Genomic DNA, 50,784 nt, shown 5'->3' with positions numbered 1-50,784 from the left:
GTGCATCTTCGTAAGAAGTGGCAGTAACGATTTCGATAGTACGGCTTTCTAATTCAGCGATTAATGATTTAGTTGCACGATCGGCAAAGCTGTTTGGAGTAATGTTTTGGTGCTCAATAACGAGAGCACGCATTTTATTAGTACTATTATTGTTGTTCATAATAACGCCTGAATAGAATGATTGATGGCAGGTGTGTTTTACCACGACATAATTAATATGAAGTAATTAAACGCCTTGCCTAATACTTTTAGAAGGGAATAAATAATACTGCTTATTAATGTTTATATTAATTTTCAGTGTATTTATTATTTATTCCCATTTCATTTCTAGCTGGTTATTAATAAATTTCTTTAGTATCGAATTTATTAAATCTTAATTAGTTTGCTTTAACTTCTGGTTTAGTATCACGTGCTGCGATGAAACCGTAGAAGATGTAACCGAATAGCGTCAAGATGGTACCGCCGAATACTGCTGTCGCACCACAAGCGTATACACCGTAGATGCTGTAGATAACAGCTAATGTACCCACAACAGCGCCTAGGCGGTATTGTTTTGGTGTAACCATGTTTTTGCGAAGTAGCACTTCCAAACCTGTCATAGATAGGATGTAAGGTACCATGTTAATAAATACGGCTAGGTTCAATAGCGCGTTGAACTGACTGATCAAGTTTGGAGAGATAGTCATCACCGCTAGAATTAACTCAGCAACTAGCATGATAAGCATACCGGCAATTGGTGCACCTGCTTTGTTAGTCTTAGCAAAGATTTTAGGGAATAGACCTTCATCTGCCGCTGCTTTAGATACTTGAGCGTTAGTGAACTGCCAACCTAATAGTGAACCGATACATGCGATAACCGCTGCTAGTGTAACAATGTTACCTACTGTTGGGTTAAACATGTGGCTGAATACTAAGCCAAATGGTGCAGTAGATGCTGCTAGTTCTGCGTTAGGAATAATACCCTGGATAACACCAGTAGACGCAATGTAGATAACAGCAGCGAAACCTGTACCAAATAGTACTGCTAGTGGTACGTTACGCTCTGGATTTTCAACTGCATCAGAGTTAGCACCAGCAGATTCAATACCTAGGAACGCCCATAGAGTCAGTGCGATACCTGAAGATACAGAGTGCATTGTTGTGTCATGGTGTGGGTTCCATGCGCTCATGAATGTTTGTGGATCGAACCACCACCAACCGATAACAGATAGACCAAGTACAGGTAGAATAATACCCCAAACAGTGAATGCTGAGATTTGACCTGTGATCTTAGGACCACCAAAGTTAGCAACCATAGTAATGATAAGAATCGCACATACACCGAAGAAAGTGTGTACTGGCGTATCTAACCAAGGCATGAATGGCTTAATGTAACCAACAGCTGATACGGCAATTGCTACACAACTAATTACTAGACATACATAGTATGTGTAAGAAGAGATAAAGAAAGATGATTTGCCGTGTGCTTCTTCTGCGTAAGCTGACATACCGCCTGAACGTTTACAAAAAGCACCACATTTAGCAAACGTGTAAGCAATACACATTGCACCTAATGCTGTAACCACCCAAGATAACATTGAAATAGCACCAACTTGAGCCAAGCTCGCTGGTAGCATAATAATACCGGAACCCATCATGTTAACTGCAACAAGTACAGTTAAACCGACAAGGCCCATTTTTTTAGTGCCAGTATCTGATGACATATATTCACCTATGATTAGAAGGTAATAACTACTAAATAAGAAAGTAGTTATCGTTATATTTAATAAGACCCAATCCATGGCGAATTCATTAATAACATTAAGGTTATTATTTTATTTTTTAGTAGGGGGAACTAACTAAAAAATAACTCAGATATAAACCTTGGATATTAAGACTTATATATGAGAGTGAATTCGTTGTCCTTTCGATGAAGCGTATAATGCGACTGTTTTGCTTAAAAAAAAACGTTAATTTCGGAATGAAACGTTCCATTTTTAGTGTCAATAATGACAAACAGTATCGTTATTCGTTCAGTAACTATCGTGAATAACGTCAACTCATGAGTTGATGTTGTCAGGAGGGAGGTAAAAATAGCAATGAATAACAATGAGTTGTAAGTCTCGCGGGGTGAGATTTATCATATGAAATAGACTTTAAAAGTGAATAGTTGAAATATATTTATTCACTTTTCGTGCGATTTAATGCCATTTGTATGGTGTTTATTTTTTTCTTATTCAGGGTTAATTTTTATTTAATGACAGTAAAAAGTACTTTTTTAGTGAGAAATCGACGTCACTTTGAGAGGTTTAGTAAAAACTTAAATGATACGTTCAGGATTCATTAATAATAAATGGAATATTAATAATATTTTTAATCGTTTTTTGTAATAAAAGACCGTCATTATTTTCAATAATACGCATTGATTTATTATGCCTTTAAATAATTTAGGTGTTGGCGGTGGATTAATGAAGCGTAAATTCGGTTTTACTCTTTTAGAGTTAGTCATCGTTATTGTTAGCTTAGAGAGTTTAGTTGTTGTTGCGATACCCCAACCTCGTAACCATCAATATCAAAGCGATGATTAGCGGGAAAGAAACAGCTTTATTGAGTACCGTTGATGCAATATCGATAGCAAATATTACCCCACTGCAACGAAGAGGGGTATTGTTCAAGCGCTAGCCTCACCGAATACTTGATATCATTATCGAATGGATATGAAAACACTCACGTTAAGTGATCATTGTTGGAGTGGTTGGGCTGGCAGTATGCTGACAATAATAGATTTTAGATACGCATTATTATGTCATGTACGTTAATTTCGCAGAGGGAGCGGAAGGGGCTGGTCATACTCCTCCCTTTCATTTAGAACGCTATTTTAAGATCTGCCATCAAGCAACGACAATACAGCTCATAACAATGAGCCTAATTTGTTAAATGCCCGATGATTACAGTCATTGATGATAAATGCTGAAGCAATATCTATCACGATCAAAGAAAAAGGCGCTAAATTAGCGCCTTTTGGGGTGTTTTTTAAGAAGAAATACTTAAGCTGGCGTGACGCGAGAAGTGCCATCGTCAGAGATGTTAATTTGAACGCGCTCACCAGCGTGGAACATGACGTTAGGGTTAACCTGCTGCACGATAGAAACGGTACGACCACTATCTAGCTTTATTGTTAGGTTTACACCATTACGCTTAGTGACTTCGTTACCTGCTTCGTTACCAAGGTAACCGCCTAATAGCGCACCACCAATTGCCGCAATTTGCGAGCCGGTACCACCGCCTACGCCTGAGCCTAAAATCCCACCAATAGCACCGCCAGCAAGTGTACCAATACCATTACCGTTACCATTTAGTGTTACCGCTTGGGTACGAGTTACGGTGCCGTAATATACTTCTTGCATCTGGCGTGCATCATTAACATTGTAAGCATTACCATAAGGATTGGTTGCACAGCCTGCGAGACCTAACGTCGATAAAATCACGGTTAAGACAAGTATCTTTGTTTTCATGTTGTTTCTTCAATAAAAATACAGTGTTTAAATATTGGGTGTAATTTGAGCTTATTCGATAAGAAAAGAAAGCACGAAAACTCATTTTACTAAAACAGTAAATATAAGGTATTGAATCTGTTAATACGTTCTCTTATGTCCACTTTTATCAGCATGAAAAGTGTTAATAAATGCCGAGAAGTATTGGTGTAATTGTGCTGCTTCTGTTGTGAATTGAAGTTGAGTCAGTAGCGCTATCCCTACTTCACAGGTACATAAATTACCGTCTTGCTGATTACGTCGTAAGGCGTAGTTTGATGTCTGTTGTGGCGTTAAAGCTAAACGCGGTAAGTCACTAAGCCAAGGGCTTTTACGTACCATTTTTTTTGCTTCTTGCCAGGTCGCATCAAGAATAATAAACAGGGGGATGGGTTGGTCAGTATCGGCTTGAGGTAGCTCAATAGGGGGATGTTGCTCATCGCTTGGGAAAACCAGATAGGCTTGGTAGTGAGGATCACGCAGTTGCGCGAGCAAGTGTGCTGGCGGCTCGGTACGTTGCCATACCTCAACGCGGCAATGAGGCAAACTGTTTACCAGCAACTTACCTGTGTTGGTATCTTTATTAAGCTCTCGAGGGTGAGTTAATAACACAAAGTGTGCGGGGCACTGAAGGTGTGGCTCAAGGTTGCAAATACAATTGTGCTGAAAGCCACAGCGAGGGCATGACATGGTTATTTCTCCTAACCTCAAATACCCTTGCAGTGTGGCATAAATCGATGTCTTAAGTCACGACAGTGATAATGGCGTTTAGTCTTGTTTTGTCAGTACTAACCCATTATTGCCGATATGATATTTCTGACCGTTGACGGTTTCTTCTGTTGCGCTGAGCTGCTTCTTACTCGGATCAAAGGTATAAATACGTTCGCTATTGAGCCCATGATGTGAGGTCATCTTTACTTGCAGCTGAGTGTCGCTGATCGCTTGCCAATTCCCGTTTTCTTTTAGACTTGGATCGCCATTGGTGTATTGATATGTGGTTGTTGCAGAGTGATCGCTTTTAAGGCTCAGTAGAGTCGTTAATCCCATTTCTGGCTGACTTTTATACTCACCCACCCAATTACTATTACTGTCATCGCCACCAAAGCTACTTGGTAACCAACTTGCACAGCCAGTTAGCGTAGATGCGGTAAAGATAAGGGCGAGGGGTAACCGTGAAACTGTCATTTTATTCTCTCTATGGTAGGCTCAAATTCATGAGGAAGTTGGCAGTAATGGTAGAACAATATGGCCTATTGGTTATTTAAAACCGAACCAGATACATTTTCTATAGACACCCTAAAATCACAAAAAGTTTCACCTTGGGAAGGCGTCCGTAATTATCAGGCGCGTAATATGTTACGTGACGAGGTGAAATTAGGCGATCAAGTCTTCATTTATCATTCATCGTGTAAAGATGTCGGTGTAGTTGGGATCGCTACGGTGGTGAAAGCCTCGTATCCCGATCACTTCCAGTTTGATCCCGAGTGCCCGTATTTTGATCCGAAATCAGATCCAGAAAATCCACGCTGGTTTATGGTTGATATTGAATACCAACGTCACTTACGGTTAGTTAGCTTAAAGCGTATGAAAGCTAATCCAGCCTTGGCTGAGATGCCATTAGTAAAAAAAGGCAGTCGCTTAAGTGTGATGCCAGTTACTGACGCGCAATGGCAGGAAATTTTAACCATGACAGGGCAGTTCTAAACTGTTTTTCAAGGGGAAAAGAAAAAGGCTGTGTTTAACAGCCTTTCTATAGGGGGATTATGCGTGATTAAGGAGATACTTTTCTAAGTAGTGCGCTACCGCTTCATCAGCACTTGAACCGATAACCTCATTATCTGGCAGTGCTTGTTTCACTTTGTCATGAGAGGTGCCCATGATTAAGCCTTTACCTGCCATTGATAGCATTTCAACATCATTCATCCCATCACCAAAAGCAATACAATCGTCTAATGTCAGCTCGAGCGCTTTGGCGACAGCGGCTAAGGCATCGCCTTTAGAGACACCCGCATCCATTACTTCTAAGCACCAAGGTGTGGAAAATGCGATATTCGCTTTATCTTTAAACTCTTGATTAAAGGCTTGCTCCCACTTCACCATTTTCTCATGGTCAAGATCATCACGGGTGAAGAAAACTTTTAATACGTTATCTGTCGGCGGGTTCTCAACATCAAATAACTGATAGTTAAAGCTATCGTGGAAATCACGCAGTGCTTCATTTTCATGATTGAGTAGCCAATGGTCGCCTTGGTACAAGTGAATGTGTAAATCAGGATCGTGCTTTGCGAGTGCAATAACGCCACGGATCACTTCAGGGCTTAAACTTTGTTGGAACACAAGATTACCGTCGGCATCATGCACACTGGCGCCATTTGATGTGATCATGTAAGCCGGAATACCCAGTTTTTCACGCATTTCAGCGACATCTATATGGTGGCGACCTGTTGCAAATACAAAATGCTTATTGTGTTGATAAAGACGTTGTAAGACATCTTGAGTAAACGGGGCGATCTTATGCTCAGGAGTAAGCAAGGTGCCATCTAGATCTGAAGCAACAATTTTAAACATGTGAACTCTCGATAGTAAAACGGGCGGTAATGGTATGTAGCATGCCAATGAGAGATTAATTCTAGAACAAGTCAAAGAGGAAAAAAGAGGCTAAAGTTGGATAATTAGACTTCCGCTTTTCGTTCGCTTGATAAAAACGAAAGTCTGTTAGTGAAGATTAAGCAAAATGCGCCAAGAGTGCGGTAATCGCTTGGTTACGGAGCGGATCACTTTCAAATAAGATCTCATGGCGAGAACCTTCAATGATCTGAAAATCACAGTGTCCAGAGCCTTGGTTTAGCTGTTGATGAAATTGCTGCTGACAGGCGTTATCAACAATTTTATCTTCACTGCCTTGAAGTAAAAGAACAGGGATAGTGATGGTATTGGCTTGTTGAATCGCTCGACGTGCTGCTTTAATACTTTCCCATACCCAGTGATTACTTGCGCCACCAATGCGTAATTCAGGGCGGACATCATAAAGCTCGCGAAACCATTGGTAACGTGTTTGGCTGTGGGTAAGCAAGTTGCCATTGAACGGTTTTGCATAATAGGGCTTTTGACCAATAGCATAGTGAGGTTGACGACGAAATAATTCGGTGATGCCAATCAAGGCTTCGGCAAAGGGCTTTAAGTGCGGTTTAACATAGATGCCATGCATTGGCGCACTTAGTACGGCGCGATCAAAAAGAGTGGGATAACGAGCAAGTGCTAAACTGGTGATTGCCCCCCCCATCGAATGACCAAGGATGAAGTGCTGTTTATAACCTTGTGGTTTGACGATGTTTTGCATAAAAAGATGCAGGTCTTCAACGTAGTCATCAAAGTTTTCGACATACCCCAATTCATGATCGTCCACTAAGCGTTCTGACACGCCCTGACCACGATGGTCGAAGGAATAAACATGGTAGCCTTGTTTGACTAAATCATAGAACAGCTCTTGGTATTTCCAATAGGTTTCTACTCGTCCATTAACCACGATAATGACTTTATCACTGCACTTTGGGGTTAAACTGACCCATCCTAATTCACATTGTTTAACGCCTGTGAATTTTCCTTCGTGACGTTGTTGCCACATTTCACTTACCGCACTCGTCATTGTGTCTGTGAAATGTTCTTCTTGAGAAAAAGGGAGAAAAGTCGAAGGTTGACAAGTCATTAAAGCGCGTCCGAAATTTATCTGTTTAAAAATCATCACAGCAAATTATGGCGTGGCGATTACTGTGGATTAGTCAAAAATGGCATACTTAGTACAGTATACCTTATTTATCTAAGACAGAATAAGTGTATCCATATTGCTTTATTTGTTCTATTCAGGTTATAAACGCATTTTATAAATGTCATAAAAATTTCATTGAGATCACATGAGTATTGATGTTTGGTTAGCATATTTGCTCGCTGCAGTTATCTTTAGTTTTGCACCTGGCTCTGGGACCGTAAATTCAATCAGTAATGGGATGGTTTATGGCTGGCGTAAGTCATTAGCCTCTATTATCGGCTTGCAGTGTGGTATGGCTGCACACATCATTCTTGTTGGCGTAGGGCTAGGAACGATAGTCGCTGGCTCTGAGTTGGCTTTTACCATTATTAAATGGCTAGGCGCGGTGTATTTAGTGTGGCTCGGGATCCAAAAATGGCGCGAGAAGTCAGCATTAGCCTTAGATGAGCGTGATAGCTCCATATCGGCTACCACATTGTTTAAACGAGCAGTGTTTGTCAATTTAACCAATCCTAAAACGATTGTGTTCTTAGTTGCGTTATTTCCTCAGTTTATCAATCCAGTAGAACCTCAATTACCGCAGTTATTGGTACTTGGTATCACGACATTAGTCGTCGATGGTTGTGTAATGTTATTTTATGTACTGTTAGCGTCACGCTTTACCCGCTATATCCGTTCAACAACGGTGATGTCTCGTTTAAACCGTTTATTCGGATCTATGTTTATCGGATGTGGTGCTTTACTTGCTTTGGCTCGCGCGTAAATTTTGATGATAGATAAAGGAAAGGTTTGATGTATTCCTATGTTGCTCGTCAGCCAATTTTTAATCGTAAGCAACAAACGATTGGCTATGAATTATTATTTCGTGACGGAGAAAGTAATGCTTTTCCGAATATCGATGCGAGTGAAGCGACATGTCGCTTAGTTATGGAAAATTACATGGCGATTGGTGACAACCGCTCATACAAAGGTCAGCGAAATTTTATTAATTTTCCTGAGCATTGTTTGATTGAATTGATGCCATTATTACTGCCTAAAGATAAAGTTATTATTGAAATTCTTGAAAGTTGTCGTCCAAGTGATGAGCTTTTACAGGCAGTTAAACATCTCCACCAAAAAGGCTATCTCTTTGCGCTTGATGATTTTGATTGTCATCCTGAATGGCAGCGTTTCCTGCCGTATATATCCGTCATTAAGTTAGATTTACTGGCGCTAGGTCTCGATCAAGCCTGCCAATATGTCAAAGATAACCAGCACCTAAAAGCCAAGTTTTTAGCGGAAAAAGTCGAAACCTATGATGACTATTCGCAAGCATTAGCTGCGGGATTTCATTTATTTCAAGGTTATTTTTTCAGTAAACCTGAAATGCTAAAAAGCCGTAAAGTGGCACCATCAGAGCTTACAACGGTACAGCTACTGCATGAAATCTCCCATGATCCGGTCGATTTTTCGCGTATCGAAACCATTATTAGCAGTGATGTCTCTCTGTCCTATTTATTACTCCGTTACGTCAATACCGTGACCAAGCGCTTACGCTCACCGATCAGCTCATTTCGCCAAGCTTTAGTGTATTTAGGTGAAGATAACTTACGCTTATTTATTGGTGTGGTGGCGACCGCGCATGCTGCGCTTGATAAGCCGAAAGAGCTTTATGCTTTATCGTTATTACGCGCCAAAATGTGTGAGTTACTGGTGACAAAAGGCGGCATTGTGCTGCGCTCAGAACAAGCTTTTTTAGCCGGGATGTTCTCGTTATTGGATGCCTTGCTTGATAATTCATTAGAGAGCTTACTGGATATGATCCAGCTTCAACCTGAAATTAAATCCGCACTTTTACAACGTAATGGGCGATTGGGCTTAGTGTTGGATGTGGTTGATGCGTTTAGTACTGCAGATTGGACACGGGTACAGATTTGTTGTCAGGTGTTGGGGATAAAAGAAAAAGTGGTGCATGAAAGTTATTTAGCTGCGGTTGAGTGGGCAGATAAATGTACCGCAGTGAATTTAAAACGATGAAAAAATGGGGGCTATGTAGTCTCGCCCCCGAATGGGAATCATAATATTGCAGTTGGAGAGCCGAAGCGGGCCGCGCCGTTGATACAGCACATATAATATGGCCCAACTAAATTCATATCTGCTTGTTTATCTATTCTCTATTGGCGGTATGCATTTAACATCCATAGCAGTTTTTCTTGTTCACGGATGTAATCACCCATCAATGCTGCCGTACCTTCATCACCCGCATCACCTGCTTGCGCTAAAATTTGACGTTCTAAACGTAGCAAGACACTAAAACCATTTACTAAGCCTTCAACACAGTCTTTACCTTGTGTTGCATTGCGATGTTCTTTGATATCACTCACGGTGAGGTAACTGCTGAAGCTATGATCTGGCGTATGACCAAGGGTTAAAATCCGCTCTGCAAGTTCATCGATTTTTAGCTGAAGATCGGTGTAGATCTCTTCAAACTTCACATGAAGTTCAAAAAACTCTTGTCCTTTAATGTTCCAGTGATAGCCACGGGTATTCATGTATAATACTTGGTAATCAGCTAATAATTTATTGAGGTCTGTAGCCAGAGCTTGCGCTTTTTGGGTATTGAGACCGATTAAATTCATTTCGCTAGTCATGCTACTTTCCTCACTTATTCGATAAATTAGCTAAAAGGTGCTGACCTCTCAGAAGATGTATTCATTATAGGGTGAACCTCATGATAGATATAACTGTTAGGTTCTATTGTACCAATAGGTTTTAGCTATCTTTATTGGCTAGATAAGCGAAAGCCACCAGATGTGATTCGGTAAACATCGAGTGGCTTTCTAAAGAGAGTGATGACTATTTACGCTGCGATTAGATCACCGTGGCAGTTTTCACCATAGCAAGGGGTGATAGGAAAAACTTAACCTTTTTCTGCCTGTGTTGCGGTCACGCTTTGGCTCAGTACCTTAATGCACTCAGAAAGGGCCGGGTTTAAGGTTTTACTGGCGGGATAGCACAGCCCTAAACGGCGGAACATCCGTGGTCCTTCTAACGGTACTGCCACCAATTGATTGGCACTTTCCAGTACCCCTGTAGGGAGAAACGAAATGCCAAGCCCAGCTTGAACCAAGTGCATGACTTGAGTTTTATGCTCAGCTTTTGCAACGAGATTAACGGATAGGCCATCACAGGCGAGTAAGCTAATAGTCTGCTGATGGGCTTCGCAAGGCGGGCACTCAATAAAATCATGTTGGTGCAATTGCTCAGGCGAGACCGACGGCAAGTTTGCCAACGGGTGATCAGGCAACATGCAGAGGACGTAATCTTCATCCCATAGCGGCAAAAAGATCTCATCTTCTGCTTTGAACATATCAAGAGTTAAGCGCGCATCGGCAGGTTTTTCGTGATCAACCAGTTCGAGCGATAAATTGGCAATGTTGTGGTGTAAAGTTGCAAAGACTTTCGCCAGTTGGCTTTGGCTTAAATCAGGAAAATTTGCCAAGGTCAGTGGTAATCGCTCGGTGCGTTGCTGGAACAGTTGCGGTAGGGTATTTACATCATTAAGCAAACGGATCGCTAACGGATATAAGTAGTGAGCTTCATCGGTGACATCAACCCCTTTTTTATGACGTAAAAACAGTACAGTATTCAGCTCTTGCTCTAGTTGCTTAATACCGTTAGAGATCGACGGTTGAGAAACAAAGCAGCGCTCTGCGGCAAGGGTGATGTTTTTTTCTTCATAAACTGCAATGAAAAAGCGTAGTAGTCGTAAATCCATCGTAAGTTACCTGCATATGATGCTAAGTGAGCAGATTATCATAGGAATCGAATAAGCGGGAAAACAGGCACAAAAAAGCCGGACATGGTGCCCGGCTAAAGGAGGATTACAGGTTAACCTGCGATGTTGTAGTAAGTATTCGCACCTGGGCCGACTGGGATACCCAGTACGAACACCCAAACATAGAACATGATGCTCCAGCCAATCACGAATACAATCGAATAAGGCAGCATGGTTGCTATTAGCGTACCTAAACCAAGGTTCTTCTGGTAACGAGTGGCTACTGCTAGGATCATACCGAAGTAGCTCATCATAGGGGTGATGATGTTGGTAACAGAATCACCGATACGGTATGCCGCTTGAATGGTTTCAGGCGCATAACCTACCAGCATTAACATTGGAATAAAGATAGGTGCGGTTACCGCCCACTGCGCTGATGCCGAACCAATCATGAGGTTGATAAAACCACACATTAGGATGAAGGCGAAGAACAGCGCTGGGCCTGTTAGACCAATAGACTGTAGGAAATCTGCACCACCAACCGCGAACACTTGACCGAAGTTAGTCCACTTAAAGAACGCCACGAATTGAGCTGCGAAGAACACCAGTACAATGTACATACCCATTGATGACATTGACACAGACATCGCGTTGATCACATCACGGTCGTTCTTCATTGTGCCTACTACTTTACCGTAGACAAAACCCGGGATGGCGAAGAACACGAAGATAAATGCCACGATACCTTTAAGGAACGGAGAGCCTGCCACTAAACCTGTTTGTGGGTTACGTAAAATACCGTCAGCAGGCACAATTGTCAGTGCGAGTAGTGCTGCAACAGCTAGCGCTGCAAGACCCGCCGCTTTCAAACCTCTCTTCTCAAGCGCAGTCAGTTTGCCCATTTTATCTTGGCTTAAATCATCACTGGCTTCAGAGGCATCGTATTTGCCTAGTTTCGGCTCAACGATTTTCTCTGTAACGAACGCACCCATGATGGTGATAGCAAAGGTTGAAGCAAACATGAAGTACCAGTTCACTTCTGGGCCAACAGTGTAATTAGGATCGATCATTTGTGCTGCAGTCTGGGTAATACCCGATAGCAGGGGATCAACCGTACCTAGTAGTAAGTTCGCACTGTAGCCACCAGATACACCAGCAAAAGCGGCTGCAAGACCTGCTAATGGGTGACGACCTAGCGAGTGGAATAGCATTGCCGCAAGTGGAATAAGTACCACGTAGCCAAGCTCTGAGGCGGTGTTAGAGATAATACCGGCAAATACCACAACCAGAGTTACCATGCGACGAGATGCGCCCATCACTAAACCACGCATCGCCGAAGAAAGTAGGCCTGAGTGTTCAGCAATCGCGACACCTAACATGGCAACCAGTACGGTACCTAGTGGTGCAAAGCCAGTGAAGTTTTTCACCAGGTTTGCCACGATAAGTTGCAAGCCTTCAGCATTTAATAGGCTGACCACGTGGATCATGCCGTCTGCAGCACGACCTGGTGCGCCTTCTGGTCGAGGATCGGCAACAGAAACACCGAAATAGCCTGCGATGCCAGAGGCAACTAAAATCGCGACACAGAAGATAGCGAAGAGTGTGATTGGGTGAGGTAATAAGTTACCTAACCATTCGACGGTATCAAGAAAACGGGTAAAAAGTGTTTTCTTAGGATGTGGTTGTTGTTGTGAAGCTGATGAATGCATCACTACCTCCAATATAGTTTTAATCCCATCAATGGGTACTGCTTTTGTGAATAATATGTTATCTCGCAAAATGTTGTAAAATCAATGTTAAATTGTTTCTAATTGTAAATAGGTAATGAATAAGACTTTAAAACTTGTCTTTGGATAGAATTTTAAACTGCTTTTGCTGTTGTGTTTCTTGTTGCATAAAAAGTTTCAGTTAGATAAGAAAAGCGAATAAAAAAATCTCTTATCCATAATTTTTTTTGATGATAAACCTAAGAAATTGATATTTTTCACTTCTCTCAATCCGACCTATAGTGAATGCATCAACAACATGTCGGCCTGTTGAATATTTTTCGAATTACCAGAGTAGGAAAGTCTTATGTCTAAATCTTTAGTTGTTATTACGGGTGCAAGTTCGGGTATTGGTGAAGCAACAGCGCGTCAATTGTCTGCAGAAGGTTATCCATTATTATTACTTGCGCGTCGTGTAGATCGTATGGAAGCAATGAACCTACCTAATACACTATGTCGAGCAGTCGATGTGACTGATGCGCAAGCCATCCAAGCGGCCGTTACTGAAGCGGAAGAAAAGTTTGGTCCTGTTGATTGTTTAATTAACAATGCTGGCATGATGTTACTTGGTTTAGCTGATGAACAAGATCCAGCAGAATGGCAGACGATGTTTAATGTTAATGTGATGGGTATGCTAAACGGTATTCACGTTGTATTGGCAGGCATGAAAGCACGTAAACACGGTACAGTGATCAACATTAGCTCTATTGCAGGACGTAAAACCTTCCCTAATCATGCGGCGTATTGCGGAACTAAATTTGCGGTTCACGCGATCACTGAAAATATCCGTGAAGAAGTCGCTGACGATAATGTTCGCTTTATTACCATTGCACCAGGTGCTGTTGAAACAGAATTATTGAGCCATACCAGTAGTGACGCGATTAAAGCAGGCTATGAAGAGTGGAAAGAAGGTATGGGTGGGGTGATTGCACCACAAGATATTGCGAATGCGATTAGCTACGCTTACAACCAACCGCAGAATTTATGTATTCGTGAAATTGTGCTTGCTGCAACGCGCCAACAACCATAATGCGTTGGTGTTGAAGGAAGGAATGTCAGCGTGTCGTGAGTAATGTGAATAAAGACGCGCTTATTCAATACATGTTATTGATCCCCTGTTATATTTAAAGAGATGTTATTGGTATCAGTGATATTAATAACATCTCTTTTTTGTAGCAGAGGGATAGGTGATGAGAGAAAAGGTTGGGTATTTTGATCTTCTGCGGGTGGTTGCGGCCATTGCGGTAGTCGTGATCCATGTTTTAGGGCCGTATCGAGAACAATTAGGGCAAATACCTAACTGGGAATGGATCACCGCGATTACTTTTAACAGTTTTAGTCGTTGGGCTGTACCTGTATTCATTATGATCACAGGGGCATTAATGCTCAGTGATGAACGCCCATTTGAAGGGCGCTATTATTTCAAGCGTCGTGTCGGTAAAGTGTTGATCCCATTTGTTGTTTGGTCTGCTTTCTACGCTTTCTTCTCGGCGTTTTCTGCCTCAGGTACAGACTTTTCGACCAGTTGGAAGCTACTGACAGACATGCCTTTTCATGAAACTTACTACCACCTAGGTTTCTTTTACTACTTTATTCCTTTGTATGTCATAGTCCCTTTTTATCAATGGGCGGTACAACGTATGGAGCCTGGACAAGTAAAAGGGGTGGTGATGGTATGGCTGGTGATCACAGGATCGTATTTGTATCACATTGATGGCCTATGGAGTGAAACTTACCTGCTATACAGTGGCTATTTAGTCTTAGGCTACTGTCTGTACAAATATCATTGGCCTGCGATGAAGTGGCTTATTCCTTTAGCAATTGTGGCCTTGTTGGTGACAGATTATATGGTGGTGAGCCATAGTTTAGTGGCTGGCGAATATAAAATTGGTCGCTGGTTATCATACAAAACCCTGAATACAGCAATAGCGGCCGCAGGTGTCTTTGTTTTGTGTCGTTACATGTTTGATAAATTTAGTGAGAGTGCGCGTTCTCGATTAGCAATGCTGAGCCGCTATAGTTTAGGCGTGTATTTGCTCCATCCTATTTTCTTATGGCCATTGCGAAATTATGATTGGTATTTTGCGAACCCTCTGATTGCTATCCCTGTTTGGACAGTGATAGCGGGGGGGCTAGCGTTAGGAGCTAGTTGGTTATTAAGCCGTAGTCCGAAAACTGCTTGGTTAGTACCATAAAATAAAAAAGCCTGACAACGTCAGGCTTTTTTATTGCGTCCTATTGGCGGTTTAAATAGCGTTAATCACGCTGTAAGGCAAAGTGAATAAACTGTTGTCCACGATAGGTCATAGTGCCTTTATCTCCTGGGTTTAAAGCATGGTAATAGTGGATGCCCACCATAAATTCACGCTTTGGTCCTCCTGATATCGGCTCAACATAAATCCAATATTCTTCATCTTCTTCGCCCGCTTGAGCACCGATGATTTTATTGCTCTGTTTATCGAGGATCATTACGTCGAGTTTTTTCTCTGGCGCGCCAAGCCCCAGCGTATGTCGACGATAGCTAAAAATAAAATAGCCAAATGAGAAGATAAATAGAATGCAAATTGCCACGATGATCCCTGTTGGCATAACACTAACTCCTTGAACGATGAAAGACAGTTTCATGGCTATTATTCACAATCAGTGAAATATCACTAATCAATGGATAGAAAAGCGTGATCTATACGTGACAAAATGAAGCAAATTTTATGTTAGTTATATTGCATATTGGCACTTTAGTTGTAAGGTAAAGATATAGCATCAACAAGGAGTGGGCTCATGATTGATATTGAGCAAGTGATTGATCGTTCTCGCCGTATTGAAGATTTATTACGTCAGCATTATCACGCGAAAGGTTCTGAGCTTCAGCAATTAATTATCAGTTGTGAAGATCGCCTACCACATGATGTGCTAATTAAGCTGGATAAGATTGCTGAATTAAATAAACACTTCACTTCATCAGATACATTAGTTGATTCGAGTGATGAATTTATCAAGTTATGTAATTGGTGTGAAAAAGAGCTAGCCCCGCGAAGTAGTCGCTTGGTATGGGGAGTGGCTATTACATTATTGTGTGGCTTTACACTTGCGGCAATATGGTTTTATAGCGTGAATTGGCATCATATTAAGTTGTAAGCGTTAAATATTAGATTTTCTTATTTAGCCCGGTGCAGTAATGCGTCGGGTTTTCTTTTATTTAAAGATCAAAAATTGTAGGAATTTAATACGAATATTAACATTTTGTGACGTAGATAAAAAAATGGCGCCAATAGGCGCTATTTTTTGAAATTGATAATTCTTTTAGTAAAGAACGGGCAATGTCATTAGGCCTACAACAACTGCAATCATCATAAGTCCTTGTTTTTGTGAAGGTGTCATTATTCTTTCATCCTTTTTTAGTGGTTATTTTTTTCTTGACAAAAAGAATAACATTTTTTTAGCTGGTTTGGCAATTGAGGTTGGTGAAAAACTTAGATAAAAACATTTTAAAATCAAGATAAAGCTTTTAAATGGCAGAAAAAGAGAAGTTTATTGTTTTTTTACTATGGTGTTTTTTATGTTTTCTGTTTTGTTTTTATTTTATCTTTTTGATTTTATTGTTTTTATTGGTTTTTCGATGTGAGTGCGAATTGCTTAGTTATCAAAATAAGTGTTTATGTTATCTAGTCTTTTGTACTTTTATTTATTCTAACTTTTCTGTGGTGATGTTTGTTTTTTTATAACTAAATCAGTCGTTTTTTGTGTTTTTATTACCAAAACGCCTATTTGAATTGTGTTTTTATTTTTTTGGTGGTTTATTCACCAAGGTGATATGCGTAAAAAGTTACAGTGATAGCATGATTTTTTTTCTTATCTTAATGTTCTTATTGGTTTTTTTTAATTTGGTTTATAGTGTTCTTGAGGCTGCGATGTTTTTGGTGGATATAAAGTGGTAAAAAATTAATAAAATAGCTTTTTACGAGAGATAAACGGTTGCTTTTACAATCTATCAAAGGTGCATTGAGGGCTGTTATGAGGTGGTTGTACACCATTTCTGATTATTGAGATGGCAAACACCATGATATTTGCTCACCTTTACAAAGAGTGTATTTAACAGCGTAGTGAATGTCTGATTATGTGGTTATGTATTATATTTTTAGCGGTATTGCACATTACTGCTGCTTATCGAGGACCACGCTGGCTTTACTATGTCAGTAAACCGTTAACGGTTATGTTGATGGTAATACTATGTGTATGGAGCGGTGCCCCTAGTTTTTATTACTGGGCAATTGTTATAGGGCTTTGCTTTTCAATCATTGGTGATATTTACTTAATGTTGCCAGCAGATCGGTTTCTTGCTGGCCTGATGAGCTTTTTTCTTGCTCATATTGCTTTTACCGTCGCATTTGCCAGTCAATGGCAAGGAACAATAAGCTGGTGGCTACTTGCGCTTTGTCTTGCCATAGGTATTGTCGTTTTTTTACTGTTGTTACCCTCTCTAGCACCACTACAAACGCCAGTTGCTTTCTATATACTCATTATTATGGCGATGACCTTTGCTGCTGGGCAGTATTGGTTGTTGTCCCATAGCCAAGCCGCACTATTTACCATCGTTGGCGCTATTTTATTTGTGCTATCAGATCTGACCTTGGCTGTTAATCGTTTTAAGGGTGAGTTCAGTGCCGCAACGGCGATCATTATGTCGACGTACTTTATTGCCCAAGGTTTATTTGTTGGCTCGGTACTCGTTTTATAGCCTGTCATTTGAGGAGTTATCTATGTCAGAGCAATGGCAGTGTATCTATAGCGCTTGTAATAGCTTGGAAGCGCACAGCGTGAAAGGGTTATTAGAAAGTGAGGGAGTGAATGCACGGTTAACGGGTGAGGCGTTAGGTGCTGCGATGGGAGAGCTTCCAGCGAATGTTGTTGAAGTGAAAGTATGGGTTGAGCAATGGCAATGGCAACGCGCACAAGGGATTGTCAGTGATTATAAACGCACTGATTACCATGATTGGCATTGTTCGCAGTGCGGTGAAGTGAATCAAGGGCAATTTGAACTGTGTTGGAATTGCCAATGCGACCGCGATCAAGAGCCTTAATCGAGGTGAAAAGTAAGTATCAAATCAACGTGCAAATGATAAGAAAACCCAACCGTCTTTAACCCCATTCTTTAATGCGTATCCCTTCTTGATAGATGGTTATTGCGAATCATCTTTTTGCTGTCTAATTTCCTCGTCTTACCTATTCCGCTATTAAGTACTTCACGACCTTCTTTTTTATTGTTGCTATTTGGTAATAATCTTTTGTATTTTTATCGTATTGTTGTTTTAGGTGTAATTATTGATAATACACCCATCGAAACGCACAAGGCGTTCACAAACATAAATACACAAGGTTTTATTACTCATGAAAACAGTTATTAAAGCAACTATCGCAGCCGCTATCATCGCTATGTCTTACAACGCTTCAGCTAAAGATGGTGCGTTCACAGGTAATGTTCAATTTCAAAAAGCAGCGGCTAGCACTATGAATACAGGTCACTACCAAAAACAAGGTACTGCAGAGCGTTCACACTCAGGTGTGGTATTCACACAATCAGCATCACAACTTACCTTTGCTGAAAAGCTACTGTCTGCTGCTGATAAATAAGCCGCTGATATCGGCAAGTAACACCCCATTTAAATTATTACGTTTACGTAATAGTGGTTAACTTTTCATTTTATTGTTTATTTCCGGTAAGTGAGCTGTTGTTAGCATCAACACCAACAACAACCATAAAGATTTGGCGCCGATAACACTCACTTTGCTATTCACACTCTGTAAAAAATTCCGGCTTATGGCACACGCGGTAAGCCAACATAAATTACTTAATATTATCGGAGCTTTATTATGAGCAATGTCTTCTACATGCCACCTGTAACACTAATGGGCCCTAATGCTATTCAATCTTTAGGTGCTGAACTTGCGTCAAAAGAGCTGAAAAAAGCCCTAATCGTGACAGACAGTGTATTAGTTGAAGTGGGTTTAGTGAGAAAACTAACTGACGAGCTTACTGCGCACGGCCTTGATTACACTATTTACGATGGTGTGCAACCTAACCCAACAGAGAAAAACATTGAAGATGGCCTAGCGTTACTCGCAAGCAGCCATTCTGATTTTGTGATTTCATTCGGTGGTGGTTCTTCACACGATACTGCTAAAGGTATCGCATTGGTGGCAGCGAACGGTGGTAACATTCGTGATTACTCGAAAGGTGTACACCTTTCTAAAAAGCCACAACTTCCATTGGTAACCGTGAACACAACAGCTGGTACCGCTTCAGAAATGACAGTATTTGCGATCATCACTAACCAAGAAGATGAAACCAAATACCCAGTAGTTGATAAGCACTTCACGCCGATTATTGCAGTAAACGATTCAGAGCTAATGGTCGCAATGCCTAAGTTCCTAACTGCTGCAACCGGTATGGATGCATTAACTCACGCCGTTGAAGCGTATGTTTCAACAGCTGCAACACCAATTACAGATGCATCAGCCATTAAAGCGATTGAACTGATTGTAAACAACCTAGAAACGGCTGTTAACGACGGTGAAAACCGCGAAGCACGTGATGCAATGCAATACGGCGAGTACCTTGCTGGTATGGCATTCTCTAATGCCTCTTTAGGTTACGTTCACTCAATGGCGCACCAATTAGGTGGTGTTTACGACCTGGCTCACGGCCTATGTAACGCGATTCTATTGGCAGAAGTTTCACGCTTTAACGCCAAACAAGTACCAGAGCGTTTTGTTGATATTGCCAAAGCAATGGGTATCGACACAGCAGCAATGACTCAAGATCAAGCAGTAAATGCAGCCCTTGAAGCGATTGATGCACTCTCTGAAAAAGTGGGTACTAAGCAACGCCTAGCTGATTTAGGTGTAACTGAAGACAAGCTAGCGTTCATGGCGCAAAACGCCCTAAACGATGCATGTTCTTTAACTAACCCACGCAAAGCGAGCCTAGAAGAAATCGTAGCGATCTTTAAAGCACGCATGTAATTACCCTGATTATCGGTAATGAGGTGATGCAACAAAAAAAGCGAACCCTATGGTTCGCTTTTTTATTATCTTTAATTTGGTTACATCATATGCTTACGGCGGATATCAAGTAGGGCGAAGATACCAAAAATTAAAATGGACCATTTTTCCCAACCGGACATGTTAATTTTGTCGCCAAATGCACCAATAAATATCAGCATTTGTAAGCCATGCATCATAAACAAGAACGCTGTCATGATATATAACGCCATAGCAGCAACGCCAGGGAATGGGTGAACGATATTAATCAGTAGTACCAGCCAAACAAAGGCAATGGCAAGTTTTGCGATAAGTATTAGCGCCTTCATGGTTCCTCTCTTGCAAATAAGCGGTAGCAAACCTGTCCTGCCGTTTTTTCACGGTGTAGGTGCCAATGGCTTGGCGTTATCAGGTTGCCCAATTCCTTTTCTGCTTCAATATAAATCATTGCATGGGGAGCAAGCCAGCCGTTGTTTTCTAATGCGGCGATTACGTCTTGAATAAGATCTTTTCTAAATGGGGGATCAATAAAGACTAAATCATGTGCACGTCCTTGTTGTGACAAAAACGTTAAGCTGTCACCATTAACCACAGTGGCATTTTTTGCCCCAACGGTTTTTAAGTTTTGCTCTAATTGATTCGCGGCTTTTTTGTCGAGTTCAAGCATCGTTACGCTTTCAGCACCACGAGAAAGAGCTTCAAAACTTAAACCGCCGCTACCAGCGAACAGATCAAGGCATTTAGATTGATAAATGTCTTGCGCTAACCAGTTGAAAAGTGTTTCTTTTACACGGTCAGTGGTCGGACGTAGTCCTTCGACATCATGAACGGGTAATTTGCGTCCACGCCATTGTCCGCTAATGATGCGAACGAACCCGCCAGGACGATTATTTTGTGGTTTGCGAGTTGTTTGTTGTCTACGCTGCGTCATAGATTTTTTTGACCGTTAAGAAAATGATAGTATACACCTGTTTTTAGGCTGCAAATTGTACCAATCAAGCGCTAGGATTCGCCAATGGCAGAAAAAAAGAAACGCGGTTTATTTTCATGGCTCGGATTTGGCTCTGAAGATAACGATGCTCAAAAGGAACAAACTACTGAACAATCAGTAGTGGATGGGGCTATTGATAGCCCTGAATCAACACATTCCTCTGACGAGGCGAAGACGAAAGTTGAGCATAATAATGATGTTCAAACTGACGAAAGCGCTGCGGCAGAGCAAGAAAAGATTGCTAAGACCGATGATGTCGAATTGGCAAAGACGTTGCAAGTAGATGACACTGAAAAAAGCAGTGTTATTGAAGAAACTGTAACGACAGAGCCTGAAGCTTCAAATGTTCTTGAGCCTTCTAATGCAATAGATAACGCTGAGATTGTCGAATCTATCACTTCAACAAGCGTTGAAACAGGTGAAACTGAATCAGCGACGGAAGAAGAGATAGCAAAACCCGTCGAGCAAGAAAAACCAAAATCGGAAGGCTTCTTTGCCCGCTTAATGCGTGGTTTAAAGAAAACTAAAACCAACTTTGGTGCGGGTTTCTTTGGCTTATTTAGCGGTAAGAAAATCGATGATGAACTGTTTGAAGAGCTGGAAGAACAGCTACTCATTGCAGATGTCGGCATGGATACCACGCTGAAAATTATCGAAAATCTGACTGATAAAGCATCAAAAAAGGAACTTAAAGACGGCGAAGCCCTCTATGGTTTACTAAAAGATGAACTCGCTGGCATGTTAGCAAAAGTCGAACAACCTTTGGTTATCGATACCAGCAAAAAGCCTTATGTCATCTTAATGGTCGGCGTAAATGGGGTGGGTAAAACGACCACTATCGGCAAGTTAGCGAAGCAATTCCAAGCAGAAGGTAAATCTGTGATGTTAGCAGCAGGTGATACATTCCGTGCTGCTGCCGTTGAACAGCTGCAAGTTTGGGGTGAACGAAACCACGTTCCTGTTGTTGCCCAGCATACGGGGGCTGATAGCGCATCAGTGATCTTTGATGCCATTGAATCGGCAAAAGCAAAAAATGTTGATGTGGTTATTGCTGATACTGCTGGCCGTTTGCAAAACAAAGGCAACTTAATGGAAGAGCTGCGTAAGATTGTACGTGTAATGAAAAAGGTGGACGTTGATGCCCCTCATGAAATTATGCTAACTGTCGATGCGGGCACCGGTCAAAATGCCATTAGCCAAGCTAAATTGTTCAGTGATGTTGCTCCTGTATCAGGAATTACGATCACTAAATTAGATGGTACAGCGAAAGGTGGTGTGATCTTTGCGGTGGCAGATCAGTTTAATATTCCGATTCGATACATAGGTGTCGGTGAAGGTATTGACGATCTCCGTCCATTTGCTGCAGAAGAATTTATTGAAGCATTATTTAGTGATGAGGAATAAAGTGTGATTCGATTTCAGCAGGTAAGTAAAGCTTATCGTGGCGGTAGGCAAGCCCTACAGAAAGTAGATTTTCATCTACGTCCAGCAGACATGGCTTTTTTAACTGGTCACTCTGGTGCAGGTAAAAGTACCCTGCTGAAATTAATTTGTGCTTTAGAACGACCAAGTGATGGCCAGATCTGGTTTAACGGTCATGACATCACGCGATTGCCAAATAAGCAGATCCCTTTTCTGCGCCGAAATATCGGTATTATTTTCCAAGATCATAAATTGTTAATGGATCGCAGTGTGTACGACAACGTCGCGTTACCACTGCGAGTGGAACAAGTCTCGGAAAATGAGATTAAGCGTCGTGTTTGTGCGGCACTTGATAAAGTTGGATTATTGGATAAAGCAAAATGTTTGCCGATCCAATTATCTGGCGGTGAACAACAGCGTGTGGGTATTGCCCGCGCTGTTGTTAACAAACCTATGTTACTGCTAGCTGATGAGCCTACTGGCAACCTAGATGCGGATTTATCACAACAAGTACTACGCTTGTTTGAAGAATTTAATCGTGTTGGAGTCAGCGTTTTAATGGCAACCCACGATACATCATTATTAGCGAGTCGAAATTATCGTCGCTTTGATTTACAAAAAGGAAATCTAAGGGAGCTTACTCATGGCGCGTAAATCTACGGGCTTTTTTGCGATCCATCGTCAGCAAGGAAGTGCCGCATTAAAGGATATGTTTCGTCGCCCACTAGGTAACTTTTTAACCTTAGCTGTACTCGCATTTGCGTTAACGCTACCGTGCACCTTCTACCTAATGGCTAAAAATATCACGGTAGTGGCAGATTCTTGGCAAAACCCTAGCCAAATTACGTTGTATTTGAATAACGATGTCAGTGACAGTGACGGTCAAGCTTTTGCTGATACTGTTAAAACTTGGCCTGAAGCAGAAAGTGTTCAATATATTTCTGCGGCCAAAGGATTAGAAGAATTCCGTCAACACGGTGGCTTTGAAAAAGCACTCAGTTTGTTTGATAGTAAAGATAATCCATTGCCAGCGGTGGTGATTGTTAAGCCTGCACCTGATTGGCAGGGCGATGTGCAAGCCCGTGCGCTAGCCGATAAATTAGGTAAAGAGCCACAAGTTAATGAAGTGCGTTTAGATAGTGATTGGTTACAACGTTTAGCTGCTATTCAAGATCTTGCTATAACGTTAGCGGCATTGATGTCAGGCTTAATGCTTTTTGCTGTGTTTTTAATTGTTGGCAATACATTACGTTTACAAGTGTTGAGCCATAAAGATGAAATCCAAGTGATGAAAATGGTGGGGGCAACCGACAGTTATATTTTGCGCCCTTATCTCTATGTCGGTGCTTGGTATGGTTTGATTGCGGCCGTGATTGCTTGGATCTTAGTGGCGATTGTGACATTACTGCTTGATGAAGCTGTGGCGAAACTTGCTAACCTCTATGGAAGCAATTTTAGAATGATAGGATTGAGCTGGGATGAAAGCTTAATTATGGTTATGCTTGCTACGTTTTTAGGCTTGTTGGCAGCACGACTTTCTGCTGGTCGACATCTAAAAGAGATCGAGCCTGTGTAACGTATTGTTTCTCAGCCCTGACATCATTTTATTTATTATTGATGCCTGTAATTCATATTCATTTGTACTTGAGCTTGCAATTGAACTATGTTTACAGGCATTATTGCATGTTCACGTAACGTTCGTTGTCGTTTATTTATCGTTACGATAGAACAAAAATAGCACAAACATACGAGGTCTTTGAATGTCACAAGAGATGTCTGCGATGGCTCTGGTATCAACGGAAAGTTTAGATAGTTATATCCAAACTGTTAATCGTTATCCAATGCTTACGCCTGAGCGTGAGAAAGAGTTAGCTGAACGTCTGCATTACGATGATGATATTAATTCTGCGAAAGCTTTAGTAATGTCGCATCTGCGCTTCGTTGTTCATATTGCTCGTGGTTACTCTGGTTATGGCCTACCAATTGCCGATCTTATTCAAGAGGGCAATATTGGTTTAATGAAGGCGGTGAAACGATTTAATCCCGAAGTTGGGGTACGACTCGTGTCGTTTGCTGTGCATTGGATTAAAGCAGAGATCCACGAATATGTACTGCGTAATTGGCGAATTGTGAAAGTTGCAACGACCAAGGCACAACGTAAATTATTCTTTAACCTACGTAAGTCGAAAAAGCGCTTGGGTTGGTTTAATAATGATGAAGTCAATATGGTCGCAGAGCAGCTTGGGGTTGAACCTTCCGATGTACGTGAAATGGAATCACGCCTCGCAGCGCAAGATCCTACGTTTGAAATGCAAAATGACGATGATGAGCGTGATACCACACCGGTTGCTCCAGCTTACTATTTAGAAGATAAAAGCTCTGATGTCGCATTAACCTATGAAGAAAACAACTGGGAAAATCATGCTAACAATCGATTATCTCAGGCGTTAGCGAGCCTTGATGAACGTAGTCAGCATATCGTACGTTCACGTTGGTTAGATGATGAAAAATCAACATTGCAAGATTTAGCCGATAATTACGGTGTTTCTGCCGAGCGTATTCGCCAGTTAGAAAAAAATGCGATGAAAAAGTTAAAAGATGCAGTGGGCGATTTTTATTGATCCTTTGCCTCGTGAAGATGAGAAGCCGACCTAAGTGTCGGCTTTTTTGTGCCTGAGGATCCGTAATGACGCTGAGAAACAGAGTGATCTAACTTAGTTGACGGAGCTGAGTATCGTCTTGAATTTAATGAGATATACATCACAATTGTGGGTGTGATTGTGTACTAAATAGCATGTTATCCACAGCTTATGATCGGATCCTAACTATATGTAGTGGATCCTTTGTTTTTAAAACACATTATCAACGCAATTCACAGTTTTTTCCACAGGCGATTACTTTGTGTTCATGTTGTGGTTATGATCATCGACAAGCCCTTGTCTTCATTTGAAACTTCATTAGCCAAGAAGATACTTAGGTGTGGATAAACCCTGATTTTGGCATGGAATATATCCCTAAAAGCTGAGGTATACTGTGCTTAATAATGAGATATCGCAGTAAAACGTCAGGATCATGTGAAAAGGATCTTGTCTGGGTTTGGCGGATCATATTATTTAGCATATGTAGATCACGATGCGATGATAAAAATAACAAGTCAGGTAAAGGAAAATCATGGAACAGTTTCAACATATCTCAGTCGAGCAGGCTTATCAGTTATTACAACAAACGGATAGCCAGGCAGTTTTAGTCGATATTCGCGATCCTCAGTCATTTGCCCTAGCGCACCCAGAGCAAGCGTTTCATTTAACCAATGACACCATGGTTAGTTGGATGGATCAGGTGGACTTTGAGCAGCCGGTGATTGTGATGTGCTACCACGGTATCAGTAGTCAAGGCGCTGCACAGTATTTGATCAATCAAGGTTATGAAAATGTGTATAGCTTAGATGGTGGCTTTGAAGGTTGGCGTCGTGCGGCATTACCTGTGATTGAAGCATAAAGGCTTTACAGTGGTATCGAGCGCGCGATAATGATAGATCTTAAGTCAGATTCTATTTTTGAACAGAAAGGTCATCATTATGTATCGCTTAGCGGGATTTTATAACCCACGACAGGCACAAGCTTTTATCGATTATATGGCCTATCGAGGTATCGAAATATCGATGGCGCCAGAGCCTGAAGGTAAATTTGCATTATGGTTGGCAGATGAGCAATACCTCGTTGAAGCAGAAGCTGAGCTTAATGCATTTTTACTCGATCCAAATAATAACAAATATCAAGCGGCATCTTGGCAAGTCGCTGAAAGCCGAACCGCAAAGTTTAACTACAGTAATCCAAGTTTGATCAACATGGTTAAAGCTCAAGCTGGGCCTTTTACCTTATTGGTCATGGTCGCATCATTAGTGATTTATGGCTTATGGTTACTCGGGTTTGAACAGATCTTATTTGAATGGCTACATTTCCCGTTTATGAATGGCGATCAATGGGAGTTATGGCGTTATTTCTCTCATGCGTTACTGCATTTTTCTCCTCTTCATGTAATTTTTAACTGCCTATGGTGGTGGTTACTGGGCGGGCAAATTGAACGTCATAGTGGTTCTGCTAAATTAGTGCAGATTTTTTTACTGTCCTCATTAGTTTCAGGTTTTGGTCAGTTCTGGCTTGATGGGCCTAATTTTGGTGGCTTATCTGGTGTGGTATATGCGCTATTGGGCTACATCTGGTGGATGGGATGGCTGGCACCACAACGAGGTTTAGTGATTGCCCGCTCTTACGTTGTGTTTATGTTGGTATGGCTAGTGATCGGATTTGCAGAGCCGATGGGAATGTCGATTGCCAATATGGCGCACTTATTTGGCTTAATTTCAGGCTGTGTGATTGCGTTATTTGACGCTAAAGTGAATCCACTAAAGCAAGCTAAATAATTAAGAGAAAATATCGTTAAAGGGACAGTTTGCTTTAACGATATTTCACCGCTTTTTCTTTTATTGATAAAGAAACTTAGTAAAGAGCAGTTCAGCAACGGGCTGTTGGCGCGTTTCTGCTAGCAGGAGTCGATTGACTTGATCTTGGCAAGCTCGGCGGATCTCTTCACGGCCAGCAAGCGATTTGATTTTTGCTTCTGGTTGTTTACTCACAATATCAATAATGGCATCACGGATAAGCGGGGTGTGGTGCTCAATATTGGTGAGGTTGGTTTGATTGTTTATCATCAAATCCACTTGGAGACGAATATAACCCAGCCGTTTACCTTGGGTAACATAGTTGGTTGTGATGTCAGGCTCTAACGTGTAGTAAGTGATTTGAGGGGGAGCTGCCACATCTTCATTAGATGCTATCGCCACTGGGCTTTGAAGCATGCTGACAAGCGTTAGCGCTGCCACAAAAACAGATAATTTTATCATTATACTTATGTTGTCCACTTAGTTTGTGAGAAACAGGTGTAATCTTTGCACGGTAACGATATTCGTACTGGTTACAGCTTGCTACAATAGCAGATCATTATGGTAATAAATTAACTGAATACAACCAAGTGTTATCGATCACGAGTTTGTTGATTAAGTAGTGAGAAAATGTCGGAATTCAAGCAGTTATATAGTCCGTTACTTGAAGGTGCTGTATGGTATCCAGCCTCTGAATGGGCATTAGAAGGAGGTTCCGTTGGTTCTTGGTTACTCGAGTCTGACTCTTTATCGCGCCGTTTAGCCGCGCATTGTCGTGTTTTTTCAGTCACAGTATTAGCACAAAACGTAATAAAAAATAGTGAGTTATCACTATCAGAACGTGCGTTATTAGGACACAGCGATTGCCTTGAACGCATTGTTATGCTCAATGGTGATCAACAGCCTTGGGTCTATGCTCGAACACTAATGCCGACCACTATATTATGTGGGGACGAAAGTGATTTAGCCGAATTAGGCGCAAATCCTTTAGGGTATCGTATTTTTAATGGCAACAATTCCCGTCGTGATGCTCTGGAAGTGGCAAGAATAGGCATGCCAGAACAATCGATTTGGGCTCGTCGTTCAAGATTATGGATTAATGAAAAAGCTATGCTGGTGGCAGAGTTGTTTTTACCTCGCTCACCTGTGTATGCAAGGAATAACAAATGTTAGAAATGACTAAGGCGAGAGCGTTTTGGCAATTAGCGCGTTTTGATCGTCCCATTGGTAGCTTATTATTATTATGGCCAACCTTGTGGGCACTTTTTCTTGCCGCAGATGGCATGCCAAATATAAATGTATTAATTGTTTTTGTCTTAGGTGTCATATTCATGCGTGCAGCAGGATGCGTGATTAATGACTTTGCTGATCGTAATTTTGATGGCCATGTTAAACGCACCAAAGATCGTCCAATGCCGTCGGGTAAGGTGTCTGAGCGCGAAGCGTTAGGCTTATTTTTCTTGTTAGTGCTGGTGTCTTTTTTACTGGTTTTAACCATGAATAGCTTAACTATTATGTTATCTGTGGTGGGAGTACTATTAGCGGCATGTTATCCATTTATGAAGCGTTATACTCATTTACCTCAGTTGGTTTTAGGCGTTGCATTTGGCTGGTCTATTCCAATGGCATATGCAGCACAAGCCGGTGATTTATCGCTGAGTGCATGGTTATTATTTACTGCTAATATTTTGTGGACGATTGCGTATGACACCCAATATGCGATGGTAGATCGGGATGATGATTTAAAGGTTGGGATTAAGTCGACTGCTATCCTATTTGGACGTTTTGATAAGTTAATCATTGGCTTGCTTCAGCTTGCCACGTTGAGCTTATTGATTGCTGTCGGTATGGTGCTGCAATTAGGCCAAGTGTATTACTGGTCATTGTTACTAGCGTCAGGCTTATTTGTTTATCAACAGATGTTGCTTAAAGAGCGCCTACGTGAAAGCTGTTTCCGTGCGTTTTTAAATAATAACTACTTCGGCATGATTGTCTGTGTCGGTATTGTATTAAGTGTCTGCTTCTAGAAACATGACTTAACGCTGTATTTCGTGAGTTTAATTGTTGAGTGTTAAAGATATAAAAAAAGCGCCGTTATGGCGCTTTTTTTCGTTACGTATCTTTATTCTTGTTTGTCTTTAGCGTCATCTAAGTGCATCACCGCTTGGATGGTGAGGTTCACTTCCGGTGAGACTAACGAGGTGAGTAGATTCGCTAAGTTTTCTACTGGACGTGCTACCGCGTGGCACTCGTCATTGAGATAACCTTCGCTACGCAATGTTTTCACCAAAATACTAAATACACCCTTATCGAAAAACTCTGGTGCATTGATCCCGTGTAAACGACTTAGACGTTGAGCAAGCACTTGGCTGTGATGCTCTAAATCATTTTTCGCCATTTCAGGCTCTGCACGGAGTAAAGTTAGTGCAATCGCATAACGTTGTAATGTTTCAGATATCGTGCGAGCCAGTAGCTGAAGAGGGCCAATACGGGCGTTATTGATAGAAATGTTAATCCCATCGTTAAGTAATAGACGTTGGCGTACAAGCTCATCAATGATCTTATCAATTTCAGTATTTAGCTGCTCATTATCAAAACGTAAGAACAATTCCGCTTTTAAGAATGGATACAGTAATTCAACTTGTTCATGAATTTCATCATTGGTTAAGCTTTGCTGCTGTACCACAATATGCGCAATCAACGACGGTAATGCGAATAAGTGAATGATGTTATTACGGTAGTAAGTCATCAAGATCGATTGTTGACGATCAAGCGAAATAATATCGCCTAAGGTGTCATGCTCAACCACGAACTTATCCATTGCAACCGCATGCTCAATCATTTGCTCAGCATTTTCTTTTGGCGTTGTACACTGGCTTGAATATGGCGTATTACGCAATAGTTCAAGGTAGCATTCAATTTGCTGCTCTAGTACTTCACGGCTTAATGCGCGTTGTCGTGATGCCAGTAATGCAAGGGCACATAACGTCATTGCATTGGTAGCTGCAGCGTCGTTAATATGTGTCATCATCTTAACGGCTAAATCGTTCACGACAGGCGTTAACCAGCTTGGTTTCTGCGGCTCGATTGGGTTAATGTCTTTGTGCCACTCAGGTACATTGTCATTTAAATATTGGTTAAGCGGAATAGGCTCACCAAAGTTGACATAACCTTCGCCTAAGTTACGCAACTTACGTAATGTTCGGATAACTTGGCCGACATTTTCTTTCTCTTTACGCTTACCTTGTAGCTCTTTTGCGTAAGTGCCCACTTCCATTACATGCTCATAGCCGATGTACACTGGTACTAATGTAACGGGGCGATTTAAACCACGCAGCATAGCTTGGATTGTCATTGAAAGCATACCGGTTTTTGCCGGTAATAAGCGACCGGTACGCGAACGACCACCTTCACTGAAGTATTCAACTGAATACCCTTTAGTAAATAACTCAGATAAGTATTCACGGAATACTGTTGAGTACAGACGATCACCACGGAAACTTCGGCGAATAAAGAATGCACCACCACGACGGAAAATAGGACCGGCAGGGAAGAAGTTTAAGTTAATACCAGCGGCAATGTGTGGCGGTACTAAGCCTTCGTTATAAAGCACGTAAGAAAGCAATAAGTAATCCATGTGACTTCGGTGACAGGGCACATAGACTATTTCATGACCATCTTGTGCTAAACGGCGCACACGTTGGGCATTTTTGATATTCAAACCTTGGTAAAGTTTGGTCCATAGCCAGCGTAGGAAACGCTCACCGTTCTTGATCAGTGGGTAAGAGAAATCTGCCGCAATTTCCTCCATCATACCGATGGCTTCTTTACGTACTTTTTCAACCGGTACTTGGCGGCTGATCGCTTCTTCTTGTACCACTTTATCGATGGCTTTAGAGGCAAGTAGACGCTTAAACAACAGCTGACGATCAGGCAGGCGTGGGCCAGATGTCGCAATTTGCTGGCGTGAAAAATGGATTTTTGCCACGCGAGCTAATTTTTGTGCAATCGCATCATCGGTACCATGATGATCGGCCATATAACGCAGCGATACTGGCGTACTTAAACGCACTAAACAGTCACGGCCATGCGTTAAAATTGCCCAGAATTTTGCTGGACCATTTAACGGACGTAAGGTTGCTTTGCGTTGGGATTCTTTACCCGGTGCTCGTCCCCATAAAATAGAAGCGGGCACTAACTGAATGTTTAATGCTGGATCTTGTTTGTGTTGCTCAAGTAACTCGGTAAAGAGTTCAATCGAATCTTGAGGTAGAGCATTATTAGTGCCGAATACACTCGGGCCTTCAGCAACAAAGACAAAACGTGGAAAGCTACGGCCATTAATTTCTAACTTAGTTAATGGATCAGGTAGCCCTAATGCTTTAGCGCTGCTACGCAGTGTTAATAAATCAGTATTAGAGCAATACGGTAAAATGTAGGCGATTGGCCGCTCTAAATCTAACTCTAAATCAGCAACAGGATCAGATGGAATGGTTGCTGGTTTAACTAATAAAGAAAGCGGCAACTTTAATAATTGTTGATAAAATTTTTGCCAACGTGACATATTTATAACGAGCCTCAGAATCTTAATGCGCCGCAAGGATAGCAGAAAATGATTGATTTCATGCAGCTAAAATACAGTTGATAGCGGTTAAATTATCATTTTTTATGGTCTTTTATTGTTTCTTTTTGACCGATGAGTGGTTTAAAAAACAATCTGGCATGACCAGTGAGTTAAATCTAATTGATTCTACTGAAATTATTATCTTTGCGAGACGGCTGTCATTATTTTAGTACCTAAGCTCTGATAGGTTTGATTAACTGATCAAATTGGTGTTTTCGTAAACAATTGCCTTTTAATGTGGCTTAACACTGGATATACTCACAGTGAACTGTATAAAAAGACAGGTGACTCATGAAGCCGTTGACATTACGCCAACAAGAAGTCTTTGATTTAATCAAAGCAAAAATAGACGAAACAGGTATGCCACCGACACGTGCTGAAATTGCACGTGAATTAGGTTTTCGCTCTGCGAATGCGGCAGAAGAACATTTAAAAGCATTAGCACGTAAAGAAGTGTTGGAAATTATTCCAGGCGCATCGCGTGGTATTCGCTTACTTGTCAATCAAGAAGAGCCAGAAGAGCAGGGACTACCACTGATTGGTCGTGTCGCTGCGGGCGAACCGATTTTAGCGCAAGAACATGTTGAAGCGCATTATGAAGTCGATCCTATGTTATTTAAACCTCGTGCCGATTTTTTACTACGTGTAAATGGGATGAGTATGAAAAATATCGGGATTATGGATGGCGACTTGTTAGCTGTACATAAAACCCAAGATGTTCATAACGGTCAAGTTGTGGTTGCACGTGTTGATGACGATGTAACGGTTAAGCGTCTTGATAAGCAGGGAGCCAAAGTATTACTCCATGCTGAAAACGAAGAGTTTTCACCCATTGAAGTTGATCTTGAGCATCAAAGTTTAACCATTGAAGGCATTGCTGTTGGCGTGATCCGAAACGCTGATTGGATGTGATGGTTACTGAACGACGGATTGAGTGAAGCCAAAAAAGCGCAGTTAAAGCTGCGCTTTTTTATTGTCTTAAGAAAATGACGAGTAAGCTTTGCAAATCTAACTGATAATTATTATCATCCTTAATTCATAAGGAGATAATGATGACGAAAATAAAGCGCTACACCATTCCCTCTGACTTACTTCAACCGCTTTGGTATCGCAGCCGAGAAAGCTTAGCCGATGATGGTCTTATTTATGATCCGGTGGCTGCCGTAGCGTGTCGTCAATGTTATCTCGAACCTGATTGTGTCGGGCAACAAGTTCCTCAGCGTCAACTTTTACATGCCACTTTAACTTTGCAGTGCGATAAACAAGTGAAAGACTTCTTAACTCGCTATCCTTATGGGCAGGTTGTTAATCTTGGTGCAGGGCTTGATACCCGCTTTTACCGCTTAGATAACGGACGTTGTCGTTGGTTTGAGTTAGATACTGATGAAAATTTACTTTGGCGAGAGAAACTATTTCATCGCAGTGATCGTTATATGCTGAAAACGGGTTCAGTTACTGATCTCAGTTGGTTAAAGCGTCTACCGAAAAGTGCTCAAACACCGATACTTTTAATTTGCGATCAAGCACTATTAGCCTGTAATTCAGCGCAATTAGCGACATTTATCCAGCGTATGGGGTGTAGTTTTAGCCACATGGAAATGTGTATCGTGGTTGCGGGCGATCTATGCCATGTCCCTATTGCGAAAAAAATGGGCTGCGGTGAGTATCATCATGGCTATCGTGATCCTGCGCAACAAATGATTAATTGGTTACCGTGGGCTGAGTTGATTGATTGTTTTAGCCCATTTGATAATCCCTGTCCGAGATGGCGAACATGGCAACGTTGGATTGCTAAAATGCCCAGTATGAAATATCGCTTAACGCCTGTTGTTGTTCATTTGAAATTATAGCAAGGTATGAATATTACTATCGTTAATCTAAATAACGATTCTCGTACTTGTTGTAACTTATTGATATTGTGATACATGATAGCGAGTAGTTTGTTTGTATCTATATATCAAAGTGTTATCTACTTTTTTGTTAGTTATTTTATATCCATGATTCTTTGCGTATTCTGCGATTCCTGCCTACGTTAAATATATCGAGACATTTTTATGTGTTGGTATGTGCTGCTCAATAAATGCTTTAAATAATAAAAAATAAATAATGCCGATTTGATAGCTCAGCTGCATCGTTAGTCATAGAAGCATTCTGCCACATAAAATTCGTTCAATTGCATATTTGAATGACAGGGGAGGTCAGAGCGATGGTTCGTTCATTGATCGCAGGAATAGCGAGTGTACTTTTCTCAATGCCGCTGATGGCTGACACCATGCAGCTTAATATGACACCGGGTGTAACGGCGGTAAGTCAGAATGTATACAGTCTTCATATGACCATTCTCTACATTTGTATCGCGATTGGTGTGGCGGTATTCGGAGTTATGTTTTGGGCTATCTTTCACCACCGCAAGTCAAAAGGCGCAAAGCCTGCTTCATTCCATGAAAGTACTAAAGTAGAAATTATTTGGACGCTGATCCCGTTCATTATCTTAATAGGCATGGCTATTCCTGCAACTAAAACATTGATTGCAATGGAAGACACCTCAAAATCGGATGTAACTATCCTTGTGACAGGCTCGCAATGGAAGTGGCATTACAACTATTTCAACCAAGATGTTGAATATTACTCCCACCTTGCTACAAGTGCTGAACAAATCAGTAATCAACGGCAAAAGCGTGACAACTATTTATTAGAAGTTGATTACCCCTTAGTTCTTCCTGTCGGGCAAAAAGTACGCTTTTTGATCACCTCACAAGATGTGATCCACTCATGGTGGGTGCCCGCTTTTGCGGTGAAAAAAGATGCTAATCCTGGCTTTATTAATGAAGCGTGGACACAAATTGATAAGCCCGGTATTTACCGAGGTCAATGTGCCGAATTATGCGGTAAAGATCATGGCTTTATGCCGATTGTGGTGATAGCCAAACCACAAGCAGAATACGATGATTGGCTACAGAAAACCAAGATCACGCAACGTAAAGCGCGTGAAGAAGAGCAGCGTTTGTTGGACATGCAAATGTCATTAGATGAGCTTATGACGCTGGGTGAAAAGACCTATACCGCGCGTTGTGCCATGTGTCATCAAGCTAATGGGCAAGGTATTCCAGGAGCATTTCCAGCACTGGCTGGTGAAGGGGTTTCAGTTGATCCTAAACGTAAGTTAGAGCACATCAGCGTTGTTGTTCACGGTAAGGCCGGTACCGCGATGCAAGCGTTTGGTCCACAACTGAGTTTGAAAGAATTAGCCGCTGTTATTACCTATGAGCGTAATGCGTGGGGGAATAATACTGGAGAGTCTGTGCAAGCAGCGGAAGTACAAGCGATTAAAAACGGTCAGCCACTATAAAGGAGAGTAAGCATGACGGATATGATGCGCCAAGAAGCTGAAATTGATACTGCTGGCTGTACTGACACAGAACACGACCATCATTCGCATCCTGCGAAAGGGCTAAAGCGTTGGTTATTTACCACCAATCATAAAGATATCGGCACCCTATATTTGCTGTTTAGTTTAACCATGTTTTTTGTTGGCGGCGCAATGGCGATGGTTATTCGGGCTGAATTATTTCAACCGGGCTTACAGTTAGTGGAGCCCAACTTTTTTAATCAGATGACCACAGTTCATGGTTTGATTATGGTGTTTGGCGCCGTGATGCCCGCTTTTACGGGATTAGCGAACTGGATGATCCCAATGATGATTGGGGCACCAGATATGGCTTTGCCAAGGATGAATAACTGGAGCTTTTGGATCCTACCTTTTGCATTTAGCTTGTTGTTAGCCTCTCTTTTTATGGAAGGGGGCGGGCCTAATTTTGGTTGGACATTCTATGCGCCACTTTCAACAACATATAGCCCACCGAGTACGGGATTGTTTGTGTTTGCCATTCATATCATGGGAATTAGCTCAATCATGGGAGCGATTAACGTTGTCGTGACCATCGTGAATATGCGCGCACCAGGCATGACGTATATGAAAATGCCACTCTTTGTTTGGACATGGTTGATCACCGCATTTTTACTTATCGCGGTTATGCCTGTTTTAGCAGGCGCAGTGACCATGGTATTAACCGATAAATATTTTGGTACGAGCTTTTTTGATGCGGCGGGTGGTGGTGATCCGGTGATGTTCCAACATATCTTCTGGTTCTTTGGTCACCCTGAAGTTTATATTATGATTTTGCCGAGTTTCGGTATTATTTCTGCCATTATCCCTGCTTTTTCGCGCAAGAAACTCTTTGGTTATAGCTCTATGGTGTACGCCACGGCATCCATTGCTGGGTTAAGCTTTATAGTCTGGGCACACCACATGTTCACCACGGGGATGCCTGTCGCAGCAGAGCTATTTTTCATGTATTGCACCATGTTGATTTCAGTCCCTACGGGGGTGAAAGTCTTTAACTGGGTGGCAACGATGTGGCGAGGATCATTAACTTTTGAAGTGCCAATGTTGTTTGCTATTGCGTTTATTGTGCTCTTTACCATTGGCGGTTTTTCTGGATTGATGCTCGCTATTACGCCTGCTGATTTTCAATATCATGATACCTATTTTGTAGTTGCCCATTTCCATTATGTGTTAGTCACTGGCGCTATCTTTTCGATCATGGCTGCTGCCTATTATTGGTTACCAAAGTGGACGGGACACATGTTTGATGAGCGTTTGGCGCAATGGCACTTCTGGTGTTCGCTGATCTCGGTCAACATCTTATTTTTCCCAATGCATTTTTTAGGATTGGCGGGTATGCCACGTCGTATTCCTGACTATGCCCTGCAATTTGCAGATATTAATGCCGTGGTCAGTATTGGTGGTTTCTTGTTTGGGGTCTCTCAATTGATATTTATCGCGGTCTTGGTGAAATGTATTCGAGGGGGAGAAAAAGCACCTGCCAAACCATGGGAAGGTGCTGAAGGGTTGGAGTGGACAGTCGCATCACCTGCGCCATATCACACCTTTTCAACACCGCCCAAGATTGATCCTTAGGAGGCGTGATGGATGAGCCGAAAAAACAGCGATCATTGTGGGGGTTAATTGCCGCAGCAGTTGGGATGTTTGGCTTTGCTTTTGCGTTGGTTCCCCTTTATGACGTGTTTTGCGATATCACGGGGATCAATGGAAAAACAGCCACAACACCCACAGAAACCAGTGATCGAGTGGATACCAGCCGAGAAGTGACGGTTGAATTTGTTGCCTACATTAATCCAGGAGTGAGGTGGCAATTTACGCCTCAGGTAAAGCAAATCACGGTGCATCCTGGTGAAACAAAAATCATTAAATACGATGCGAAAAACTTAAATAAAGTCGCCACTATCGGACAAGCTGTGCCTTCGGTAACACCGGGCGTAGCGGCGAAGTATTTCAATAAAATCGAATGTTTTTGTTTTAATCATCAGCCTTTAGAGGGTGGTGAAAATGCAGAATTGCCGTTGGTGTTCTATATCGACCCTGACTTGCCGAAAGAGATAGAAACACTGACTTTAGCTTACACCCTATTCAACGTTGCAACGGACAAGGATAACCCTGTGATTGAGCAACACAGTGAGGTGGATAATGTCAAAGCCCTATAGTGAAACCGATAACTTACCGCCAACAACGAAATATTATGTCCCCGATGAAAGTGCATGGCCCATAGTGGGGGCAATTGCTTTATTTCTTATAGCGTTAGGTGCTGGCGCGACTGTCGGAGATCTGTTTGGCGGTCAAGGTCCTTGGATCTTATTGGTAGGTGTGGGGCTAATTTTATTAATGCTAGTGGGTTGGTTCCGTGATGTGATCCGGGAATCGATGGCAGGGCTCTATAGTGCGCAGATGGATCGCTCTTTTCGTCAAGGAATGAGCTGGTTTATTTTTTCCGAAGTGATGTTCTTTGCCGCTTTCTTTGGCGCGCTATTTTATGCCCGAATGATTGCGGTGCCATGGCTGGGTGGTGCAAGTAATAATGTCATGACCAATGCGGTGTTGTGGCCGGACTTTGTCGCCATGTGGCCATTGGAAAAAACGCCAGATGGCACCGAAACCCAAGCGATGGGGCCAATAGGTTTACCGCTTTATAACACCATTTTATTACTGACATCATCGGTTACATTGCATTTTGCTCATACCGCATTAGAGCAAAATAATCGTCCTCGATTGAAGTTGCTACTGTTGCTTACGGTATTACTAGGCGCGGTGTTTGTGTACTTACAAGGTGTTGAATATGTCCATGCTTATGAAGACATGAACCTACGATTAGATGCAGGGATTTATGGTAATACCTTCTTTATGTTAACTGGGTTTCATGGCGTTCATGTCACGCTTGGTGCGATTATCTTATTTATTGTGTGGTGTCGAATTTTAAAAGGGCACTTTACGCCTGAACATCATTTTGCATTTCAAGCAGGCGCTTGGTATTGGCACTTTGTTGATGTGGTGTGGTTAGGTTTATTTCTGTTTGTGTATATTCTTTAGTGTTTATTTTGAAGGTACAAAATTAATACGGGCGAGGATTGGGGGTGATAACCCCAGTTAATAAAGCAATCACAATTATACTAAAAACAACGACAGATAAGCCAATACGCCAGCCTAAGTAATGCGACATTGGGCGTGATGATTGACCTTTTAACATGATTGGGAGGGCTTTAAAAAGATTGACGATGATCACCAGTAATAAGCCGATAAGCAGTATTTTTATCAACATCGAAAGCCTCTGATTGAATAGGGGTGATAACACATTAAGCGCTTATTTAAGGATAGCTGTTTTCAACCAATAGGGATGGAGGAAACATCGATGCGAAAAGTTGCTTTTGTTATTTTTACCTTCATCGTGGTGTGTATGTTAGGGCGATTAGGCTTTTGGCAATTAAGCCGAGCAGCTGAAAAGCTTCAATTACAGCAGCGAGTCGAAGAAACGATTCAGACCGAACCTATCTCTGATATTACGCAATTACCCAGTACGCCCGTTTGGCATAATGTGGCGCTTACTGGTGTGTTTGATAATCAGCATCCGATCTTACTTGATAACCAACTAAATAATGGTCAAGCAGGCTACCATTTTTATCTCCCTTTCCTTAGCCAAGGTCAATGGATATTGGTCAATCTGGGCTGGATTGCCGCGCCTCCTTATCGTGAGTTATATCCCGTGTTACCACAATTTAGTGGCGAAAAAGTCATTACCGGTCTAATTGCACCAACCACCTCATTATTACAACTCAAACCAGAATCATCTGCCGTGAGTTGGCCGTTACGGGTACAAAATATTGAACCGGCATGGCTGTCACAACAATTAAATCGCGCTCTACCGCAATGGGTGGTTCAAATTGCAGCTACGAATCCTCTCGCGCTTAAACAAAATTGGACCCCTATCGTGATGAAAGCAGATAAGCATTATGGCTACGCCACGCAGTGGTTTGTTTTAGCCTTTGCGGTATTAGGGATGGCTGGGTGGTGGCTATATAAGAGGGAATAAGGAATGAAAAAATATCAGGTTTTAATGTTATTAGGTGTGATGTTTTTACTGCCTATCATCCTAGCGAAATTAATCTTAACCCAACAGTGGTATAGCGGTGGTGTCACCAATAAAGGTCAATTATTAACTCCACCGTTGACGGCAAATTGGCTTGCGTCTGGAAAGTGGCAACTTATTTATTGGTTGCCTCAACAATGTGATAGCCGTTGTGAAGGTGCATTATTTCACTTAAAGCAAATGCCTCTTGCTGTTGGGGCTTATCAAGATCGGGTGAGAAGTGTTTTGCTGCTCGCCCCCGTTGAACCAACAACCGTCGTTCCCGTTGATGTTGAAAATCTGCAACGCTATCGCAGCAACACAGCAGAATATGAGCAATTTGCGCCATCTCAATATGGACTCAATGCAGTATACCTAGCCGATCCTCATGGCAATGTGATGATGGCCTATCCGCTAGAGGCTGAACCACAGGCCATTTTAGCACAAGGTAAAGACATCTTACGTGATTTAAAAAGGCTGCTAAAAGTATCAAAAATTGGCTAAATGTCATAAATAGTGGGGTTGATTATGCATAAAACGCAAAAAGATAAACCGTTCTACTTTTTAGTCACCGCTGCCTTTTTTCTCTCTTTGATTGTGGTTGGGATGGGGGCTTATACGCGGTTAACGGATGCGGGTTTAGGGTGTCCCGATTGGCCTGGCTGTTATGGGTTCATGTCAGTACCGCAAACGGAATCACAATTACAAATAGCACAAACGATTTACCCTGACTCGCCCGTTGAACCAGTAAAAGCATGGAATGAAATGGTACATCGCTATATTGCAGGATCGCTAGGTCTTTTGGTGGTAATGATTGCTGTTATGGCATGGAGCCGAAGTGGACGGCCTAAATTGTTACCCAGTTTGTTATTGGGTGTGGTTTCTTTTCAAGCGTTACTTGGAATGTGGACGGTTACCATGCAACTTATGCCTGTTGTGGTGATGGCGCATTTGTTAGGCGGTTTTACTATTGTATCGTTATTGTGGCTACTACGTTTGCGGATTCAACCTAACCCCCTTTTCTATCAAGAGGGTTTTAAACCCCATTTATCATTATCACATCGATATTTAACGGTACTCAAAAGCGTAGCAATTGCAGCTTTAGTTGTTGTCATAAGCCAAATTGCATTAGGTGGCTGGACAGCAGCTAATTATGCCGCTGTTGTATGCACACAACTACCAATATGCGAAGGGGATTGGCTGGGAATGTTTGATCCTCGCGCGTTTGAATTGATTCAACCTCAACACAGTAGCTATGAATATGGCGTTTTAGATTATGCCCAAAGGGTGTCTATTCATGTTACTCATCGTATTGGTGTAATTATCACAACGATTTTGGTTTTGGTGCTGGCTGGGTTGATGTGGCTTAAACCGCCCTTACGTCGTTATAGCATTGGTATGATGGGGGTGTTAGCGGTACAAATAATATTAGGTATCACCAATGTGCTTGCTAACTTACCGTTACTGATTGCCGTTGCGCACAATGTAGTTGGATTAATCTTACTACTTACCGTTGTCACCACCTGTTATCGCCTGCTATGCGATTGCCGCTCCCCATTAGAGGTAAAGTATTTTGCATCGGAGAGCGCTACTCATGGATAAATCACAACGGCTTCATTCCAGTCGAGTTCGTTCGCCACCGATAGCGGTTTGGCGTGATTACCTTACGATGACGAAACCAAAAGTCGTCTCCATGTTATTACTGACCGCATTAGTGGGCATGTGTTTGGCCGTGAAAGGTATTCCACCGGCAGATGCCGTGATATTAGGTTTAACAGGGATAGGTCTACAATCGGCTGCGGCTGCGACTTTTAATCATGTATTAGATCGACGCTTTGATGCCAAAATGGCACGAACTTACCATAGACCACTAGCGAAAGGGCGAGTCGAAACGTGGAAAGCCGTTGTATTTGCAACGACGTTAATGTTGGTAGGTTTTGGATTATTGATGATGCTTAACGCTTTAACGGCATGGCTAACGATGGCAAGTTTAGTCGGTTATGCGTTGGTTTATACCGTGTGGCTAAAACATGCGACACCACAAAATATTGTGATTGGAGGGCTTGCAGGTGCGGCGCCTCCGTTATTGGGGTGGACGGCAGTAACCGGGCTCCTTGATCCACATGCATTGTTATTAGTGATGCTGGTATTTGCATGGACTCCACCACACTTTTGGGCATTAGCGATCCATCGTCGTGAGGATTATGCCAAAGCCGGGATCCCAATGCTGCCTGTTACACATGGGATTGAATACACCAAAACCATGATATTGCTTTATACCGTGATTCTCTTTGCGGTTGGGTTATTACCTTGGCTAACTAATATGAGTGGATGGGTCTATTTAATCGGCAGTAGCGCATTGAATTTGGGCTTTCTAGGTTATGCGCTGAAGTTGAAATTTTTTGATAGTGAAGGCCATGCATGGGCGACATTTAAATATTCTATCTGGCATTTATTAGCTTTATTTGTAGTACTTCTTACCGATCATTGGTTACTACCTTGGTATGGTTAGTCTCTCGTATGAACAACAGATCTTATACGCTTTAATCAATAAGACTTTTGTCGCCATAATCAACTGGTTAAACTGCTCTGCTATATAACAAAAATTATCGCGGCAGAGGTAGTACGTGCTAGCAGCATTAAAAGACAAATCATTACATTATCAGGTGTTTGCATTAGCCCTGCCAATGGTACTTTCAAACATTACAGTACCGTTACTCGGGCTGGTGGATGCTGCTGTGATCGGACACCTTGATAAGTCGTGGTATCTCGGTGGCGTCGCGGTTGGCGGTACCATGATCAACGTTACATTCTGGTTGTTGGGTTTCTTACGCATGGCAACCACAGGGATTACGGCGCAAGCTTTTGGCCGAGAAGATAAACATGGGCAAGCGGCTATTTTTGTTCAAGGTATCGCGTTGGCATGGTTACTCGCGTTTATTCTTATTGCCTTACACCAACCTGTCAGCAGTGCTATTTTCCATTTCAGTGATGCTAGTAATGAAGTGAAAGTTTACGCAGAGCAATACTTTTCAATCCGTATTTGGGGAGCGCCTGCCGCTTTAGCAAACTTTGTCATCATGGGCTGGTTACTTGGGGCGCAAAATGCCAAGTTGCCAATGTGGCTTTTGATCATCACTAACCTTGTTAATATTCTTTTGGATGTTCTGTTTGTATTAGGCTTTGGCTGGAAAGTTCAAGGTGCTGCTTCTGCGTCGGTACTAGCTGATTATAGCGGTATGTTATTAGGGTTATGGTTTGTTTCTCGTCAATGGTTAGCGTTAGGTTTGCCGCCGTTAAAAGAAAAAATTATGGCTGCGCGACATGGTATAGGGCGACTACTTAAATTAAACCGAGATATCTTTTTACGGAGCTTGTGCTTACAAGCGACGTTTACCTTTATGACTTTCCAAGGTGCAACACTAGGCGATAATGTAGTCGCGGCAAACGCTGTGTTAATGAGCTTTTTAATGTTGGTGTCTTATGCCATGGACGGTTTTGCTTATGCGATGGAAGCATTAGTAGGAAAAGCCGTTGGTGCGAACAATCGTGATCAGTTAGGACGTTATTTAATTAACACTACATTTTGGAGTTTTATAATATCTGTTGCGCTTACATTGACATTTTCTTTAGGTGGTGAGCGCATAGTCAGTTTGATCTCCGATCTTCCAGCGGTTCAAGCTGAAGCTGATATTTATTTGCCTTGGCTTGCTGCAGTACCATTAGTGGCTATGTGGTGTTTTTTACTGGATGGTGTCTTTGTTGGCGCGACGCAAGGGCGAGTTATGCGCAACAGTATGTTTGTTGCAACCAGTGGTTTTTTTGCCATTTGGTGGTTAATGTATAGCTATGGCAACCATGCATTATGGGCGGCGATGTTAGGTTTTATGGCATTACGTGGTGTGACATTAGCGGTTATTTTCGGTTACCAGTGGAAAAAAAATATTTTCTTATCTCCTGCATTAAAACAGTAAGTTAGATTTAAAATATACATTTTGTATTAATTTTGAGCAAAAAAAGCTATCAAACCTGATGTTGTTTTGGTTAAAATGCGAGCACTTTTTAGCCGGGTGTTGGATATGAAAAAGAATATTCTTGCTTATTTCTTACTGACTATTGCATTGGTGTTTAGCGTAAATAGCTTTGCTACTACCCATAAAAAAATGCATGTTACAGCGACAGCGTATAATTCTGTTAGGGCGCAGACAAGCTCACACCCTAACATTGCTGCATGGGGAGATAGGTTAAAACCAGGGATGAAAGTAATTGCCGTTTCACGGGATTTGTTGAAAAAAGGATTAAAACGAGGTGTAAAGGTTAAAATATCAGGTTTGCCCGGTGAATATGTTGTGCTGGATAAAATGAATCCCCGTTGGCGTAATAAGATTGATATTTACATGGGGAAAGACATTCGTGCCGCAAAACGCTGGGGACGAAAGAGAGTCACTCTCACCGTATTATAACGAGCATCTTGGTTTCAAAACGAAAAAGCCGCATCTTATATGCGGCTTTTTGATTTTCCGTTCATACTAAAAACTAGTAGTATGAATGCTCACCACGTGCGTGATCGGTAATATCACGAACGCCAGTTAGCTCACCTTCAAACTGTGCGAGTAGCTCTTTTTCGATGCCTTCTTTCAGTGTGACATCAACCATTGAACAACCATTACAGCCACCACCGAACTGTAAGATAGCAACGCCATCTTCAGTGATTTCTGATAAAGAAACGTGACCACCATGACCGGCAAGTTGTGGGTTAACTTGGGTTTGGATAACGTAATCAACACGCTCCATCAATGGTGCATCATCAGACACTTTACGCACTTTTGCATTCGGTGCTTTAAGTGTAAGTTGTGAGCCCATTTTGTCAGTAACAAAATCAATTTCAGCATCTTCTAAAAATGGCAGGCTTAGCTCATCAAGAAAAGCAGAAAATAGCTCTAGTTTGATTTCGGTGTCGCTTGCTTCAACCGCTTCAGGTGGGCAGTAGGATACACCACACTCAGCACTTTGAGTGCCTGGGTTAACAACAAAAACACGGATATTAGTACCCTCAGGCTGCTGGGCAAGAAGCTTGCCGAAGTGCTGCTGAGCGCTTTCAGTAATAGTGATCATTGACACGACGTAATACCTGACCTATTTAGTGAGTTTTCTCTATTCTACTCTTAGAGAGACGTTCTATCATCCCTAATATTAGCATTTTTAATTTCACCACGTTTTACATCATAATGCGCGACTTTTTTGTTATAAGTGATGACTATACGGGTTTTTCGGTATGACAAATCGTAATTATATCAACGCGCTTTACGCCTTGCTGGTGGAGTCTTTTGGTTAATAATGCCACGGTTGTTCCAGTTGTAACGACATCATCAACCAAGGCCACATGCTGCGGAAGCGCACAGTCTTTAATAGCAAAGGCATTGGCTAAATTAGTTTTACGTTGTTTTTTTGTCAGGGATTTTTGTGCTTGAGTATGGCGAGTCCTCACCAATACATTGTGATCAACTTGGGTACTAAGTTCACGAGCTAAGGCTAACGCTAAGTAATGACTTTGGTTAAATCCACGTTGCCAATAACGCCAGCGGTGCAACGGAACAGGAAGCAATAAAGGGGCGGGGTCGGTAATTTGTTTTGCTAATTGTTTGGCTAATGGTTTTGCAAGCCAGAACTTTTTCCCAAATTTAAATTGGCTAACTAATTGCTGTAGAGGCGGTTGGTACTCACCTAAACGATACAATCGTTGCCAAGGTGGCGGAGTCGTCAAACACTGACCACAATATTGTTCAGCGTTTAAAGTCGTTGTACCACATCGTTGGCAGTAAGGCGGGGATGGAAATTGAGAAAGACAATAATGACACCAATAATCATCATTGGGTTCGAGTGGTAACTGACATAAGCTACAGTGGCGAAATAATAGTTTACGGCAGGTGTGAGATAGCCAAGCCGTTGTGTTTTTTGGCATCATAAACAAAACCTCAAAAAACCGAATAAGGAAGTGTAATGGCGGTAATGCTTGATTGGCACAGTAAAGGTCAAGGCTCGGATCTGGTTCTCATTCATGGCTGGGGAATGAATGGTGCGGTATGGCAAGATGTGATCCCAGCCCTCGCTGAGCATTTTACTGTGCATTGGTGTGATTTACCGGGTTACGGTTATAGCGGTGATGTTACTGCGGAGTCCTTGGTCGAGATCACGCAAGCGGTATTAGCGCGCGCCCCTCAGAAAGCAGCGTGGTTAGGCTGGTCACTGGGTGGTCTAGTGGCAACGCAAGCGGCATTACTTGCACCTGAGCGTGTAACACAATTAATGACTTTAGCCAGTTCGCCAAGTTTTATGGCGCGAGAAAAATGGCGAGGGATCAAACCGGATGTACTCAGGAATTTTCAATCACAGCTCGCCTCTGATTTTAACGTAACGGTAGAGCGATTCTTAGCGTTACAAGCGATGGGCAGCCCGACAGCCCGACAGGATATAAAGAATTTAAAGCAAGCCGTACTTGAACGGCCGACGCCACAACCCTCAGCCTTGGCGCTGGGGTTAATGTTACTTGAAACCGTTGATCAGCGGGCAGAACTGTCATTACTCACTCAACCTTGGCTACGAATGTATGGTCGCTTAGATGGCTTGGTACCCGTTAAAACAGAAGCCGCGATTAGCAAGCTCTGCCCACAGTCATTGAGTTATGTTTTTCAGTCTGCATCTCATGCACCGTTTATTTCACATCCTGATGAATTTATCGCTGCAGTGCGGCAGTTTATTGCTGAAGATGCTGTTGTATCTTAAAAATTACCGTTATGATTAAATAGTAACCACTTGGGTTTGTTTACTTTGCACATGGTGAATTTGTTTTCGGTATGAATATTTCTCCTCTACAAGCTGGTGGTGTGCCATTAGCCACAACGGTCAATCCGCCAACCGATCAAGTTGCGCGAGATAACCGAGTGCGAGAAAAAATTGTCCCGTTAACTGCAAGTAGCGCGGCGGCAGATGAAAAGCCAATAACCAGTGAAGAGAAACAGCTAAAAAAACCAAGTTGGGATCCGAGTGAACATCCGGATTATGATAAGCAAGATGATGAAATTTTAAAAGGTTATCAAGAGGATATTGCCCGTCTTGTTGATCTGCTATCTGCCAGTAATTATCTTGAGAAAGACAGTGCACTGGGTTACAGCATGCACATTAAATTACCGCGAGAATTACTTGAGCAATTAGATAAAATTAATCAAAACGAGCGGACTAAAGGGGTGGTGGCATTTAAGTATGCACAAGCCAGTGTGCCAAACCCGCCAACAGAATATCTACAAGTGATTTGATTTCTAGTAGATAAAAGAAAGCCAGACATCTCGTCTGGCTTTTTGTATAACCTAATAAGACGTTAGCTTATTTTTTCTTGGCATTAGCAAAGGCTGCTGCAAACGCACCACCCATTGCGGCATTACCGTTATCACGTTGACGAGGTTGGCTTTGTGGTTGACTTCGTGCAGGACGTGCTGAATTATCGCGAGGTTGACGAGTCGGCTTCTCTTGTCCTGGCTCATCAGACAGACGCATCGACATACCAATACGCTTACGCTGTAAATCCACTTCCATCACTTTCACTTTGACGATATCACCGGCTTTTACCACTTCGCGCGGATCTGAAACGAACTTATCAGACAGGGCGGAGATATGGACTAAACCATCTTGGTGTACGCCGACATCAACAAAAGCACCGAAGTTAGTCACGTTAGTGATCACGCCTTCTAATACCATGCCAGGGATCAGATCTTTTACTTCATTAACGCCTTCGGCAAAGGTGGCTGTTTTAAACTCAGGACGAGGATCTCGACCAGGTTTATCCAGCTCGCTAATGATGTCGGTTACCGTTGGTAAGCCGAAATCAGCATCGGTGTAGTCAGCGGCTTTTAAGCTACGTAGGAAATCGGTGTTACCTATGATCGCATCAACCGGTTTATTATTAGCAGCCGAAATAGCTTTAACTACCGCATAAGATTCTGGGTGAACTGCAGAGCTATCAAGTGGGTTTTTACCGTTCATTATCCGTAAGAATCCAGCGCACTGCTCAAAGGCTTTTGGCCCTAAACGGCCGACTTTTTTCAGGGCTGTACGCGCATCAAAGCGACCATTTTCATCACGGTAGTTCACGATGTTTTGTGCGATGGTGGCGTTCAAACCTGCCACGCGTGTCAGTAGTGCAGCAGATGCAGTATTGACATCCACACCCACGGCGTTTACACAGTCTTCTACGACAGCATCGAGGCGTTTCGCTAACATGCTTTGGCTAACATCGTGTTGGTATTGACCTACACCGATAGATTTCGGATCAATTTTTACTAACTCTGCTAATGGGTCTTGCAGGCGACGACCAATAGACACCGCGCCACGGATAGAAACATCTAGGTTTGGGAATTCATTTGCAGCAAGCTCTGATGCAGAGTATACCGATGCACCGGCTTCACTCACCATTACGCTCTGTACTTTTAGATTATTATCTTTAAGTAGTTTGGCAACAAACGCATCTGTTTCACGTGAAGCAGTACCATTACCAATCGCAATTAAGTTAACGTTATGCTTGTTGATTAAGGCTAAAACAACTTTGCTTGATTCTGCAATTTTGTTGTGGGGTTGGTGCGGGTAGATGGTGGCAGTATCGAGTAACTTGCCGGTTTCATCAACCACTGCAATCTTACTCCCTGTTCGTAAACCAGGATCGAGTGCTAGTGTGACGCGAGGACCGGCAGGGGCAGCCATTAGCAAATCTTTCAGGTTATCAGCGAACACTTGCATCGCGCCATCTTCGGCTTTTTCACGCAGTGCGCTCATCAGTTCGGTTTCCATGTGCATTAAAATCTTAATGCGCCATGCCCAACTTATCACTTGCTTACGCCATGCATCAGCTGGTGCCGAGCCCAGTTTTACGCCGTAGTGATCGGCAATAATCACTTCACAGTAAGAGCCTCGCACGCCTTCATCTTGGTTGGGATCAGCATTCAATGCTAATTGTAGGAAGCCTTCATTACGCCCACGAAATAGCGCGAGTGCACGGTGAGATGGAATGGTTTTTAATGGCTCGTTATATTCAAAGTAATCTTTAAATTTCGCACCATCGTGCTCTTTGCCATCGACAAGACGTGAAGTCAGTTCTGCTTGACCGTTTAACTGGCGACGGATTTTATCAAGCAAGGTGGCATCTTCAGCAAAGCGCTCCATTAAGATTGCGCGAGCGCCATCCAGTACTGCTTTGGTATCAGCAAAGCCTTGCTCTGGATTCAAAAATTGTTCAGCTGCTTGCTCAGGAGTGTTGTCTGGTTGGCTCCAAAGCAGATCAGCTAAAGGCTCAATACCGGCTTCAATGGCAATTTGACCTTTAGTGCGGCGCTTAGGCTTGTAAGGCAAGTAAAGATCTTCAAGACGGGTCTTACTGTCTGCTGTCTTGATTTCAGCCTCTAGCGCAGGGGTCAATTTACCTTGCTCAGTAATCGATTTTAAAATGACCTGACGACGATCATCGAGCTCACGTAAGTAGCCTAAACGTGATTCTAAATTACGAAGTTGGGTATCATCCAAGCCGCCAGTGACTTCTTTACGGTAACGGGCAATAAAAGGCACGGTGTTACCATCATCGAGCAGTGTGACTGCTGCATTGATTTGTTCATTTCGAACATTCAGTTCGCTGGCAATCAGCTGATTGATAGAGTTGCTCATCCGTAGGTATCTCTTGTTTATCGTTAAGCTTACATTCTACGTCTCCCGATGAGAGTGGCAAGTTTACCGATGTTAAGAGTGTGTCAGTGAGCAGAAAAAAGATCGGAAAAGAAGCCGTGTACATAACGAACGGCTTCTATCGTATGCAGTAATGATGATTTAATTACTCAATGTCGGTGTCGTAGCGGATTTCATTGATAAACCATTCTTTCTTGCCAAGCGGAGTGGTAACGACAATATCATCATCGACTTCTTTGCTGAGTAGTGCCCGCGCCATGGGAGAATCAATTGAGATATAGTCGTTTCTGCCATAAATTTCGTCAGGACCAACGATGCGAAAGGTCTTTGTTTCTCCCGCTTCATTTTCAATTTCCACCCAAGCACCAAAGAAGACTTTGCCATCTTGTTGCGGGGAGTAATCAATCACCTTTAATACATCTAAGCGTTTACGTAGAAAGCGGACGCGACGGTCAATTTCACGCAAGCGTTTTTTATTGTATTGGTAGTCGGCATTTTCAGATCTATCACCCAGACTGGCAGCCCAAGTGACTTTCTTGGTCACTTCAGGGCGATCTTCACGCCATAGGAAATCAAGTTCTTTTTTTAATTTATTGTAACCTTCACGCGTCACCAGGTTGGTTCTCATAGCTATCCTTATAACATGACGTGAACGAGGAATGGGGCGATGATCTAACGCTTAGACGGATGGGTCAATAAGCGCAATAATAAATTGTCGCGGTAAGTTTCAAATTATGTAGAAATTAAAGATGAGATATAACAGAGAGCAGGTGTCTTTTCACCAAGATAAAACAGAGTGCAACCCTAGTTTTCACTTCATTTTAGCTTTTTTATAATTACTTAATTGACTCAGGCGCTTATCTGGCGCATAAAACGAATATACATACTCTGTTACATATTTGCCTGAAAAAAACGCAGGAAATTCTGAGTCTGTTTAGTGAGCTGACGTACACTACGGCAAAAGCTCAAGACCTCGACCGCTGAAGGTGGATTATGCAAGAAAATTACAAAATTCTGGTTGTTGATGATGACATGCGCTTACGCGCGCTATTAGAACGTTATTTATCTGAGCAAGGATTTCAGGTTCGAAGTGTGGCAAATGGCGAGCAAATGGATCGTCTATTAGCCCGCGAAACGTTTCATCTAATGGTGTTAGATTTAATGCTACCAGGTGAAGATGGCTTATCAATTTGTCGTCGCTTACGTAATGCCAATAACATGTTACCTATTTTGATGCTAACAGCAAAAGGTGATGAGGTTGATCGCATTGTTGGTCTTGAAGTGGGCGCTGATGATTATCTGCCTAAACCGTTTAACCCTCGAGAGCTGTTAGCGCGTATTCGTGCGGTACTACGTCGTCAAACAATTGAAGCACCGGGCGCACCGAGTGTTGATAGTAAGATGATTGAATTTGGCGAATTCCGTTTAAACTTAGGTACCCGTGAAATGTTCCGTGGCGATGTTCCTATGCCATTAACGTCTGGTGAGTTTGCGGTATTAAAAGCATTGGTTACTAATGCCCGTGAGCCGATGTCACGTGATAAGTTGATGAATATGGCGCGTGGTCGTGAGTATTCTGCAATGGAGCGTTCTATCGACGTACAAATCTCACGTTTACGTCGTATGGTTGAAGAAGATCCAAGCCGTCCACGTTATATCCAAACAGTGTGGGGTTTAGGTTACGTCTTCGTTCCTGATGGTCGCGAGGCGTAAGCCATGCGTTTATCGCCAAAAAGCACATTTGGTCGAACGTTAATCCTATTAGCTGGCTTGCTTATCGCAAGCCAGATTTTTTCGTATCTGACCATAGTTAATTACGCCTTATTACCCAGTATTCAGCAATTCAACCGCATTTTATCTTATGAAGTAAAATTGATGCTTAACGATGAATTGGTGATGCCGGATGATCAATGTGTACACCTTGACCGTCCTCTTCGTCGTAAACTATTAGAAGAGTTAGGTCTCACCTTAGTCGCGCCTGGTAGTGAAGCGGCCAAACCTTTCCATGATGCGATGCATATCGGTTATCTCAGTGAGCAGATGACCAAAGATCTTGGTTCGCCAACCGATGTGCGTTTATTGCTCGGTGCTGACAGTTATGTGCTGTGGCTAAAAACCGATGCGATGCCGAATTTCTTAATGCGGGTCCCGTTATCCGAGCTGCAAGAAGAAGACTTTGCGCCGCTATTTCGCTATAGCCTGATCATTGCCTTTCTTGTGATTGCTGGCGGCTGGTTATTCATTCGGATCCAAAACCGTCCATTAA

54 protein-coding genes (1 of these 54 running past the window's edge) are annotated in these 50,784 nt (G+C 42.3%); 35 read left to right on the top strand and 19 right to left on the bottom strand.

What is annotated here, in order from left to right:
- Window positions 1–377 precede the first annotated feature (377 nt).
- The gene (gene potE, locus C9J42_RS14715) at window positions 378–1,703 is read right to left on the bottom strand and encodes a putrescine-ornithine antiporter (RefSeq protein WP_107208682.1); all 1,326 of its coding nucleotides are present in this window, start codon (window positions 1,701–1,703) and stop codon (window positions 378–380) included.
- A 708-nt stretch (window positions 1,704–2,411) separates the two neighbouring features.
- On the opposite strand from potE, the gene C9J42_RS21735 reads away from it, so the two are divergent.
- Window positions 2,412–2,567 (top strand): prepilin-type N-terminal cleavage/methylation domain-containing protein, encoded by a 156-nt coding sequence (locus C9J42_RS21735; protein WP_146144321.1) that lies wholly within the window; start codon window positions 2,412–2,414, stop codon window positions 2,565–2,567.
- A gap of 459 nt (window positions 2,568–3,026) precedes the next feature.
- On the opposite strand, the gene C9J42_RS14705 is transcribed toward C9J42_RS21735, so the two are convergent.
- From C9J42_RS14705 to C9J42_RS14695, 3 genes are all read right to left on the bottom strand, one after another.
- Window positions 3,027–3,494, bottom strand: coding sequence for a glycine zipper 2TM domain-containing protein (locus C9J42_RS14705; protein ID WP_107208681.1), 468 nt, complete (start codon window positions 3,492–3,494; stop codon window positions 3,027–3,029).
- Between the two features lie 120 nt (window positions 3,495–3,614).
- Window positions 3,615–4,202, bottom strand: a complete 588-nt coding sequence (locus C9J42_RS14700) for a tRNA-uridine aminocarboxypropyltransferase (RefSeq protein WP_107208680.1) — start codon at window positions 4,200–4,202, stop codon at window positions 3,615–3,617.
- A gap of 78 nt (window positions 4,203–4,280) precedes the next feature.
- Window positions 4,281–4,697, bottom strand: coding sequence for a hypothetical protein (locus C9J42_RS14695; RefSeq protein WP_107208679.1), 417 nt, complete (start codon window positions 4,695–4,697; stop codon window positions 4,281–4,283).
- A gap of 60 nt (window positions 4,698–4,757) precedes the next feature.
- On the opposite strand from C9J42_RS14695, the gene C9J42_RS14690 reads away from it, so the two are divergent.
- Window positions 4,758–5,216, top strand: a complete 459-nt coding sequence (locus C9J42_RS14690; protein WP_107208678.1) for an EVE domain-containing protein — start codon at window positions 4,758–4,760, stop codon at window positions 5,214–5,216.
- Between the two features lie 57 nt (window positions 5,217–5,273).
- On the opposite strand, the gene C9J42_RS14685 is transcribed toward C9J42_RS14690, so the two are convergent.
- Both C9J42_RS14685 and C9J42_RS14680 read right to left on the bottom strand, forming a co-directional pair.
- Window positions 5,274–6,080, bottom strand: a complete 807-nt coding sequence (locus C9J42_RS14685) for a Cof-type HAD-IIB family hydrolase (protein WP_107208677.1) — start codon at window positions 6,078–6,080, stop codon at window positions 5,274–5,276.
- A gap of 157 nt (window positions 6,081–6,237) precedes the next feature.
- Window positions 6,238–7,158, bottom strand: a complete 921-nt coding sequence (locus C9J42_RS14680; RefSeq protein WP_107290860.1) for an alpha/beta fold hydrolase — start codon at window positions 7,156–7,158, stop codon at window positions 6,238–6,240.
- Window positions 7,159–7,423: 265 nt separating this feature from the next.
- On the opposite strand from C9J42_RS14680, the gene rhtB reads away from it, so the two are divergent.
- Window positions 7,424–8,041: a homoserine/homoserine lactone efflux protein gene (rhtB, locus tag C9J42_RS14675; protein WP_107247029.1), complete on the top strand. Its 618-nt coding sequence runs from the start codon at window positions 7,424–7,426 to the stop codon at window positions 8,039–8,041.
- Window positions 8,042–8,070: 29 nt separating this feature from the next.
- Window positions 8,071–9,294, top strand: coding sequence for an EAL and HDOD domain-containing protein (locus tag C9J42_RS14670; RefSeq protein ID WP_107208675.1), 1,224 nt, complete (start codon window positions 8,071–8,073; stop codon window positions 9,292–9,294).
- Between the two features lie 137 nt (window positions 9,295–9,431).
- Here C9J42_RS14670 and C9J42_RS14665 read toward each other — a convergent pair whose 3' ends face one another.
- The 3 genes from C9J42_RS14665 to C9J42_RS14655 all read right to left on the bottom strand — a co-directional run bounded on the left by C9J42_RS14665 (window position 9,432) and on the right by C9J42_RS14655 (window position 12,744).
- Entirely contained in the window at window positions 9,432–9,908 is a 477-nt protein-coding gene (locus tag C9J42_RS14665) for a Dps family protein (RefSeq protein ID WP_107208674.1), read from the bottom strand.
- A 269-nt stretch (window positions 9,909–10,177) separates the two neighbouring features.
- Entirely contained in the window at window positions 10,178–11,035 is an 858-nt protein-coding gene (locus C9J42_RS14660) for a LysR family transcriptional regulator (protein ID WP_107208673.1), read from the bottom strand.
- Window positions 11,036–11,148: 113 nt separating this feature from the next.
- Window positions 11,149–12,744 (bottom strand): AbgT family transporter, encoded by a 1,596-nt coding sequence (locus tag C9J42_RS14655; protein WP_107208672.1) that lies wholly within the window; start codon window positions 12,742–12,744, stop codon window positions 11,149–11,151.
- Between the two features lie 364 nt (window positions 12,745–13,108).
- Between C9J42_RS14655 and C9J42_RS14650 the strand changes: the two genes are divergently transcribed.
- Complete coding sequence (locus tag C9J42_RS14650) at window positions 13,109–13,831, top strand: SDR family oxidoreductase (RefSeq protein WP_107208671.1); 723 nt, start codon at window positions 13,109–13,111, stop codon at window positions 13,829–13,831.
- A gap of 160 nt (window positions 13,832–13,991) precedes the next feature.
- Window positions 13,992–14,996 (top strand): acyltransferase, encoded by a 1,005-nt coding sequence (locus C9J42_RS14645; RefSeq protein ID WP_107208670.1) that lies wholly within the window; start codon window positions 13,992–13,994, stop codon window positions 14,994–14,996.
- A 61-nt stretch (window positions 14,997–15,057) separates the two neighbouring features.
- Here the strand turns inward: C9J42_RS14645 and C9J42_RS14640 are convergent, their stop codons facing one another.
- Window positions 15,058–15,390 (bottom strand): DUF2500 domain-containing protein, encoded by a 333-nt coding sequence (locus C9J42_RS14640; RefSeq protein ID WP_005372057.1) that lies wholly within the window; start codon window positions 15,388–15,390, stop codon window positions 15,058–15,060.
- A 189-nt stretch (window positions 15,391–15,579) separates the two neighbouring features.
- On the opposite strand from C9J42_RS14640, the gene C9J42_RS14635 reads away from it, so the two are divergent.
- The 5 genes from C9J42_RS14635 (at window position 15,580) to C9J42_RS14610 (ending at window position 19,821) form a co-directional block, all read left to right on the top strand.
- Window positions 15,580–15,936 carry a DUF4145 domain-containing protein gene (locus C9J42_RS14635; protein WP_107208669.1) on the top strand — a complete coding sequence of 119 codons (357 nt, stop codon included), beginning with the start codon at window positions 15,580–15,582 and terminating at the stop codon, window positions 15,934–15,936.
- A 979-nt stretch (window positions 15,937–16,915) separates the two neighbouring features.
- Entirely contained in the window at window positions 16,916–17,536 is a 621-nt protein-coding gene (locus C9J42_RS14625; protein ID WP_107247033.1) for a lysoplasmalogenase, read from the top strand.
- A gap of 22 nt (window positions 17,537–17,558) precedes the next feature.
- The gene (locus C9J42_RS14620) at window positions 17,559–17,879 is read left to right on the top strand and encodes a DUF2007 domain-containing protein (RefSeq protein WP_005372049.1); all 321 of its coding nucleotides are present in this window, start codon (window positions 17,559–17,561) and stop codon (window positions 17,877–17,879) included.
- Window positions 17,880–18,186: 307 nt separating this feature from the next.
- Entirely contained in the window at window positions 18,187–18,429 is a 243-nt protein-coding gene (locus C9J42_RS14615) for a hypothetical protein (RefSeq protein WP_107302098.1), read from the top strand.
- A gap of 240 nt (window positions 18,430–18,669) precedes the next feature.
- Window positions 18,670–19,821 (top strand): iron-containing alcohol dehydrogenase, encoded by a 1,152-nt coding sequence (locus C9J42_RS14610; RefSeq protein WP_107302097.1) that lies wholly within the window; start codon window positions 18,670–18,672, stop codon window positions 19,819–19,821.
- A gap of 80 nt (window positions 19,822–19,901) precedes the next feature.
- On the opposite strand, the gene C9J42_RS14605 is transcribed toward C9J42_RS14610, so the two are convergent.
- Window positions 19,902–20,168: a DUF1145 domain-containing protein gene (locus tag C9J42_RS14605; RefSeq protein WP_005372036.1), complete on the bottom strand. Its 267-nt coding sequence runs from the start codon at window positions 20,166–20,168 to the stop codon at window positions 19,902–19,904.
- On the bottom strand, window positions 20,165–20,770 hold the full coding sequence (gene rsmD, locus C9J42_RS14600) for a 16S rRNA (guanine(966)-N(2))-methyltransferase RsmD (RefSeq protein WP_005372034.1): 606 nt from the start codon (window positions 20,768–20,770) through the stop codon (window positions 20,165–20,167). Before rsmD ends, C9J42_RS14605 begins: the two co-directional genes overlap by 4 nt.
- An 84-nt stretch (window positions 20,771–20,854) precedes the next feature.
- Between rsmD and ftsY the strand changes: the two genes are divergently transcribed.
- The 6 genes from ftsY to glpG all read left to right on the top strand — a co-directional run bounded on the left by ftsY (window position 20,855) and on the right by glpG (window position 26,675).
- Complete coding sequence (ftsY, locus tag C9J42_RS14595; RefSeq protein ID WP_107208666.1) at window positions 20,855–22,234, top strand: signal recognition particle-docking protein FtsY; 1,380 nt, start codon at window positions 20,855–20,857, stop codon at window positions 22,232–22,234.
- Window positions 22,235–22,237: 3 nt separating this feature from the next.
- A complete protein-coding gene (ftsE, locus tag C9J42_RS14590) occupies window positions 22,238–22,906 on the top strand; it encodes a cell division ATP-binding protein FtsE (RefSeq protein WP_006647648.1) in 669 nt (222 codons plus the stop codon).
- Window positions 22,896–23,828, top strand: coding sequence for a permease-like cell division protein FtsX (gene ftsX / locus C9J42_RS14585; protein WP_107208665.1), 933 nt, complete (start codon window positions 22,896–22,898; stop codon window positions 23,826–23,828). Before ftsE ends, ftsX begins: the two co-directional genes overlap by 11 nt.
- A gap of 184 nt (window positions 23,829–24,012) precedes the next feature.
- A complete protein-coding gene (gene rpoH, locus C9J42_RS14580; RefSeq protein ID WP_105061179.1) occupies window positions 24,013–24,873 on the top strand; it encodes an RNA polymerase sigma factor RpoH in 861 nt (286 codons plus the stop codon).
- Window positions 24,874–25,423: 550 nt separating this feature from the next.
- Complete coding sequence (gene glpE, locus C9J42_RS14575) at window positions 25,424–25,750, top strand: thiosulfate sulfurtransferase GlpE (RefSeq protein ID WP_105061178.1); 327 nt, start codon at window positions 25,424–25,426, stop codon at window positions 25,748–25,750.
- A gap of 79 nt (window positions 25,751–25,829) precedes the next feature.
- On the top strand, window positions 25,830–26,675 hold the full coding sequence (glpG, locus tag C9J42_RS14570) for a rhomboid family intramembrane serine protease GlpG (protein ID WP_107208664.1): 846 nt from the start codon (window positions 25,830–25,832) through the stop codon (window positions 26,673–26,675).
- A 60-nt stretch (window positions 26,676–26,735) separates the two neighbouring features.
- On the opposite strand, the gene C9J42_RS14565 is transcribed toward glpG, so the two are convergent.
- Window positions 26,736–27,155, bottom strand: a complete 420-nt coding sequence (locus C9J42_RS14565; RefSeq protein WP_107208663.1) for a flagellar basal body-associated protein FliL — start codon at window positions 27,153–27,155, stop codon at window positions 26,736–26,738.
- Window positions 27,156–27,323: 168 nt separating this feature from the next.
- Between C9J42_RS14565 and C9J42_RS14560 the strand changes: the two genes are divergently transcribed.
- A complete protein-coding gene (locus C9J42_RS14560) occupies window positions 27,324–27,866 on the top strand; it encodes a chorismate lyase (RefSeq protein WP_107208662.1) in 543 nt (180 codons plus the stop codon).
- The gene (gene ubiA / locus C9J42_RS14555; protein ID WP_107247035.1) at window positions 27,860–28,720 is read left to right on the top strand and encodes a 4-hydroxybenzoate octaprenyltransferase; all 861 of its coding nucleotides are present in this window, start codon (window positions 27,860–27,862) and stop codon (window positions 28,718–28,720) included. Before C9J42_RS14560 ends, ubiA begins: the two co-directional genes overlap by 7 nt.
- Before the next feature lie 95 nt (window positions 28,721–28,815).
- Here ubiA and plsB read toward each other — a convergent pair whose 3' ends face one another.
- Complete coding sequence (gene plsB, locus C9J42_RS14550; protein ID WP_107247036.1) at window positions 28,816–31,257, bottom strand: glycerol-3-phosphate 1-O-acyltransferase PlsB; 2,442 nt, start codon at window positions 31,255–31,257, stop codon at window positions 28,816–28,818.
- A 351-nt stretch (window positions 31,258–31,608) separates the two neighbouring features.
- Between plsB and lexA the strand changes: the two genes are divergently transcribed.
- The 6 genes from lexA (at window position 31,609) to C9J42_RS14515 (ending at window position 37,762) form a co-directional block, all read left to right on the top strand.
- On the top strand, window positions 31,609–32,229 hold the full coding sequence (gene lexA / locus C9J42_RS14540) for a transcriptional repressor LexA (RefSeq protein WP_005372006.1): 621 nt from the start codon (window positions 31,609–31,611) through the stop codon (window positions 32,227–32,229).
- A gap of 140 nt (window positions 32,230–32,369) precedes the next feature.
- Window positions 32,370–33,167 carry a class I SAM-dependent methyltransferase gene (locus tag C9J42_RS14535; protein WP_107247038.1) on the top strand — a complete coding sequence of 266 codons (798 nt, stop codon included), beginning with the start codon at window positions 32,370–32,372 and terminating at the stop codon, window positions 33,165–33,167.
- Window positions 33,168–33,523: 356 nt separating this feature from the next.
- A complete protein-coding gene (gene coxB / locus C9J42_RS14530) occupies window positions 33,524–34,666 on the top strand; it encodes a cytochrome c oxidase subunit II (RefSeq protein ID WP_107287671.1) in 1,143 nt (380 codons plus the stop codon).
- A gap of 12 nt (window positions 34,667–34,678) precedes the next feature.
- A complete protein-coding gene (ctaD, locus tag C9J42_RS14525; protein ID WP_107208657.1) occupies window positions 34,679–36,298 on the top strand; it encodes a cytochrome c oxidase subunit I in 1,620 nt (539 codons plus the stop codon).
- Window positions 36,299–36,306: 8 nt separating this feature from the next.
- Window positions 36,307–36,882, top strand: coding sequence for a cytochrome c oxidase assembly protein (locus C9J42_RS14520; protein WP_107208656.1), 576 nt, complete (start codon window positions 36,307–36,309; stop codon window positions 36,880–36,882).
- The gene (locus C9J42_RS14515) at window positions 36,866–37,762 is read left to right on the top strand and encodes a cytochrome c oxidase subunit 3 (RefSeq protein ID WP_107208655.1); all 897 of its coding nucleotides are present in this window, start codon (window positions 36,866–36,868) and stop codon (window positions 37,760–37,762) included. The genes C9J42_RS14520 and C9J42_RS14515 overlap by 17 nt, the downstream gene beginning before the upstream one ends.
- Window positions 37,763–37,784: 22 nt before the next feature.
- Here C9J42_RS14515 and C9J42_RS14510 read toward each other — a convergent pair whose 3' ends face one another.
- Window positions 37,785–37,991 carry a DUF2909 domain-containing protein gene (locus C9J42_RS14510; protein WP_107260568.1) on the bottom strand — a complete coding sequence of 69 codons (207 nt, stop codon included), beginning with the start codon at window positions 37,989–37,991 and terminating at the stop codon, window positions 37,785–37,787.
- Between the two features lie 90 nt (window positions 37,992–38,081).
- Between C9J42_RS14510 and C9J42_RS14505 the strand changes: the two genes are divergently transcribed.
- From C9J42_RS14505 to C9J42_RS14480, 6 genes are all read left to right on the top strand, one after another.
- Window positions 38,082–38,759 (top strand): SURF1 family protein, encoded by a 678-nt coding sequence (locus C9J42_RS14505; RefSeq protein WP_107208654.1) that lies wholly within the window; start codon window positions 38,082–38,084, stop codon window positions 38,757–38,759.
- A gap of 3 nt (window positions 38,760–38,762) precedes the next feature.
- Window positions 38,763–39,299, top strand: a complete 537-nt coding sequence (locus C9J42_RS14500; RefSeq protein WP_107208653.1) for a cytochrome oxidase — start codon at window positions 38,763–38,765, stop codon at window positions 39,297–39,299.
- A 24-nt stretch (window positions 39,300–39,323) separates the two neighbouring features.
- On the top strand, window positions 39,324–40,397 hold the full coding sequence (locus C9J42_RS14495; protein ID WP_107302096.1) for a heme A synthase: 1,074 nt from the start codon (window positions 39,324–39,326) through the stop codon (window positions 40,395–40,397).
- Window positions 40,390–41,307: a heme o synthase gene (gene cyoE, locus C9J42_RS14490; RefSeq protein WP_107302095.1), complete on the top strand. Its 918-nt coding sequence runs from the start codon at window positions 40,390–40,392 to the stop codon at window positions 41,305–41,307. Before C9J42_RS14495 ends, cyoE begins: the two co-directional genes overlap by 8 nt.
- A gap of 115 nt (window positions 41,308–41,422) precedes the next feature.
- Window positions 41,423–42,769 carry an MATE family efflux transporter DinF gene (gene dinF / locus C9J42_RS14485; protein ID WP_107302094.1) on the top strand — a complete coding sequence of 449 codons (1,347 nt, stop codon included), beginning with the start codon at window positions 41,423–41,425 and terminating at the stop codon, window positions 42,767–42,769.
- A 105-nt stretch (window positions 42,770–42,874) separates the two neighbouring features.
- Window positions 42,875–43,258 carry a 3D domain-containing protein gene (locus C9J42_RS14480; protein WP_107208650.1) on the top strand — a complete coding sequence of 128 codons (384 nt, stop codon included), beginning with the start codon at window positions 42,875–42,877 and terminating at the stop codon, window positions 43,256–43,258.
- A 73-nt stretch (window positions 43,259–43,331) separates the two neighbouring features.
- Here the strand turns inward: C9J42_RS14480 and nfuA are convergent, their stop codons facing one another.
- The gene (nfuA, locus tag C9J42_RS14475; protein WP_005371977.1) at window positions 43,332–43,910 is read right to left on the bottom strand and encodes a Fe-S biogenesis protein NfuA; all 579 of its coding nucleotides are present in this window, start codon (window positions 43,908–43,910) and stop codon (window positions 43,332–43,334) included.
- A 142-nt stretch (window positions 43,911–44,052) separates the two neighbouring features.
- Window positions 44,053–44,760, bottom strand: coding sequence for a ComF family protein (locus C9J42_RS14470; RefSeq protein ID WP_107208649.1), 708 nt, complete (start codon window positions 44,758–44,760; stop codon window positions 44,053–44,055).
- A gap of 35 nt (window positions 44,761–44,795) precedes the next feature.
- On the opposite strand from C9J42_RS14470, the gene bioH reads away from it, so the two are divergent.
- Both bioH and C9J42_RS14460 read left to right on the top strand, forming a co-directional pair.
- Entirely contained in the window at window positions 44,796–45,578 is a 783-nt protein-coding gene (gene bioH / locus C9J42_RS14465; RefSeq protein WP_107287675.1) for a pimeloyl-ACP methyl ester esterase BioH, read from the top strand.
- A gap of 71 nt (window positions 45,579–45,649) precedes the next feature.
- Window positions 45,650–46,108, top strand: coding sequence for an ATP-dependent Lon protease (locus tag C9J42_RS14460; protein ID WP_105061159.1), 459 nt, complete (start codon window positions 45,650–45,652; stop codon window positions 46,106–46,108).
- A gap of 67 nt (window positions 46,109–46,175) precedes the next feature.
- Here C9J42_RS14460 and C9J42_RS14455 read toward each other — a convergent pair whose 3' ends face one another.
- Together C9J42_RS14455 and greB are read right to left on the bottom strand one after the other, a co-directional pair.
- Window positions 46,176–48,500, bottom strand: coding sequence for a Tex family protein (locus C9J42_RS14455; RefSeq protein WP_107287677.1), 2,325 nt, complete (start codon window positions 48,498–48,500; stop codon window positions 46,176–46,178).
- Window positions 48,501–48,663: 163 nt separating this feature from the next.
- Window positions 48,664–49,146: a transcription elongation factor GreB gene (greB, locus tag C9J42_RS14450; protein WP_105061157.1), complete on the bottom strand. Its 483-nt coding sequence runs from the start codon at window positions 49,144–49,146 to the stop codon at window positions 48,664–48,666.
- Between the two features lie 365 nt (window positions 49,147–49,511).
- Here greB and ompR point away from each other — a divergent pair, with 365 nt between their 5' ends.
- Together ompR and envZ are read left to right on the top strand one after the other, a co-directional pair.
- On the top strand, window positions 49,512–50,231 hold the full coding sequence (ompR, locus tag C9J42_RS14445) for a two-component system response regulator OmpR (RefSeq protein ID WP_005371969.1): 720 nt from the start codon (window positions 49,512–49,514) through the stop codon (window positions 50,229–50,231).
- Window positions 50,232–50,234: 3 nt separating this feature from the next.
- Window positions 50,235–50,784 carry the 5' end (the start) of a two-component system sensor histidine kinase EnvZ gene (envZ, locus tag C9J42_RS14440; RefSeq protein WP_107302093.1) on the top strand. The gene runs 782 nt beyond the window's last position, so only the first 550 of its 1,332 coding nucleotides appear in the window; its start codon is at window positions 50,235–50,237; its stop codon lies off the right edge, out of view.

The organism is Photobacterium sp. GB-56, from assembly GCF_003026105.1.
Lineage (GTDB): Bacteria > Pseudomonadota > Gammaproteobacteria > Enterobacterales > Vibrionaceae > Photobacterium.
This window is presented reverse-complemented; position numbering and strand designations above follow the sequence as displayed.

Bases quoted from the DNA above. Each gene is read 5' to 3' on its own strand.
- potE (WP_107208682.1), bottom strand. From the start codon at position 1,703: ATGTCATCAGATACTGGCACTAAAAAAATGGGCCTTGTCGGTTTAACT.
- C9J42_RS21735 (WP_146144321.1), top strand. From the start codon at position 2,412: ATGCCTTTAAATAATTTAGGTGTTGGCGGTGGATTAATGAAGCGTAAA.
- C9J42_RS14705 (WP_107208681.1), bottom strand. From the start codon at position 3,494: ATGAAAACAAAGATACTTGTCTTAACCGTGATTTTATCGACGTTAGGT.
- C9J42_RS14700 (WP_107208680.1), bottom strand. From the start codon at position 4,202: ATGTCATGCCCTCGCTGTGGCTTTCAGCACAATTGTATTTGCAACCTT.
- C9J42_RS14695 (WP_107208679.1), bottom strand. From the start codon at position 4,697: ATGACAGTTTCACGGTTACCCCTCGCCCTTATCTTTACCGCATCTACG.
- C9J42_RS14690 (WP_107208678.1), top strand. From the start codon at position 4,758: ATGGCCTATTGGTTATTTAAAACCGAACCAGATACATTTTCTATAGAC.
- C9J42_RS14685 (WP_107208677.1), bottom strand. From the start codon at position 6,080: ATGTTTAAAATTGTTGCTTCAGATCTAGATGGCACCTTGCTTACTCCT.
- C9J42_RS14680 (WP_107290860.1), bottom strand. From the start codon at position 7,158: ATGACGAGTGCGGTAAGTGAAATGTGGCAACAACGTCACGAAGGAAAA.
- rhtB (WP_107247029.1), top strand. From the start codon at position 7,424: ATGAGTATTGATGTTTGGTTAGCATATTTGCTCGCTGCAGTTATCTTT.
- C9J42_RS14670 (WP_107208675.1), top strand. From the start codon at position 8,071: ATGTATTCCTATGTTGCTCGTCAGCCAATTTTTAATCGTAAGCAACAA.
- C9J42_RS14665 (WP_107208674.1), bottom strand. From the start codon at position 9,908: ATGACTAGCGAAATGAATTTAATCGGTCTCAATACCCAAAAAGCGCAA.
- C9J42_RS14660 (WP_107208673.1), bottom strand. From the start codon at position 11,035: ATGGATTTACGACTACTACGCTTTTTCATTGCAGTTTATGAAGAAAAA.
- C9J42_RS14655 (WP_107208672.1), bottom strand. From the start codon at position 12,744: ATGCATTCATCAGCTTCACAACAACAACCACATCCTAAGAAAACACTT.
- C9J42_RS14650 (WP_107208671.1), top strand. From the start codon at position 13,109: ATGTCTAAATCTTTAGTTGTTATTACGGGTGCAAGTTCGGGTATTGGT.
- C9J42_RS14645 (WP_107208670.1), top strand. From the start codon at position 13,992: ATGAGAGAAAAGGTTGGGTATTTTGATCTTCTGCGGGTGGTTGCGGCC.
- C9J42_RS14640 (WP_005372057.1), bottom strand. From the start codon at position 15,390: ATGCCAACAGGGATCATCGTGGCAATTTGCATTCTATTTATCTTCTCA.
- C9J42_RS14635 (WP_107208669.1), top strand. From the start codon at position 15,580: ATGATTGATATTGAGCAAGTGATTGATCGTTCTCGCCGTATTGAAGAT.
- C9J42_RS14625 (WP_107247033.1), top strand. From the start codon at position 16,916: ATGTGGTTATGTATTATATTTTTAGCGGTATTGCACATTACTGCTGCT.
- C9J42_RS14620 (WP_005372049.1), top strand. From the start codon at position 17,559: ATGTCAGAGCAATGGCAGTGTATCTATAGCGCTTGTAATAGCTTGGAA.
- C9J42_RS14615 (WP_107302098.1), top strand. From the start codon at position 18,187: ATGAAAACAGTTATTAAAGCAACTATCGCAGCCGCTATCATCGCTATG.
- C9J42_RS14610 (WP_107302097.1), top strand. From the start codon at position 18,670: ATGAGCAATGTCTTCTACATGCCACCTGTAACACTAATGGGCCCTAAT.
- C9J42_RS14605 (WP_005372036.1), bottom strand. From the start codon at position 20,168: ATGAAGGCGCTAATACTTATCGCAAAACTTGCCATTGCCTTTGTTTGG.
- rsmD (WP_005372034.1), bottom strand. From the start codon at position 20,770: ATGACGCAGCGTAGACAACAAACAACTCGCAAACCACAAAATAATCGT.
- ftsY (WP_107208666.1), top strand. From the start codon at position 20,855: ATGGCAGAAAAAAAGAAACGCGGTTTATTTTCATGGCTCGGATTTGGC.
- ftsX (WP_107208665.1), top strand. From the start codon at position 22,896: ATGGCGCGTAAATCTACGGGCTTTTTTGCGATCCATCGTCAGCAAGGA.
- rpoH (WP_105061179.1), top strand. From the start codon at position 24,013: ATGTCACAAGAGATGTCTGCGATGGCTCTGGTATCAACGGAAAGTTTA.
- glpE (WP_105061178.1), top strand. From the start codon at position 25,424: ATGGAACAGTTTCAACATATCTCAGTCGAGCAGGCTTATCAGTTATTA.
- glpG (WP_107208664.1), top strand. From the start codon at position 25,830: ATGTATCGCTTAGCGGGATTTTATAACCCACGACAGGCACAAGCTTTT.
- C9J42_RS14565 (WP_107208663.1), bottom strand. From the start codon at position 27,155: ATGATAAAATTATCTGTTTTTGTGGCAGCGCTAACGCTTGTCAGCATG.
- C9J42_RS14560 (WP_107208662.1), top strand. From the start codon at position 27,324: ATGTCGGAATTCAAGCAGTTATATAGTCCGTTACTTGAAGGTGCTGTA.
- ubiA (WP_107247035.1), top strand. From the start codon at position 27,860: ATGTTAGAAATGACTAAGGCGAGAGCGTTTTGGCAATTAGCGCGTTTT.
- plsB (WP_107247036.1), bottom strand. From the start codon at position 31,257: ATGTCACGTTGGCAAAAATTTTATCAACAATTATTAAAGTTGCCGCTT.
- lexA (WP_005372006.1), top strand. From the start codon at position 31,609: ATGAAGCCGTTGACATTACGCCAACAAGAAGTCTTTGATTTAATCAAA.
- C9J42_RS14535 (WP_107247038.1), top strand. From the start codon at position 32,370: ATGACGAAAATAAAGCGCTACACCATTCCCTCTGACTTACTTCAACCG.
- coxB (WP_107287671.1), top strand. From the start codon at position 33,524: ATGGTTCGTTCATTGATCGCAGGAATAGCGAGTGTACTTTTCTCAATG.
- ctaD (WP_107208657.1), top strand. From the start codon at position 34,679: ATGACGGATATGATGCGCCAAGAAGCTGAAATTGATACTGCTGGCTGT.
- C9J42_RS14520 (WP_107208656.1), top strand. From the start codon at position 36,307: ATGGATGAGCCGAAAAAACAGCGATCATTGTGGGGGTTAATTGCCGCA.
- C9J42_RS14515 (WP_107208655.1), top strand. From the start codon at position 36,866: ATGTCAAAGCCCTATAGTGAAACCGATAACTTACCGCCAACAACGAAA.
- C9J42_RS14510 (WP_107260568.1), bottom strand. From the start codon at position 37,991: ATGTTGATAAAAATACTGCTTATCGGCTTATTACTGGTGATCATCGTC.
- C9J42_RS14505 (WP_107208654.1), top strand. From the start codon at position 38,082: ATGCGAAAAGTTGCTTTTGTTATTTTTACCTTCATCGTGGTGTGTATG.
- C9J42_RS14500 (WP_107208653.1), top strand. From the start codon at position 38,763: ATGAAAAAATATCAGGTTTTAATGTTATTAGGTGTGATGTTTTTACTG.
- C9J42_RS14495 (WP_107302096.1), top strand. From the start codon at position 39,324: ATGCATAAAACGCAAAAAGATAAACCGTTCTACTTTTTAGTCACCGCT.
- cyoE (WP_107302095.1), top strand. From the start codon at position 40,390: ATGGATAAATCACAACGGCTTCATTCCAGTCGAGTTCGTTCGCCACCG.
- C9J42_RS14480 (WP_107208650.1), top strand. From the start codon at position 42,875: ATGAAAAAGAATATTCTTGCTTATTTCTTACTGACTATTGCATTGGTG.
- nfuA (WP_005371977.1), bottom strand. From the start codon at position 43,910: ATGATCACTATTACTGAAAGCGCTCAGCAGCACTTCGGCAAGCTTCTT.
- C9J42_RS14470 (WP_107208649.1), bottom strand. From the start codon at position 44,760: ATGATGCCAAAAAACACAACGGCTTGGCTATCTCACACCTGCCGTAAA.
- bioH (WP_107287675.1), top strand. From the start codon at position 44,796: ATGGCGGTAATGCTTGATTGGCACAGTAAAGGTCAAGGCTCGGATCTG.
- C9J42_RS14460 (WP_105061159.1), top strand. From the start codon at position 45,650: ATGAATATTTCTCCTCTACAAGCTGGTGGTGTGCCATTAGCCACAACG.
- C9J42_RS14455 (WP_107287677.1), bottom strand. From the start codon at position 48,500: ATGAGCAACTCTATCAATCAGCTGATTGCCAGCGAACTGAATGTTCGA.
- greB (WP_105061157.1), bottom strand. From the start codon at position 49,146: ATGAGAACCAACCTGGTGACGCGTGAAGGTTACAATAAATTAAAAAAA.
- ompR (WP_005371969.1), top strand. From the start codon at position 49,512: ATGCAAGAAAATTACAAAATTCTGGTTGTTGATGATGACATGCGCTTA.